Below are 57,671 nucleotides of genomic sequence, written 5' to 3'. Positions count from 1 at the left end.
AACGGCGCTCGACCCGGCCGCGGCCGACGGATCGCCAGGCCAGGCCCGGCACCGGGTGACCGCGCCGGCGCCGAGCGTGACGGACGCCCCGGACGTGGCTACGTTGGACAGTGTGGAGTCCCGCCCGGTGGTGGGCGTACGGCGGCGGTTGTCGCCCCGCCCGGTCCCGGGCAACCGGCGGAAGCGGACGCCGGCGCAGGTGGCGGACGAGCAACCGACCCCGGCTGAGGAGATGGACGACGTGGGAACCCAGGACGAGAAGGCGGCCAAGGCGGCCGACGCCGAGCAGGCGGCGGCGCCGGCCGGCGCGACCGCTCCGGCCGAAGTGGCCGCGGCCCAAGGCGTGACCGACCGCGCGGCGACCACGACGAAGTCCAAGCCGAGGACCGCGGCGGAGATCGTCGCGGCTCAGAAGGCGAAGGAGGCGGCCGCCGCCGAGGCTGCCGCGAAGGGTGAGGCGCCGGCCGAGGACACGACGGTGACCAAGCCGGTCACCCGCCCGTCGACTGGTGCCGCAGGCAACAAATCGACGGCCGGAACCGCGTCGGACACGGCGAAGGTGGTCCGGGACAAGACCGCCGCAAGCAAGGGCTCGACCGCCGCGGACAAGAGCCGGGCGGCGATGGCGTCGGTCGGCTCCGGGGTGAAGCAGCTCCGCAACCTGGTGGCTTCGCTGGTCTGGCTGGTCGCGGTGCTGGCGGCTGCGGTGCTCGCGCTGGGCGCGCTGTTCACCGCGCTCGACCAGGCGAATCAGAGCAACGAGATCGTCGCCTGGGTGCTGGCCCGCGGCCACGAGCTGGTCGGGCCCTTCAAGGACCTGTTCCGGCTGGAGACCGCGAAGAATACCCTGCTGGTGAACTGGGGCATCGCGGCGCTGGTCTACCTGATCGCCGGCAAGATCGTGGAGCGCTTCGTCCGGCCCTGACCGGGTGAGCCGAGGTGGCGGTTCCGTCCGGAACCGCCACCTGCTCAGATCAGGGCAGCGGCAGGAACGCGAGCCGCTCGTGCACCTCGCCGCCGATCCGGGTGGTGTCGGAGCCGACCCACAGACCGGCGGAGGTGATCAGCAGGTCGTAGCCACCGATGCCGCGGTCCTTGGTCGGGTTCCACGAGTACGCCAGGCCGTGGGTCGGGTTGAGCGACGCGATGCCGGGCCGGGAGACCGCGCCGGGACCGGCGAAGTCCGCGCCGCCCGGGTTGTTCATCCAGCGCTGGTGCCCCTGGACGTACACCGCCGCGCGGGTGACCTGGACCGACAGCAGCGTGTCGCCGCCGGTGTAGTTCGCCCAGACCGGGTACGTCGTCCGCACGTCGGTGGCATTCCAGCGCGAGGCGCTGTCGCAGAGCCGGGTCCGGTCGTTCGGGAAGGCGCCGCCGGTGGTGACGATGACGAAGAACGTGCCGTCGGGAGAGAAGTCGACGTCCCGGGTCCAGGTCGGGTGGGCGCTGTTGCAGGTCTTGTCGAACAGCGGGGAGTACCAGCCGCTGACGGTCGCCGAGCTGGTGCCGAGATTGATCAGGGCGGCGCGCTGCCGGGCCTGACCGCCGATCGCGGTGAACGTGCCGACCACGGCCAGCCGGGTGCCGGCCGGGTTGGCGGCGAACCGGAAGATCTTCGTCGGGCCGGCGACCTCGCTGGCCGGCCGTCCGGTGATGGCGAGATTGATGTAGCCGGTGTCGCCACCGGTGGCCGGGTTGACCGCGGCCAGCTTCTTGCCGAACGAGCCGCCCATGATGAGTCGGCCCTTGACGATCGCCAGGTCGGTGACCGACCCGGTCAGCCGGGCGTTGAAGGCCTGGTCGACGGCGCCGGTGTACGGGTCGAGCTTGACCACGCCGGTCCGGGCCACGCCGTTGACGGTGGTGAAGTACCCGCCGACCCACAGCGACCTGCCGTCGGTGGCCAGCGCCCAGACCTCGGAGTTGAAGGTGGCCTTGAAGCCGGTCAGGCCGCCGGTCACCGGGTTGAAGCCGAACAGCCGGTTCCGGGCGACGGTGGCCGAGTTGTTGTACGGCTTGACGCTGCTGAACTGGCCGCCGGCGAACATGATCCCGCCGAGCTGCAGCATCTTGTAGACCGCGCCGTCCTGCACCCGGGGGGTGAGGTCGGACGGGTTCGGTGACACGACGACCGTGTGCACGATCGGCGAGCCGGCGGCCGGACCGCCGGTCAGCACCGCCGCGAACGTCGTCGCGACGGCGGCGACCACGGCGCCGCCGGCGAGCAGGAGTTTCTTCATGTGATCAGTTCCCCCCACGGGATCTCGGCGAGGCCGTGCGGCGACGCGCGAAGCAAGACTGTGTCACAGGGAAAGATGCACCGGGAAGATCTGAAGTTGTGAGGGGCCTCGATCCCCTGTGGATCGTGATGTTCGACCGCCGGGCGGTCACGCTGGGTCGTCGGCCGGCTTCCGGGCGACCACGAAGAGGTCGAGGCTGTCGTCCATCGCGCCCGCCCGGATCTCGAAGTCCCGGTACGACGTGCCCGTCACCAGCGCCTGCAGATCGGCGCGCCAGTGCTGATGGTCGTCGGCCAGTTGCGCAGTGACGCAGGAACCGTTGACGTCCTCCCAGGCCGACAGCCGCGGGCCGTGCCAGAGACCGAGCACGTCGACCACCTCGAAGTGGGCCCGGACCAGGTCGACCAGCTCGGCGGCTGTCAGCTCCTTGGTGTGGTACCAGTTGCCGGCCGGGAAGGTCAGTGTGTTCGGGGTGGTCAGGACGAGCGTGCCGCCCGGGGCGAGGATCCGCGCGCACTCCGCCACGAACCGTGGCTGCTCCCACAGATGTTCGATGGTCTGCAGGGAGGTGACCAGGTCGAAGCTCGCGCCCGCGAACCCGGTCTGGACGAGATTGCCCTGCACCGGACCGATCTGTGGATAAGCCTTGGCGACGTGCCGAAGCGTCGTACCTTCGTAGTCGAGACCGAACACCGGGGCCGCGCCGGCTTGCCGGAGCAGTTCCGCGCCGTAGCCCTCGCCGCAGCCGGCGTCGAGGACACGGCCGTTCGGGCTCAGGGTGTCCGCGATCCAGCGGTAGGCGGCCTCGTGGCGCGCGAACCAGTAGTTCTCGTGCCAGATCCCCGGGGCAGTCCGTTCGCCGGTAAGCGGTAACGTCTCGGTCACCCCGTCAGACTAGGGGTGTCCCGTCCCGGCCCGCCGGGTCGCGGGCCGGACTGTGATGGGACTCGCACGCAGCTTATGTTTCTCGCGAGTAACATCCGTGGCACGCTGGGAGTGACCGTTAACCAGAAGGGGTCCCACACGCTATGAAGATCGTCGTCTGCGCGAAGTTCGTGCCGGATGCCACCGCGGACCGCCGCTTCCGCTCCGAGGACAACACGGTGGACCGCGCCGGGGTCGACGGGCTGCTGTCCGAGCTGGACGAGTACGCCGTCGAGGCCGCGCTGACCGTCAAGGAGAACGGCGACGCCGAGGTGACCGTGCTCACGGTCGGCCCCGAGCAGGCCGCCGACGCCGTGAAGAAGGGTCTGCAGATGGGCGCCGACGCCGGCGTCCACGTGCTCGACGACGCCATCCACGGCTCCGACGCGGTCGGCACCTCGCTGATCCTGGCCAAGGCGCTGGCCAAGCTGGAGGCCGACCTGGTCGTGTTCGGCATGGGCTCGACCGACGGCACCATGGGTGTCGTGCCGGCGATGGTCTCCGAGCGGCTCGGTCTGCCCGCCGTCACCCTCGGCTCCGAGGTGAGCGTGGACGGCGACACCGTCCGGATCCGCCGCGACGGCGACGCCGCCAGCGACACGATCGAGGGCAAGCTGCCGCTGGTGCTGAGCGTCAGCGACCAGGCCAACGAGCCGCGCTACCCGTCGTTCAAGGGCATCATGGCCGCGAAGAAGAAGCCGGTCGAGACCTGGTCACTGGCCGACCTGGAGATCTCGCCGGACCAGGTCGGCACCGCCGCGGCCTGGACCGAGGTCACCGAGGTGACCGCCCGCCCGCCGCGTTCGGCCGGCACGATCGTCACCGACGAGGACGGTAGCGGCGCTACCCAGCTCGTCGAGTTCCTGTCCACCAGCAAGTTCCTCTGAGGGGCGATTCAGTTCATGTCGAACGTTCTCGTTCTCGTTGACCACGTCGGTGGCAAGGTCCGCAAGACGACCGCGGAGCTGCTGACCATCGCCCGCCGCCTCGGTGAGCCGGTCGCCGTCTACATCGGTGCCGGTGTCACGGACGCGCTGCCCGCGCTCGGCCAGTACGGCGCCACCAAGGTGATCGCGCTGACCGACGCCGAGCTCGGCCAGTACCTGGTGGCCCCGAAGGCCGAGGCGCTGCAGCAGGTCGCGGCCAAGGTGGAGCCGGCCGTCATCCTGATCCCGTCGAGCGCCGAGGGCAAGGAGATCGCCGCGCGGCTCGCGGTCAAGCTGGAGTCCGGCCTGATCACCGACGCCGTCGACGTCCAGGCCGGCGACGACGGCCCGGTGACCACCCAGTCGGTCTTCGCCGGCAACTACACCGTGCAGGCCAAGGTCACCCACGGCACGCCGATCATCACCGTCAAGCCGAACGCGGCGACCCCCGAGGTGGCCGAGACCGGCCCGGAGGTGGAGGAGTTCGAGGTCTCGATCTCCGACGCCGCCAAGACCGCGCGCATCACCGAGTCCAAGCCCCGGGAGGCCACCGGTCGTCCGGAGCTCACCGAGGCCGCCATCATCGTGTCCGGCGGTCGGGGGACCGGTGGTGACTTCGGTCCGGTCGAGGCCTTCGCCGACTCGCTCGGTGCCGCCGTCGGCGCGTCCCGCGCGGCCGTCGACTCCGGCTGGTACCCGCACGCCTACCAGGTCGGCCAGACCGGCAAGACCGTCTCGCCGCAGCTGTACGTCGCGGCGGGCATCTCCGGCGCGATCCAGCACCGGGCCGGCATGCAGACCTCGAAGACCATCGTCGCGGTGAACAAGGACGAGGAAGCGCCGATCTTCGAGCTGGTGGACTTCGGCGTCGTCGGCGACCTGCACAAGGTGCTGCCGGCCGCCACCGAAGAGGTCACCAAGCGCAAGTCCTGATCCACCCGCACCACCGGGGCCCGTCACCACACCAGGTGCCGGGCCCCCGCCAGGTCCGGGGTCCCCAGGACGACGACGCCGCCGACGCCGGCGTCCCCAGGACGGCGGACGGACCCGCCTCGATCCACGGCAGCAGGCAGAACCACGCCCGCCTCCGTGAACGCCGTCGTCGTGGTTCAGGTCAGGGCGCGAAGGGCAGCCTCGGCGTCCGCGACGCGGTCGGCGTAGTCGGTGCGCCCACCGGCCGCACCCTGCTCGAAGACAGGGTGTCTGGTCCGGTTGATGTGGTAGACAGGCCCGCGGTACCGGTGCGGCGGAGAGGTCAGGATGGTGCGAGTCGAGGTGAGGTCGCCGCGGCGTCTGATGATCGGGCTTTTGCTGTCTGCGCTGGTGTGTCTGTGTGGCGCGGGTCTGGTTACCTGGGACATCAAGGCGCAGAGCCCGCAGGAAGAACGGCTTCGGCAGGACGGTCAGATCGTCTCGGGGCGGGTTGTGGACATCACCAAACAGGGCCGGCTCGGGATCGCGCGCGAGGTGCGTGTCGAACTCGACGACGGCCGGGTGATCGAGGTCGACCTCTCCGAGCGTCCGTCGAATGTCGGCATCGGCTCGGGGTCGACGCTGAGTCTGCTCGTCGATCCTCGGGATCCGGCCAACAACCGCCCGGTCGACGCACCGCCGTCCAGCGCGAGGTGGTGGACGGCGGTGGCGCCGCTCATCGCCATGGCCTGCGGAGCCCTCGTCGCGTGCTTCCTGGTGAACAGGGCATTCCCGAAGGCGATGAACTGGAGCGCAGGTAGGCACCAGGTCGACTAGGGCGTGTCTGGTGGGACCGTTGGGGAGGTCGTGGGCGATGTCCTGTCAGCTAGCGCTCGTCGGGGGCGGAGGCGGGGCGACGACGCGGAGTTGCAGCATGGCGGCGAACCTGGCTTCGGGGTCGTCGAGGTCGAGCTCGCCGACCTCGGCGAGGCGGCGGAGCCGGTAGCGGAAGGTGTTGGGGTGCACGTAGAGGGACGCGGCCGCCGCGATCACGTCGCCGAACGCGTCCAGCCAGGCGCGCAGGGTTTCCACCAGATTGGTGTTGTGCTGGGCGTCGTACGCGAACAGGCGGGCAACCGGGCCGGTCGGCTGGTCGCCCCGGGCGGCGACGAGGTCGCGGAGCTCCAGCACCAGGGCTTCCACGTGGACGTCGGTCATCCGGGCGACCCGTTGCGTACCGCGACCGGCCCGGAGGACCCGGAGCGCGCGGTCGGCGCCCTCGCGGGCATGCGGCAGCCGGAACGCGTCCTGGACCACCGGGCCGACGCCGATCTGCGCGGTCACCCGGTCGCCGATCCGGTCGAGGAAGTCGGTGCCGAGCCGGACGGCCCGCGCTTCGCCGTCCGTGCGGTCGCGGTGCACCGGAATCAACCCGTACGCCACGTCGCCGACCAGCGCGGCCGCCGACCGCGGGTGCACCGCGCCGAGGTGCATCGCGAACGCGTCCGCGAGGCGTTGCCGCTCGGTGACCAGACCGGCGTCCCCGAAGTCGGTTCCCGCCGCCAGCTCCGAGATCCCCAGCGCCAGTACGGCGACCGGCTGGTCGGCCAGGCCCAACCGGTTCAGGGCTTCCCGAGCGCCGGCTCCGCCTTCGAGGGCCGTGCTGACCAGGTCCGCCCGGAGCCGGCGTTCGACGTCCGCGCCGGCCCGGATGCGCAGCATGTGCATCGCCACCAGCTTGGCCGCGTCGCGCAACGCCTGGGACCGTTCCTCGCTGAGCGGACCGTGCACCGCGGCCCAGATCGAGCCGAGAATCTCGTCGCCGGCCCGGACCGCGACGGCCATCCGGGGAATGGTGAACTCGTTCTCGGTGGCCGGCAGCGGCGGAACGTACACCGGGCGATCCGTGCGGTAGAGCTCGCGGAAGATGCCCTGCTCGGCCAGGATCCGCGAGAACCGTTGCGGCACCTGCCGACCGAGGATCGTCTCCACCCGGGCGGTGTCGGCTTCGTCCTGCCGTCCGGAGAAGGCCAGCACGCGCGAGCTGCGGTCCTCGATGGTGACCGGCGCGTCGAGCAGGGCGGCGGCCGCGTTCGCCAGCGCGAAGAGGTCACCGGCCGGCATGCCGCCCAGCGTGTCGGCTCCGGCCACGCCCACGTCCCCGTCGGCCAGCAACGAGCGAAGCAGCACGCCGAGCTGGTCCCAGGACGCGCCGCGGGTCAGCCCGAGCAGCGCGACCCCGGAGTCGGCCACGGCGCTGGTGACAGCCTCGTGGGACAGCAGCGGCACCCGGACGACCAGACCGGCGGCTTGCTGAGCGCCGAGCTCCCGCAGCAACGCCGCGATGACCAGCGGGTCGCGCAGGCCGACCCCGAGCACCAGGGCGTGCCGCGGCATCGGCGGCTCGTCCACGGGGTCGTGCGTGACGACGCCGCCGATCTCGACGGGCAGGTCCGGATCGCCGTGCAACAGCTCGAGCAGGGTGGCGCCCAGGTCGTCGAGAACCCGTCCGAGGCTGGCGCGCGGTCGATTCGTCACGGAAAGCAGCACCTTCCCGAAGCTGGAAGCCAGGCCTCCAGCCTAGTTCGTTGCCGCCGACAAGATCACGCGCTCGCTTCGTCGGCACGACCAACGGCTCACGCAGGAATCCACTCCGTCGCGGTGGTCACCGCGTCGAGTTCGTCCTGGAGCGGCTCGACGCCGATACCCGGGCCGGTGGGTACGGGCAGCTGACCGTCGACCAGCCGGAACGGCGTGGTGATGTCCGTCCGGTAGTAGCGATCGGACGCGGATGTGTCGCCCGGCAGCGTGAAGCCCGGCAGCGCGGCCAGCGCGACGTTGGCAGCACGGCCCAGGCCGGTCTCGAGCATGCCGCCACACCAGACCGGTACGCCGTGCGCGACACAGACGTCGTGGACGCGCCGGGCCTCCAGGTAGCCACCGACCCGCCCGGGCTTCACGTTGACGATCGAGCACGCCCCGAGGGTGATGGCTGCCGCGGCTGCCCGCGCCGAGGTGATCGACTCGTCGAGGCAGATCGGTGTCTTGAGCTGCTGGGCGAGGGCCGCGTGGCCGAGCAGGTCCTCCTCGTCCAGCGGCTGCTCGATCAGCAGCAGGTCGTACGGATCGAGCCGGGCCAGGTGCCGCGCGTCCCCCACCGTGTACGCCGTGTTGGCGTCGACCTGCAGCAGCACGTCGTCGCCGAACCGCTCCCGCACCGCCGCGACCGGCTCGACGTCCCAGCCGGGCTGGATCTTCAGCTTGATCCGGACGTAGCCGTCCTCCAGATAGCCCTGGACCGCGTCGAGCAGTTCGCCGACCGACGCCATGATCCCGACCGACACCCCGCACGGGACCCGGTCGTGCACCGCCCCGAGCTCGCGGGCGAGCGGCCGTCCCTGCGCGCGGAGCTCCGCGTCCAGGACGCCGGTCTCCAGCGCGGCCTTCGCCATCCGGTGGCCGGAGAACTTCGCCAGCGCCGGACCGACCGCCGCCGCGTCCAACCGGTCGAGGCCGGCCAGCGTGGGGATCAGGAACCGCCGCAGCACGTCGGCCGCGGCGTCCACGTACTCCGAGGAGTAGAGCGGGTCGGCCATCGCCACGCACTCGCCCCAGCCCTCCGCGTCGGCGGTGACGACGCGGACCAGCAGCGCGTCCCGGCTGGTCTCGGTCCCGAACGACGTCCGGAACGGCGACACCAGTGGCATCTGGATCCGGCGGAGCTCGACTCCGGTCAGCTTCATCGTGCGATTCCCTTCGTCGATGGTCTGGTCAGCACGTACCACCCGGCCCGGTCGAAGCCGGTCACCGTCGCGCCTTCGGCGAGCAGCGTGCCGAGCGCCTCGCGGACCGCGGTACGCCAGGCCTGCGCGGCGTCCGGCTCGGTCCCGCGCAGGACTTCGATGTCAGGCGGTACGGCGACCAGCACGGTGCCTCCGGCGAGATTGCCGACGACAGGCCAGCCGGCCGGCGAGGAGGACAGCCCGACGACCGCGCCCTCGGCCAGTTCCGCGTCGGCGTCCGCGGCACAGGCTGTTCCGGCCGAGGCGGCGGCGACGCCTGGGGCGTCGAGCTCCCACCGCACCAGCAGGCGATCGGTGTCGCCGCCGGTGTTGATGCCGTCGCGCATGTCGCCGTAGAAGTTGGTCAGGTACTCCGTCGGCCGGGCGGCGAGCTTGGCGATGTTGAAGTACGCGTTCCGCCGGACCAGCGGGTCGAACGTCCAGGCGATCGTGCCGACGCCCCGCGCCAGTGCCCACGCCCGTTGGTGCGTCTTGAGCGCGAACCCGACGCTCCGGCCGCGCGCCGTGCCGGACACCCCCGCCACGTGACTGTGCAGGGCGCCCTCGGAGGGTGCCGCGAAGAAGCCGACGCACGCCCCGACGAGGTCGTCGCCGTCGTAGGCACCGGCGACGTAGTTGCCCGCCTTCGTGAGGGCGCGCAGCAGCTCGGTCGTCACCGGCGGATTCTTCGGGTCCGGCCGCCAGATCCCGTCGTACAGGCGGTAGACGGCGTCCAGATCGGGCAGCGCCACCAGCTCACGAATCCGTACGCCGGCCGCCACCGCGGCGGCTTCCGCGGCCAGCACCGGTGCGTCCGCCGCGGACAGCGGCGACCCACCGAGCAGATCGGTCGACGGCCCCGGCACGGTGAGCTTGTCGGAAGCACTCATGGTCGGTCCACACCGGACGTCACGCGCGCGTCCTCACCGCCTGGTACTGCGTGCCGATCCGTGCCGAGCAGTTCGGCGACGAGGGCCGTGAGCAGGGCCGTGCGCCGCGGCAGCTCCGCGATCAGGACGTGCTCGTGGTCGGCGTGGGCGCCACCCCCGACGGCGCCCAGGCCGTCGAGAGTCGGCGTACCGACGCCGGCGGTGAAATTGCCGTCCGACGCGCCACCCACCGCCGCCTCGGCCAGCCGACCGAGACCGAGTTCGGCCGCGATCCGGCCCGCGCGCTGGTACAGGTCCGCGGAGGCCGCGCGCTCCAGCGGAGGGCGGTTCGGGCCGCCCTCGACGTCGAGCGACGCCCCGGGCAGCACCGGCCGCAGGGCCAGCATCGCGGCCTGGATCCGGTGCTGCTCCTCGACGTTCCTGACCCGGACGTCCACCGCGAAGGTCGCCACCGCGGGCACCGTGTTCGACGACGTCCCGGCGGTGAGCACGGTCGGCGTCACCGTGGTGCCTTGCGCCGGGTCGGCGAGCGCGCTGATCGCGAGCACCTGATGAGCGGCCTCGATCGACGCGTTCACGCCCCGTTCCGGCTCCAGCCCGGCGTGCGCCGCGCGGCCGTGCACCGTGACCTGGTAGCGGGAGACGCCCTTGCGTTCGGTCTTCAGCGCGCCTCCGTCGGCGGACGCCTCGAGCACGAGAGCGGCGAGGCATCCCTTCGCCTCGCCCTCGATCAGCTCCCGCGACGACGGTGAGCCGAGCTCCTCGTCGCCGGTGACCAGCAGCGTGACGCCGTCGGGGTCCGGCAGGGCAGCGACCGCCTGGAACGCCATCGCCAGGCCGGCCAGCATGTCGAAGCAGCCCGGCCCACGCAGTACGCCGTGCTCGATCGTGAACGGGTGGTCGGCCAGCGAACCCAGCGGCCAGACCGTGTCGTGATGGCCCAGCAGCAGCACCCGCCGGTCGCCGGTCCCGAGCCGCCAGCGCAGGTGGCTGCGCCCGTCGAGCACCAGCCGCTCGGGCTCGACGCCGAGCCGGCGCGTCCCGATCGCGGCGACCAGGTCGGCGCTGCGGGCCACCGCGGCCAGGTCCTGCGACGGCGACTCACAGGTCACCAGCGCCTCCAGGTCGGCGAGCAGCTCGGGCAGCGACCCGGGCGGCACGGTCGCAGTTTCGTTGCCCATGTCAACCAACTTTCGGGGTGGCCCGGACGCCGAAGTGCAGGTACTGCTCGCCGGTCGGCAGCGAGTAGAAGGTCACCGGGCTCCAGGTCAGCGATTCCGGCTCACGGACGACGAACAGGTCGCCGGAGTCGTCCACCGGCGTCATCACGAACTCGTGCACCGGGTCCGGCATCAGCTCCGCGAGCGGCCCGGTGATGGTCTGCCGCAGCACCGCCTGACCGTCGCGGACGAAGACCTCGCCGAGCACGCTGGCCCGGTCGTAGCGGCCGACATGACGGTGGACGTCCACTTCCACCGACTCGGCCGGGGGCGCCAGCGGACGCGGCATCGCCACGTCGGCCAGCTCCGCGAAGATCTCGCGGTACAGGTCCTCGTACAGGTCCCGGGCGTTGCCGCCGTTGGTGAGCAGCGTCACCGCGAGGCCCTGCTCCGGCAGTACCCGCAGGAACGCCGCCTGGCCGATGGTGTTGCCGTCGTGACCGATCAGCCGGTGCCCGTCCCAGCCGAACCGGATCCAGCCGAGACCCCACGAGTCACCCAGCGAGTACTTGTCCGGCAGGTCGGCGTGCTTGTCGGCCATCGCCGCGACCGACTCCTCGCTGAGCACCCGGGTGCCGTCGGCGGCCAGACCGCCGGTCAGGTGCATCCGAGCGAAGGCAAGCGCGTCGGCAGCCGTCGACGTGACCAGTCCGGCCGGGCCGAGGGCGCGGGGGAGTCCCCACACCGGCGCCCGGCTGGGCTCCTGGCCGGGTTCGCCGACGTGCCCGACAGCGGCCCGGTACAGCAGCGCCTCCTCGGGCAGCGTCACGGTGTGCTCCAGCTTGAGCGGCTTGTACAGGCGGTCGCGCAACGCCTGGTCCCAGCTGCCGCCGGTCAGCTTCTCGATCACCCGGCCGGCCAGTGAGAAGCCCGAGTTGCAGTACGACCAGGTCGCGCCGAGCGGGTGGTTCTGATCCACCTCGGCCAGCAGGTCGACGTACTTCTCGAGGCAGTCGTCGCCCCGGCCGGTGTCGGTGAAGACGTCGCCGTCGATGCCACTCGTGTGGGTGAGCAGGTGGCGCATCGTCACCTGCTTGGCGACGTCCGGGTTGCGCAGTGCCAGCTCGGGCAGCACGTCGGCGATCGGGGCGTCGAGCTCCAGCAGCCCTTCGTCCACCAGTTGCAGGGCCAGCGTCGCCGTCCACACCTTCGTCATCGAGCCGATCTGGAACAGCGAATCGGTGGTGACCGGGACCCCGGTGTCCTTGTTCAGTACGCCGGTCGCCGCCTCGACGAGCTCGTCCTCCACCCCGACCCGCACGCGCAGGATCCCGAGCGTCGCCCCCGGTACGCCGTGCCGCGCGGCGAGCGTGGTCAGCCGGCGCTGCCAGTGCTGCGCGTCGATCCGCGGCCGGCGCGGCCCGGCCACGTCCCCGGCGTACTGGTCGACCCAGTCGCGGATGCGGCGGTTGAAGTCGAGCCGGTGCGACGGACGGCCCTGGATGATGAACAGGTGATCGGCGTCGGGGTACAGCACCAGCTGCGCCGGAACGCCCTGCTCGCGTAGCGCGGTGTGCCACTGCTCGGCCTGGCCGATCGGGCAGCGAGCGTCGGCGGCGCCGTGCAGGACAAGCGTCGGTGTGCGCACGTCGTTGACCTTGCTGAGCGGCGACATCTCGGCGTACCGCTCGGGCTCCGGCGGTCCGCCGAGCTCGTAGGCGCTGAGGAAGTGCCCGCTGTCGGAGGTGCCCGCCATGCTGGTCAGGTCGCTGACCACCCCGCCGGCGACCGCCGCCGCGAACCTGTCGTCGCGGCTGGTCAGGTAGCAGGTCATGAAGCCGCCGTAGCTGTACCCGGCGACCGCCAGACGCTTCGGATCAGCGATGCCTTCGGCAACGAGCTCGTCCAGCGGCTCGAGGAAGTCGGCGGCGTCGGCGGTGCCCCAGTGGCCCAGCGCCGCGGTGAAGAACTGCTCGCCGTAGCCGTCGCTCCCGCGTGGGTTGACCAGCAGGATCGCCCACCCCCGGGCGGCCAGTTCCTGGTGGTAGAGGTGGGCCTCGTCGGCCGCGCCGTTCCAGGCGTTGTGCGGACCGCCGTGCACGTCGAGCAGCAGCGGCTGCGGCTGGGCGGCGTCGGGATCACGGATCAGCCAGCCGGAAACCTTGGTCCCGTCCGACACGGTGAACTCGCGCTCGACCCTCGGGAACACCTCGGCGACATCGGCACTGTGCTCGGTCAGCGTCTGCGCCTCGCCTGAGCTGAGATCCACCTTCACGACCTCGCCGTACGACGTGGCCGTGGTCAGCACGACGACCGCCTGGCCGTTGGCGACGGACAAGCCGGAGACGATGTCGCCGGGCCCCCCGAGCACGTGCCGCGGCGCGCCACCGTCGACCGGTACGGCGTACAGGTGGGTGCAGCCGCGGTCGCGGACGCAGAACAGGACGGTCCCGCCGTCGTCGACGAGCACCGGCAACGCTCCCGGGTACCCTGGGCCGCCGGGCATCACGTTGCGGTCGAGCGGAGCCGCCAGGTTGGACACCTCGCCGCCGTCGAGCGGGAGCCGCAGCAGTCCGGCGTGGCCGACCGGGCCGTCCGAGGTGCCGACGACGATCAGCGCCGCGCTGTCCGCGGTCCACAGGATCGGTCCGGCCAGGCCCTCGGTGAGGCCGGCGAGCTGAGGTGTCGCTTTCTCGTCCGAGACGTCCAGCAGGTAGGCCGGAGCCGTCGGCCGCAGGTCCGCATCCGGGGCCGTGCCGGCGCCGAAGGCGAGTTTGCGGCTGTCGGGGGACCAGGACGGGTCGCCCGCGTGCCAGTCGCCCTCGGTCACCTGCCGGCACTTCTTCGAGGCGACGTCCACGACGTGCAGGTGCTGGCGGATCGTGCGCAGCAGCCCGGCGCCGTCGGCCTGGTAGTCGAGCCGCTCGGTGACGATCGGCGCGTGGCCGCGCCGCTCGCGGGTCTCGTCGTCCTCGTCCGCGGCCGCGGCGATGTCGACCGCCGAGCTGAACGCGATCCGCTCGCCGTCCGGACTCCATGACGGCGTACCGGCACCGAGCGGCAGCGTGGTGAGCTGCTCCGGCTCGCCGCCGTCGGCCGGCAGCAGCCACAACTGCGGCGGTCCGTCCTGCGCACGCAGGAAGGCGAGCTTCGTACCGTCCGGGGACCAGGCGGGTGCGCGGTCGCTGGTGCCCCGGGTGAGCCGCCGTGCCTCGCCACCGGCCGACGGAACCCGCCAGAGGGCGTGCTCGGTGCGGTCGGCCGCCGCGTCGATGGTTCGCAGGACGTAGACCACCTGATTGCCGTCGGGCGACAGGGCGACCTGCTCGGGTACGGCGAACTCGGTCAGGTCTTCGATGCGCGGACGTCGGGTCACGACGACTCCTCCTTGGGAACGAGCAGGTTCACTGGACGTGGTCGACCGCTTGCAGGGCGGTCGCCGCGTAGTGGCAGGCGGTGTGGTGCCGGCGTTTCGCGGCCTCGGGGGTGGGATCGACGGTCAGGCACAGCTCGCGGTCAGGCCGGACCAGCGGACCGACCGGACAGCGGGGATGAAAGCGGCAACCGGCCGGCGGATGGTGCGGGTCGGCCGGCTCGGCGTCGGCGACGGCCCGCAGGGCGGCATCGGTCTCCTCGGCGTCCAGGGTCAACGTGCCGCGCCGGGGCGCGGCGGCGAGCAGGTCGCGGGTGTAGGGGTGCTGGGGATCGGCCAGCACGTCCGCGGCCGGACCGAACTCGACGATCCGGCCGAGGTACATCACGGCGATGTAGTCGCTGACGTAGCGCACGACCGCCAGGTTGTGCGAGATGAACAGCATCGACAGCCGCAACCGCCGCTGCAGTTCGCGGACCAGGTTCAGCACCGTGCCCTGGACGGAGACGTCGAGGGCGGAGGTGATCTCGTCGGCCAGGATGACGTCGGGCTGCCCGGCCAGCGCCCGGGCCAGCGCGACCCGTTGCCGCTGGCCACCGGACAGCACGCCGGGATGCGCCGAGGCCCGGTCCGGGTCGAGATCGACCAGCTCCAGCAGCCGGCCCACCTCGGCCGAGCGCGCCGAGCCGCCCGACAGCGGACCGGTCCGCGGGATCGCCTCCGCGATCGAGTCGCCGATGCTCATCCGTGGATCCAGCGACGAGTACGGGTCCTGGAACACCAACTGCAACGGTCGCGGCCCCCGGGCCCGGTGCCGCAGCGGTACGCCGCCCAGCAGGATCCGTCCACCGGCCAGCTCGGTCAGGCCGACCGCCGCCCGGGCCAGCGTCGACTTGCCGGACCCGGACTCACCGACCAGGCCGACGACCTGCCCGGACGGAATCGTCAGATCGACCGAGTCCACCGCCGTCATCGCCCGGCTGCCGGTGCCGAACCGCACGGTCACCTGTTCGAACCTGAGCTCACTCATCGCTGTCCCATCCGTAGCGGCCGTCCGAGCTCCTGCAACTGAGGGTGCCAGCAGGCGACCTGATGCCCGTCGGCTCCGGTCAGCTCCGGGTTCTCCGTCCGGCACCGGTCGGTGGCGAACTCGCAGCGCGCGGCGAAGGCACAGCCGGCCGGTACCCGCGCCGGATCCACCGGGCGGCCGGGGATCACCGCGAGCGGCTGGTCGAGATCGGTGTCGAGATCCGGGACCGCGGCGAGCAACGCCCGGGTGTACGGATGCCGGGCCGCCCCGGTGGCCAGGGCGCTCACCGGGAGGTCCTCGACGATCCGCCCGGCGTACATCACCAGCACCCGGTCGCAGACCTGGCCGATCACGGTGATGTCGTGGCTGATCAGCAGCAACGCCACGTCGTCCGCGGTCCGGATCGACTCCAGCAGCCGCAGTACCTGCCGCTGCACGGTCACGTCCAGGGCAGTGGTGGGTTCGTCAGCCACGATCAGCGCGGGCTCGCCCATCAGGCCCATGCCGATCATCGCCCGTTGCCGCATGCCGCCGGAGAACTCGTGCGGGTACTGCCGGGCCCGGCGTTCCGCGGCCGGCACCCGGACCGCGCGCAACCGGTCGACCGCGCGGGCCATCGCCTGCCGCCGGCTCAGGCCCTGGTGCTCGCGAGCGCCCTCCGCCAGTTGGCTGCCGACCCGCATGGTCGGGTTGAACGACGTCGCCGGGTCCTGGAAGACCATCGCGAACGACGTCCCGAGCAGCCGTCGCCGTTCGGCCTCGGTCAGCTCGAGCACGGGCTCACCGAGGAAGTCGAAGCGTTCGGCGGTCACCGTGCCGGGTGACTCGATGAGCTGCGCGACGGCCAGCGCGGTCAGGCTCTTGCCCGAGCCCGACTCGCCGACGACGCCGACGGCCTCGCCGTGGCCGATCGTGAAGCTGACGCCGCGCACCGGGGTGACCGGCCCCTGCGGACCGGGGAAGCTGACCCGCAGGTCCCGGACCGACAGCACGACGTCCTCGACGACGTACTGCGCGGTCGGCACGACCGGCTCGACCGGTGCGCCGCGACGCCGCGCGTACCGGCCCGGGCCGATCGTCTCGACGCCCAGGAGCTTCGCCACCGCTTCGCCGAACAGGTTGAACGCGAGCCCCGCGACGACCACCGCGACACCCGGTGCCAGGGCGGCGGCCGGATGCACGTAGATGCTGTTCAGGCTCTCGCCCATCAGCCGGCCCCAGTCGTACGCCGGCGCCTGCACGCCCAGCCCGAGGAACGACAGGCCGGAGAACGCCAGCAGCGCACCCCCGGCGCCGATCGTCGCGTTGACCACCAGCGGCTCGGCGATGTTCGGCAGGATGTGCCGGACCAGCAGGCGGATCCGGCCGACCCCGGCGATCCGGGCGGCGGCCACGAAGTCACGGGCCGCGACCCCGGCGACCAGGGTCTGCGTCAGCCGCGCGAAGGCCGGCGCGCCGGCGAACCCGATCGCCAGCACCGCGCCCTTCGCGCCGACACCGAAGACGACCGCGAAGAACAGCGCGAGCAGCAGTCCGGGGAACGCGACCGCGACGTTCACAACCGCCGTCGCCAGCCGGCCCGAGCGGCGGCCGAGCACGGCGGGCGCCGTACCGAGCAGGAGACCGGTCAGCACCGCGATCGCGGTGGCCAGCAGGGCCAGGCCGATCGACTGCCTCGTCGCCACCAGGACGCGGTAGAAGATGTCGCGCCCCAGGTTGTCGGTGCCGAGCCAGTGCTGCGCCGAGGAGCCCTCGAGCAGATGATCGGTGTCGATGGCACTGGCCTGGTCGTTCCACAGCATCGGAGCGAGCACGGCCAGCGCGAGCACGGCGAGCAGCAGCACGCCCGCGCTGAGACCCAGCGGCGTCCGGAGTACGGCGGACCAGCCGCGCCGGCGATTCGTCGGCATCGGTCAGCTCTCCCGGATCGTCGAGCGCGGGTCGAGCAGTGCCAGGGCGACGTCGACGGCGAGGTTCACCAGCAGCACGCCGATGCCGTAGACGAGGACGACGCCCTGCACCAGCGGGAAGTCCTTGGACAGGATCGAGGAGACGATCGTGCTGCCCAGACCCGGCCAGCCGAAGACGTTCTCCACCAGCACGGTGCCCGCGACCATGCCGCCGAGCAGCAGCCCGCCCAGCGTGATCGTCGCGGTGACGGCGTTCGGCAGCGCGTGCCGCAGGTAAATCCTTGCCGAGGACAACCGCTTGGCCCGGGCCGTGCGCAGGTAGTCGGTCTGCAGCACGGCGAGCAGCTCCACCCGGCAGATCCGGGCCAGCACGGCTGCCGGACCGAGGGCCAGCGACAGCACCGGCAGCACGTACGACGCCGGCGTACTGCGGCCCGCGACCGGGAACCAGGCCAGCTTGACCGCGAACACGTAGACCAGCCCGACCGCGAGCAGGAACTCCGGGATCGCGGCCAGCACCACGCTGACCGACGTGAAGCCCAGCTCCGAGCGCGGCCGGCGCCCACCGCGGGTCAGCACACCCATCACCAGCCCGGCCGGCACCGACAGCAGGACGGCGAGCAGGAAGGCGGCCACCGCGAGCTGGACGGTCGCGGGCAGCCGGTCGCCGATCACGTCGGTGACCGGCAACCCGGTGCTGATCGAGGTCCCGAGATCCCCGGTGACCAGGTCGCGCAGGAAGTGCCAGTACTGCGTCCAGAGCGGGTCGTTGAGCCCGAGCGCCTCCCGGCGCGCCTCGACCAGACTCTGCGAGGCAGCCGGACCGAGCGCCGTCCTGACCGGGTCACCCGGAATCAGGTGAATCATCAGGAACGACGCAGTCACCAGCGCCAGCAGTGACGCCACCAACCGGGCTGCCCGGCGGACCGCGAACCGGACCCAGGGGTGGCTGCTCCAGGCCGCCGGCGTACTGGTCGTGCGGACCTGCGTCACGGGGATCGTCATCGGCGCCCCCCTCCGTCGGTCGTCGTCGGTCGCACGGTGCCGCCCGCCTAGCCGAGCATCCGCAGCGACGCCGGAACGAGGCTGCCCTGGGCGAGCTCGAAGCTCACGCCCTGGCCGAAGGTGGGAATGGTCGCGTCGACGAACGGCACGACGTCCTGCGCGGCGACCAGGGCCTTCTCAGCAGCGGCCCACTGCGGGCAGCCGTCGGTGCCGGCGATCGCCGACGCCTTCTGCACCGCCGCGGTGTAGGCGGGGTTCTTGATGCCGGCGAAGTTGTTGCCGTTCGGCGGCGTCGGGCCGGACAGGAACGGCACCAGCTGGCTGGGCAGCGAGACCGTGAGCGGGATGATCGCCGCGTGCCAGGTGCCCTGGCCGGACAGGATCGCCGTACCGATCTCGGCGGTGGAGGCCGCCTTCAGGGTGAGCTCGACCCCGAGGTCACGCCAGGCCTTCTGCACCAGCTCGCCGGCCGACTGCAGCGTCGGGCCGACGCTCGACGGGTAGTAGAAGGTCAGCGCCAGCTTGGTGCCGCCCTTCTGCCGGACCCCGCCTGCTCCGGCCGCCCAGCCGGCCGCGTCCAGCGCCGACTTGGCCGCGGCGAGGTCGTGCGCGGGCAGGTTGGCGGTCACCGTGTCCTCGGTGCACGGACTCATGCCGCGGGCAACGAGTGACGTCGTCGGCTTGCCCGTTCCGCTGGTGAGCACCTTGCCGAGCTGCGCCAGGTCGAGCGCCTGGGTGAGCGCCTTGCGGAAGGCGGGATCGGCGGTCGGCAGCCCGGCCTTCTGGTTGTACCAGAGCTCGCCCAGCGGACTGGACGCCTCGCGCTGGAACAGCTTCTGGCCCTGCAGGCGTTGCTTGTCGGGGCCGGCGATCGCGGCCGCGTTGATCTCCCGGGACACCAGCAGGTTCGCCGAGGTCGTCTCGTTGGCGACCACCCGGAGCACGACCTTGTCCGGCAGTCCCTGCTGGTCGGCCTTGAAGTCGCCCGGGCCCCAGGCGTAGTCCTTGCGGCGTTCCAGCGTGTAGTGGTCGCCGGGAACCGCCTCGGTCATCGTGAACATGCCGGTGCCGTCGCCGGCCTGCTTGAGCAGCGTGCGGTTCTTCAGGCCCTTGGCGCAGACGATGTGCAGACCGCCGACGTTGCGGGCCAGGAACGCGTCCGGCGTCGGCACCGTCACGGTCACCGTCCCGGCCGCGTCGTCCCCGGTCGCCTTGGCGCCGGGCGGCACGTACACCCCGATCCGGCTCGACTTGTTCGCCGGGTCGCCGACGAAGCTGATGTTCTCCGCCACCGTGCTCGCGGTCAGCGGGGAGCCGTCCGCGCAGGTCACCCCCTTGCGCAAGGTGTACGTCGCCTTGGTGGTCGTGCCCTCCCACTTCTCGGCCAGGCCCGGCACCATCGTGCCCTCGGGGTCGAGGTTGACCAGCGCGTCGTACATGAACCAGTCGACCTGCTGGGTGACCGACAGCGAGGTGAAGTGCGGGTCGAGGTTGCCGGGATCGGCACTGATCGCCATCGTGAAGGTTCGGCCTTCGACGGTCTTGCCCGCCCCGCCGGCCGGCGTGCTGCCGCCGGAGTCGCAGGCGGACAGGACGAGTCCGGCCGCGAGCGTTCCGGCCAGGACGAGGGTGTGAGCAGATCGCATGGTGTCCTCCGAGGGGATTCGGTGCCGGTCAGAGCTGGGCGCGGCTGGTGATCGCGCGCTACTGCGCGGGATCAGCAGGCGCACCGTCGGCGCGGCGCATGGCGCGGCCGCTGTGGAGGTACAGCGCCCGGCCGCTGCCGTCGTCGCCGATGAACGCCTGCAGCTGGTGCATGCCGTGCTGGGGTTCGAGCGCGATGAGCGTGTCGCCGTCGAGCCGGACGAGCTCGACCGGGTCGGGCTTGCCGCCCAGCTCGGCGATCTCGCCCTTGGGGGTGTGGTCGAGCCAGACCCGGCCGTCCGCGTCCTGGCTGACGGTGATGTCCGCGACGTCGCAGGTGTACGTCCCGGCGTACCGGGTCGCGTCCAGCAGCGGCTCGCGCTCGGCGGGCGGAGTGGGCAGCGGCGGCATCGCGATCCCGGCCAGTTCGCGCAGCACGTGACCGACGACCTGCTCGTACAGGCCGATGAGGTTGCCGCCGTTGGTGAGCAGCGCCACCGAAAGCTCCTGCTCAGGCACGATCCGGAGGAACGCGCCCTGCCCGATGGTGCCGCCGTCGTGACCGATCACGGTGCGGCCGGACCAGTCGAAGATCTCCCAGCCCAGTCCCCAGGCGTCGCCCATCATGCCCAGCGGCGGCAGCTCGACCTGACGCCCCTGCATCGCCGCGACACTGCTCGGGCTGACCACCTCGGTGCCGTCGGGCGCCTTGCCGGCGTCCAGGTGCAGCTGGGCGAAGGCGACCAGGTCGCGCGGCCGCATCGCGAGCATCGCGCCGGCCGGAGCCATCGACCGCATCAGCGACCACACCGGCGCGGGCGCGAGGTCGGCGTCCGGCGCCGGCTTGATGTGGCCGACGGCGGCGCGGTGCAGGATCGCCTCGTTCGCGTCGTTGGCCACATGAGTCAGGCCGAGCGGGCTGACCAGGTGGTCGCGCAGGCACTGGGCGAACGGCTTGTTCCGGGCCAGCTCGACGAGCCGGCCGAGCACGGAGAAGGCGGCGTTGTTGTACGAGAACATCTCGCCCGGAGCGAAGAGCTGCGTCACCCCGGCGAGCTGGGCGACGTACTTCTCGACGCAGTCGTCGCCGTTGCCGGTGTCGATGAAGATGTCGCCCTCGAAGCCCGCTGTGTGGTTGAGCAGCTGACGCACGGTCATCGCGGCGGCGGCCGCTTCGTCGGCGACCACGAAGCCGGGCACGTAGTCGCGGACCGGCGCGTCCAGCTTGACCAGGCCCTCGTCCACGAGCTGCATCACCAGCGTCGCCGTCCACACCTTGGTGATCGAGCCGACCTGGAAGACCGAGTCGGCGGTGGCGTCGACACCGGTGGCCAGACTCAGCACCCCGGCGGCCGTGTCGATCACCTCACCGCGCAGGGACACCGCCACCGCGGCGCCGGGAACGTCGTACTCCGTCAGCAACGTCGCCAGCCGGTCGTCTAGCCAGGTCTGGATCTCGCTCAGGGTCGCCATTCCCGAACGGTAGGACCGGGCCGCGAGGCAGTATTCGTGCCGGCGGACAAGGAGTGCGGGCGAATCCGTCCGTGCGGACGAAGCCGGGACGCCCGGGTGCGGTTAATCGGCTGGCCCTGAAATGCCCGGTGGGGACAGGATCAGAGCATGCAGACCGAGGAGCGGCACTGGTACGCCGATGGGCTCGATCCCGAGGAACTGGCCTTCCAGCGGCTCTACGGCCCCTGGCGGCCGGCGTCGCCGGAGCAGGCGCGGGAGGTGTTCGCCGGGTACGCCGGGGACTGGTGGATCGCGGGCGGCTGGGCGATCGAGGCGTTCACCGGCGTACCGCGGCCGCACGAGGACATCGACGTGTCGCTGTGGCGCCGGGACGTCGAGAAGCTCCGGGTGCACCTGAAGGGCCGCTACCACCTCTGGTCCAACGACGGCGGCCGCCTGCTCCCGCTCACCGACGAGCGGCCCGAGCAGCCCGAGAGCGCCGACCAGATCTGGCTGCGCCGGCACGCGCTCGCACCCTGGGAGTTCGACCTGGTGCTCAACCCGGACCGCGACGGCCGCTGGGTGTTCCGCCGGGACCCCTCGCTCGACTACGCGCTGGACGAGATCACCTGGGTCGCCCCCGACGGCCTGCGCTACGTCACGCCCGAGATGGCGCTCGCCTACAAGGCCCGCCTGGCCCGCCCCAAGGACGAGCAGGACCTGGCCGCCTGCCTGCCGCTGCTGACCACCGCGCGGCGTACCTGGCTGGGCGACATGGTCGACCGCCTGCACCCCGGTCATCGCTGGCTGGAGCGGATCCGCGCGGCCTGAACCCGGTCCGCCGCGCGGGAACACGGACGCCGGACATACTCTTGAGGGTGTTATGACACCGACTCCCCGCCGCACCGTGTACCTCGACCATGCGGCGACGACTCCGATGCTGCCGGCAGCGATCGAGGCGATGACCCACCACCTCGCCAGGACCGGGAACGCGTCGTCCCTGCACGGCTCGGGCCGGGCCGCCCGGCGGACGGTCGAGGAGTCGCGGGAAACCATCGCCGCGGCGCTCAACGCGCAGCCGAGCGAGGTGGTGTTCACCTCCGGCGGCACCGAGGCGGACAACCTGGCCCTCAAGGGGCTGTGGTGGGCCCGCCTGCGCGACGACCCGCGCCGCCGGCGGATCCTGCTCAGCGGCATCGAGCACCACGCCGTGCTGGACCCGGCCGTCTGGCTCGCCCAGCACGAGGGCGCCGAGCTCGAGTGGTTGCCGGTCGACCAGCTCGGCCGGGTCCGCCCCGAGCAGGTCCGGGCCGCGATCGACCAGGACCCGGCCTCGGTGTCCTTCGTCACGCTGATGATGGCCAACAACGAGGTCGGCACGCTGCAGCCGGTCGAGCAGGTCGCCGCGATCGCCGCGGAGTACGGCATCCCGGTGCACACCGACGCAGTTCAGGCGATCGGCCAGGTGCCGGTGGACTTCGCCGCCCTCGGCGTCGACGCGATGACGGTGTCCGCGCACAAGCTCGGCGGCCCGTACGGGATCGGCGCGCTGGTCGTGCACAAGGAGACCCAGCTGGTCCCGGTCCTGCACGGCGGGGGTCAGGAGCGCGACGTACGGTCGGGCACGCTGGACACTCCGGCGACGGCCGGCTTCGCGGTGGCGGTCGAGCACGCGATCAAGGACCAGGCCGAGGAGGCAGGCCGGCTGACCGCGCTGCGGGACCAGCTGGTCCAGGGGGTGACCGGCACGGTGCCCGGCGCCGAGCTGTCGGGCGACCCGGTGGACCGCTTGCCCGGTAACGCACACTTGTCGTTCAAGGACTGCGAGGGCGACTCGCTGCTGCTCCTGCTCGACGCGCGCGGCATCGAGGTCTCCACCGGCTCGGCGTGCAACGCCGGGGTCGCGGAGCCGAGTCACGTGCTGCTGGCGATGGGGTACGACGACCAGCGCGCCCGCGGGTCACTCCGGTTCACGCTGGGGCACACCAGCAGCCAGGCGGACGTGGACGCCGTCCTGGAGCACATCGGACCAGTGGTGGAGCGGGCGATGTCCGCCGGACTGCAGAACGTGGGAAGGAACAACTGATGCGGGTACTCGCAGCCATGTCCGGCGGGGTGGACTCCGCCGTCGCGGCGGCGCGGATGGCCGAGGCCGGCCACGAGGTGGTCGGCGTGCACCTGGCGCTGAGCCGCAACCCGCAGTCGTACCGCAGCGGCGCCCGCGGCTGCTGCACGATCGAGGACTCCCGCGACGCCCGCCGGGCCGCCGACGTGATCGGCATCCCGTTCTACGTCTGGGACCTGGCCGAGCGGTTCCACGCCGACGTGGTCGAGGACTTCGTCGCGGAGTACGCCGCCGGCCGGACGCCCAACCCGTGCCTGCGCTGCAACGAGAAGGTGAAGTTCAGCGCCGTCCTCGAGCGGGCCCTCGCGCTCGACTTCGACGCGGTCGCCACCGGCCACTACGCGCAGATCGTCGAGACCCCCGCCGGCCGCGAGCTGCACCGCGCGGTGGACCAGGCCAAGGATCAGTCGTACGTGCTCGGGGTGCTCACCCAGGAGCAGCTGCGACACGCGTTCTTCCCGCTCGGCGACACGCCGAAGACCGAGATCCGGGCCGAGGCGGAGCGGCGCGGGCTGTCGGTCGCGGCCAAGCCGGACAGCCACGACATCTGCTTCATTGCCGACGGCAACACGCCGGGCTTCCTCAGCAAGCAGCTCGGGGAGGCGCCCGGCGACATCGTGGACAGCAACGGCACCAAGCTCGGCGAGCACAAGGGCACGCACGGGTTCACCGTCGGTCAGCGCAAGGGCCTGCGGATCGGCACACCGGCCGCGGACGGCAAGCCCCGGTTCGTGCTCGACATCAGCCCGGTGGACCGCACGGTGACCGTCGGCTCGCGCGAGGAACTCGCGGTGGAGAGTCTGACCGCGTCGAAGCCGCGCTGGTGCGGACCGGTACCGACCGAAACCCTGCACGTCAAGGCGCAGCTGCGCGCGCACGGCGACGAGGTGGCGGTGACCGCACGCGTCGAGGGCGACCAGGTCTTCGTCACCTTCGACGAGCCGACCGCAGCCGTTGCCCCCGGCCAGGCCGTCGTCCTGTACGACGGCACCCGCGTCGTCGGCTCAGCCACCATCGACACCGTTGCACGGGCTCTGCTTTCGGCCGCGCCTCCGGCACGGCGGGTCATGGGGCCTTGACTCCGGGCCTTCCCTCGTCGCTCAGTCGCTTCGCTCCTTCACTCCTCAGTCCAGGCCGGGAGGCCCCATGACCACTACAGGACTCGGTTCGCTGCCGGGCGAGGACGTTCGGGAGTGGATGAAGGTGGTGCTGGACGCCGTCGACATTCCGTTCCTGCCAGAGCTCCCGGCCCGCCCGTACGGCGACATGCTGAGCCGCGCGGTCGCCGTCTTGGGGGACCTGTCGGCGGACCTGCAGCCGGCGGGGTGGCGGCTGACCGGTGGGTCGGACCCGCGGTCGAGCCTGGACCAGCGCCGGGCGCGGTCGGTGCTGCAGGAGGACCTGGACGTCCTGGAGGAGCTGGCCGACGGCTACACCGGCCCGCTGAAGCTCCAGCTGGTCGGTCCGTGGACGCTCGCCGCGACGGTCGAGCTGCCGCGCGGCGACAAGGTGCTGGCCGACCACGGGGCTCGCCGTGACCTGGCCGACGTGCTGGCCCACGGGCTGAACGACCAGGTGGCCGAGGTACGCCGGCGACTCCCGGGTGTAGAGGTCCTGGTGCAGCTGGACGAGCCTGCGCTTCCCGCAGTACTGGCTGGGGCGGTTCCGACGGCCAGTGGCTGGAGCAAGCACCGCTCTGTCGACGGTCCGGGTGCTGTGGAGCTGCTGGCTCGAGTGGTCGAGGCCGCTGATCCAGCGACCACCCTGGTGCACTGCTGCGCGGCCCGGCCGCCGATCGAGGTGTTCACCAAGGCAGGAGCCGGGGGAGTGGCAGTGGACGTCTCGCTGCTCACCGAGCCGGCCTGGGAACAGATCGCCCTGGCCGTCGAAGCCAAGACCACCCTGTACGCCGGGCTGGTCCCGACCACCGGCCCGATCCCGGACCCGGAGCAGGCCGCGGCCCCACTGGTGCGTACGTGGCGCAACCTCGGTCTGGACCCTGAGCTGCTCAAGCAGGTCGTGGTCACTCCGGCGTGCGGCCTGGCCGCGTCCCCGTCGCCGTCGGACGCCCGCGCCCGGCTGGACCTGCTGCGCGCCGTCGTGGACGCGCTCGGAGAGGCCGCGGAAGCCTAGGGCAGGTCGCCCGATTCCCGCGTGCCGGGATCGGGCGGCACGACCGAATTTCGTCGGTGCCGGGCGGTAAGTTCTCCTCATGAGCACGGAGATCCCCGAGACGACCGCCGCCGACCAGCCTGCCGCGCCGGCCGAGGTGCGGGAGCGGCACGCGGCGTTGAGCCGCGAGATCGAGGAGCACCGGTTCCGCTACTACATGGCCACCTCGACCATCTCCGACGCCGACTTCGACGCACTGATGCACGAGCTCCAGGGCATCGAGCAGCAGTACCAGGAGCTCCGCACGCCCGACTCGCCGACGCAGAAGGTCGGCGTCCCGATCTCCACCCTGTTCGCGCCGGTCACCCACCCGACGCGGATGGAGAGCCTGGGCAACGCGTTCTCCGCCGAGCAGATGGAGGCCTGGGCCAAGCGGCTGGAGCGTGAGGTCACCGCCCAGCAGATCCACGACAGCGGCTTCCTCTGCGAGCTGAAGGTCGACGGCCTGGCGCTGGACCTCGTCTACGAGAACGGCCGGCTCGTCACCGGCGCCACCCGCGGCGACGGCCGGACCGGCGAGGACGTCACGCTCAACGTCCGCACCATCGACAGCATCCCGAACGAGCTGGCCGGCGACGACCTGCCCAGCTTCCTGGAGGTCCGCGGCGAGGTCTACTTCCGGGTCGAGGACTTCGAGCAGCTGAACGCCCAGCTCGTCGAGGCCGGCAAGGACCCGTTCTCGAACCCGCGCAACAGCGCCGCCGGCTCGCTGCGGCAGAAGGACCCGCGGGTCTCGGCCGCCCGGCCGCTGCGCTTCGTCGTGCACGGCCTCGGCAAGGTCGAGGGGTACCGGGTCCGCCGGCTGTCCGAGGCCTACGAGCAGCTGAAGGCGTGGGGCCTGCCGGTCAGCGACCGGGCCCGCCGGGTCGAGACGCTGGCCGAGGTCAACGAGTTCATCGCCCACTACGGGGAGAACCGGCACTCCGTCGACCACGAGATCGACGGCGTCGTGGTCAAGGTCGACGAGGTGGACCTGCAGCGCGCGCTCGGCTCCACCTCGAGCGCCCCACGCTGGGCGATCGCGTACAAGTACCCGCCCGAAGAGGTCACCACCAAGCTGCTCGACATCGAGGTCAACGTCGGCCGCACCGGCCGGGTCACGCCGTACGGCAAGATGGAGCCGGTCCGGGTGGCCGGGTCGACGGTCGAGTTCGCGACCCTGCACAACGCGCGGGAGGTCGAGCGCAAGGGCGTCTGGATCGGCGACACCGTCGTGCTGCGCAAGGCCGGCGACGTGATTCCGGAGATCCTCGGCCCGGTCATCGAGCTGCGGCCCCAGGAGGCCCACCCGTTCCGGATGCCGACGCAGTGCCCGTCCTGCGGGACGACGCTGCGGCCGATGAAGGAGGGCGACGTCGACATCCGCTGCCCGAACGCGCAGTCCTGCCCGGCGCAGCTGCGTGAGCGGCTGTTCCATCTGGCCGGCCGGTCCGCGTTCGACATCGAGGTGCTCGGCTTCAAGGCCGCCGACGCGCTGATCAGCGGGGAGCTGATCACCGACGAGGGCGACCTGTTCGACCTGACCGAGCAGGACCTCGGCCGCAGCCCGTTCTTCACCACCAAGGCCGGCGCGCTCTCGGCGAACGCGAAACGCCTGCTCGCCAACCTGGAGACGGCCAAGACCCAGCCGCTCGCGCGCGGACTGGTCGCGCTGTCGATCCGCCACGTCGGCCCGACCGCGGCGGCGGCGCTGGCCGCGGCGTACGACGACATCGACGCGATCCAGGCGGCCGGGGAGGATGAGCTGGCCCAGATCGAGGGCGTCGGACCGACCATCGCGCACGCCGTGATCGAGTGGTTCCAGGTCGACTGGCACCAGCAGATCGTCCGGAAGTGGAAGGCGGCGGGCGTCCAGCTGCGCCAGGAGCGGACCGGTCCGACCGTCGAGCAGACGCTGACCGGGCTGTCGGTGGTGGTCACCGGGACGGTCGAGGGTTTCAGCCGCGACGAGGCGACCGAGGCGATCGTGTCGCGCGGCGGCAAGGCGGCCGGCTCGGTGTCGAAGAAGACGTCGTTCGTGGTGGTCGGCGACTCGCCGGGATCCAAGTACGACAAGGCGGTCCAGCTCGGCGTACCGATTCTGGACGCGGCCGGCTTCGAGGTACTGCTCGACCAGGGCGCCGACGCAGCCGCCGAGGTCGCGACCACCCCGGCCCCCGACGAAGCCTAGATCCCCTCGCGAGCAGGAGATCCGGCCTAGTGCGGTACGGCCGCCAGGGCCGATCCCGTTGCTCGTGGCCACCAGGTTCCCGAAGGATGGATCCGGCGCGACGTCTGATCCGTCCGACTGTTACTTTGCACCTCGACACGTGGGTTTCTAAGGAGCGAATATGACGACGCCGCCACAAGGACCGTGGGGTCCTGGGCAGGGGGGCCAGCCGGGCGGGCAGCAGGATGGCGGCCAGGGACAGGGTGGCTGGGGCCAGCAGCAGCCGGCTCAGGGCGTTGGCGGTTGGGGACAGCGCCCGCCGCAGCCGGGCCAGCCTGGTCAGCCGCCGCAGGGCGGCGGCTGGGGCCAGCAGCCCGGTCAGCCGCAGCCTGGCCAGCCGCCGGCTCAGCAGCCCGGTCAGCAGCCCGGTCAGACCGGCTGGGGTCAGACTCCTCAGCAGGGCGCTCCGTACCAGCAGCAGCCCTGGGGGCAGAACCGGCCTCAGCAGGCCGGCTGGCACCAGCAGCAGGGAAGCCAGCAGCCCTGGCAGCCGAACGGGCCGGGAGGCTCGAACGGCAACAAGGACAAGCTGCCGCTGTTCATCGGTGGTGGCGTCGTCGCGCTGCTGCTGATCGGCCTGCTCGTTTTCGTCGGCATCAAGGCGCTGGGCGGTGAGGACGAGCCGACCACGCAGCCGACCACCACCACGTCGACGGAGCCGACCGCCCCCACCACCGAGTCCCCGAGCGGTGACCCGACCAGCTCGGCCCCGCCGCCCGGCCAGCTCGGCAACGCGTCCGGTCAGGCCAAGACCGCGACCGACAAGCTCCAGACCGACGGTTACCAGTGCAGCGACCTGTTCAACGGGGCGCAGGGCGCACACCGCGGCTGCTTCAAGTACGACGGAGCGACCGAGGCCGAGACGATCTTCCAGTTCCAGCCCGACGGCACCATCATCGGCGTGCTGATCAAGTCGTCCAACGACGACAACGTCAACAACGCCGCGGTCACCTTCGACGCGGCGCTGCAGGCGATCGGCAACGACACCTTCGGCGGCAGCGAGGTCGCCAAGGTGCAGCAGGCGCTGAAGACCGGCCAGAAGTCGCAGAAGGTCGGCAGCACCTGGGGCGAGTTCTCCCTGCGCAACAGCGGCGACCAGGTCCAGCTGTCGGGCGGCAAGTCCGGGTCGGACTCGTTCGACCTGCCGCGCAAGGAGTTCCAGACCACCTCCGCGCAGCTGATCGCCGCGCTGAAGGCGAAGAGCTACACCTGCGCGAGCACGTCGTCCTGCCGCAAGCAGGCCGGCAAGTACGGCTCGACCAGCATCTACGGCTACAGCTCCCGGGATGCCGGCCTGCGGACGCTGCACATCCGGGCCTACGGTTCGGCCGACGAGGTCAAGGCCGCGATGCCGGCCGCCGTCGCCGACACGTTCTCGGTGCTCAAGGGCCCGGACGTCGCCGCGATCAAGGCGTACGTCGACGCGCACAACGACGGCAAGTCGTACGCTGGCTACGTGTCGGGCTGGCGGGTCGAGGTGACCGGCGATGCCGAGGGCGACTACGGATCGCGGCAGGTCAGCATCGAGTACGAGTCGTTCTACGTGTGAGGACCGGGTGAAGTTCAGGCCGCAGAAGCGGGACTCCCGGGAGGTGGCCAAGCCGCCTCCCGAGGCGGTCCAGCGCGTCGAGGGCGGCGGGCCGTGGGGTCCGACCCAGTTCGACCTGCCGGAACCAGGCGGCCGGAACAGGCACGCGATCCTGATCACGTCGCTGGTCGGAGCGCTGGTCCTGCTGGTCATCATCGGCCTGTGGACGCTGGCCTACTTCGAGCTCTACTGAGCTGACACCGAGGACCTCCTCCCTACCGAACGCAGGGGAGGAGGTCCTCGGTGTGTGTGCCGCCCGGTTCAGTCCTTGTGCTTCGAGGGCCGCAGCGCGTCCGGCTTGTGCACGGCGGTCCGGCCGCTCTTGCTGCTACGGACCAGGTACTGCGGCTCGTCCTTCGAGGCGTCGACGGTCCGGCCGCCGGCCTCGGTGCGCTCGGTGATCTTGCGTTCCACCGTGCCGTGAGCGGTGCTGCCGTGACTGTTCCACTCGACCTTGTCGCCCTTGCTGAACTCCGCCATCGTTCCTCCTCGCGGACGCGTCCGGCGGATCGGGAAAGTCGTCCGCCCGTCGCTCCGGTACCCCGGGCAACGCGGCCCGGCGTACGGGTCAGGCGGTGGCGCGGATGGTGACGGCGAGGTTGGCGAGGTAGCTGAGCCGGGCGACCTCGGAGCCGAGGAACTCGGGCCCACCGCGGCGGCCGATCACCAGCACGCGGCGGTCGGACTCCAGCGGCGCGGCGACCAGCACCGACTCGACCAGTCCCTTGTGGTCCGGCGCGGCCAGCGTCGTCGCCTTCTCCAGCGGCAGCCACTGGTTGACCAGGTCGCCGAACTCCGGCGTCGCGCTCGTCTCCAGCGCGACCTTCACCTCGCTGCCGGTGCCGTCGAGCAGCGCGGCCCAGTCGGCGTGCAGCACCGACGGCGCCTGCTCCACCAGGATGTCGACGGCCTCGGCCGGGGCCGAGGTCATCTGCTCGACGGCCTCCAGGTCCATGTGCAGCCCGCCGCCCGCGCCGTACCGGGAGAACCAGATCACCTCGACGCCGGGAACGCCGTGGCACGCGGACACCAGCCGGTCCGGCAGCACCCCCGGCGGCAGGTCGACCACCACGTCGTCGACGGCGGTGCCGTTCTCCCGGCGGTGCTCGACGATCTCGATCGCGTGGATGTCGGCGTCGACCTCGCCGAGGGCGGTCGCCACGGTGCCGAGCGAACCGGGGCGGTCCGGGAGGATCAGTCGCAGCAGGAACACCGAACGATCATCTCCCAGCCGAAAACCACGCAAGTTACGCCCTGTCGCGGCCAATGTTACAGAGCGGAACAAAGTGACACGCCGGGGCGGCTCATCTGGTGGTCGTTGGCGACCGGTGCCGGGCCTGGGGACAGCGCCGCACGGACCCGGCGCCGCGCCCTCTAGGATGGCTCGGGTGCCACTCAGAGGTTTGAGGTGGCCTCCTCAGCAACTGCAACCTTGGGACAGTTCATGCCTTCGATTACCCGCGAAGAGGTCGCGCACCTGGCGCGACTGGCGCGGATCGAGCTCAGCGACGACGAGCTCGACCACCTCGCACCGCAGCTCGACCAGATCATCGGGCTGGTCGGGCAGGTCAGCGAGGTGGCCGCCGACGACATCCCGCCGACCTCGCACGCCCTGCCGATCAGCAACGTGATGCGCCCGGACGAGAACGTGCCGTGCCTGACGCCGGAGCAGGCGCTGTCCGGCGCGCCGGCCGCCGAGCAGCAGCGTTTCCGGGTGCCGCGGATCCTGGACGAGGAGGCCTGATGAGCGACCTGACCCGCAAGACCGCGGTCGAGCTCTCCGAGCTGATGACCGCCGGCGAGGTGAGCTCGGTGGAGATCACCCAGGCGCACCTGGACCGGATCGGCGCCGTCGACGGCGCTGTGCACGCGTTCCTGCACGTCGACTCCGAGGGCGCGCTGGCCCAGGCGGCCGCCGTGGACAGCCGCCGGGCGGCCGGCGAGGAGCTCGGTCCGCTGGCCGGCGTCCCGCTCGCGCTGAAGGACGTGCTGACCCAGGACGGCGTGCCGACCACCGCCGGCTCGAAGATGCTGGAGGGCTGGCGCCCGCCGTACGACGCGACCGTGGTGCGCCGGCTCAAGGCGGCCGGCGTGGTGATTCTGGGCAAGACCAACATGGACGAGTTCGCGATGGGTTCGTCGACGGAGAACTCGGCCTACGGCACGACGCACAACCCGTGGGACCTGAACCGGATCCCCGGCGGTTCCGGCGGCGGCTCGTCGGCCGCGCTCGCGGCGTACGAGGCGCCGCTCGCGATCGGCACCGACACCGGCGGCTCGATCCGCCAGCCGGGCGCGTTCACCGGCACGGTCGGCGTCAAGCCCACGTACGGCGGCACCTCGCGGTACGGGCTGATCGCGCTGGCCTCCAGCCTGGACACCCCCGGCCCGTGCGCCCGGACGACGCTCGACGCGGCGCTGCTGCACGAGGTGATCGCCGGGCACGACCCGATGGACTCCACCTCGATCGACCAGCCGGTGCCCGCGGTCGTCGACGCCGCCCGCCGGGCCGACGTGGCCGGGCTGCGGATCGGCGTCGTCAAGGAGCTCGGCGGCGAGGGGTACCAGCCGGGCGTCGAGGCCCGCTTCCACGAGGCGGTCGAGCTGCTCACCAAGCTCGGCGCCGAGGTGGTCGAGGTGTCCTGCCCGCACTTCGAGTACGCGCTGCCGGCGTACTACCTGATCCTGCCGAGCGAGGCCTCGTCCAACCTGGCCAAGTTCGACGCGATGCGCTACGGCCTGCGGGTCGGCGACAACGGCGAGAACAGCGCGGAGAAGGTGATGAGCCTGACCCGCGAGGCCGGCTTCGGCGCGGAGGTGAAGCGCCGGATCATGCTCGGCACGCACGCGCTGTCCAGCGGCTACTACGACGCGTACTACGGCCAGGCGCAGAAGGTGCGCACGCTGATCGCGCGCGACTTCACCCGGGCCTACGAGCAGGTCGACGTGCTGGTCTCGCCGGCGACGCCGACCACGGCGTTCGCGATCGGCGACCGGATCGACGACCCGATCGCGATGTACAAGAACGACCTCTGCACGATCCCGTCGAACCTGGCCGGCAACGCGGCGGCGTCGTTCCCGTGCGGCCTGGCCGACGAGGACGGCCTGCCGGTCGGCTTCCACGTGATGGCGCCGGTGATGCGCGACGACCTGCTGTACCAGGTCGGTGGTGCGCTCGAGGCCGCGCTGGCCGAGCAGTGGGGCGGCGTCCTGATGTCCAAGGCTCCGGAGCTGGAGGTGACCCGATGACCGCTGAGGTTTTCGCGATCGAGGACGCGCTCGCGTCGTACGACCCGGTGATGGGGCTCGAGGTCCACGTCGAGCTGAACACGAAGTCGAAGATGTTCTGTGGCTGCCCGACCGAGTTCGGCGCGCCGCCGAACACGCAGACCTGCCCGGTCTGCCTCGGACTGCCCGGCGCGCTGCCGGTGGTCAACGCCCGGGCCGTCGAGTCCGCGATCAAGATCGGCCTCGCGCTGAACTGCGAGATCGCGCAGTGGTGCCGGTTCGCCCGGAAGAACTACTTCTACCCGGACATGCCGAAGAACTTCCAGACCTCGCAGTACGACGAGCCGATCGCGTTCAACGGCTGGACCGAGGTCGTCGTCGACGGCGAGACGTACCGGATCGAGATCGAGCGCGCGCACATGGAGGAGGACACCGGCAAGTCCACCCACGTGGGCGGCGCGACCGGCCGGATCCACGGCGCCTCGCACTCGCTGGTCGACTACAACCGGGCCGGCATCCCGCTGATCGAGATCGTCACCAAGACGATCGAGGTGCCGCCGGCGAAGGCCGCGGCCGTGGCGCGGGCGTACGTCAGCATGCTGCGCGACCTGCTGCTCGCGCTGGACGTCTCGGACGTGCGGATGGACCAGGGCTCGCTGCGCTGCGACGCCAACGTCTCGCTGAAGCCGAAGGGCTCGTCGGTGCTCGGCACGCGGACCGAGACCAAGAACGTGAACTCGTTCCGTTCGGTCGAGCGCGCGGTGACGTACGAGATCACCCGGCAGGCGGCCGTGCTGGCCTCCGGCGGCAAGGTCGTCCAGGAGACCCGGCACTGGCACGAGGACACCGGCATCACCACCTCGGGCCGGGAGAAGTCCGACGCCGAGGACTACCGGTACTTCCCGGAGCCGGACCTGGTCCCGGTCGCTCCGTCGCGGGAGTGGGTCGAGGAGCTGCGCGCGACGCTGCCCGAGGCGCCGTCCACCCGGCGGGTCCGGCTGCAGGAGGAGTGGGGCTTCACCGACCTGGAGATGCGCGACGTCGTCAACGGCGGTGCGCTGGAGCTGGTCGTCGGTACGGTCGAGCTGGGCGTCACCCCGGCCGCGGCGAAGAAGTGGTGGCTGGGCGAGCTGGCCCGCGCGGCCAACGAGTCCGGCCAGGCGCTGGGTGAGCTGGGCGTGGGTGCGGCCGAGGTCGCCGAGGTGCAGAAGCTGGTCGACACCGGCGCGCTCAACGACAAGCTCGCCCGGCAGGTCTTCGACGGCCTGGTCAAGGGTGAGGGCACGCCGGCGCAGATCATCGAGGCCCGCGGTCTCGCCCTGGTCTCCGACGACTCGGCCCTGCTCGAGGCCATCGACCGCGCGATCGCGGCGAACCCCGCCGTGGTCGAGAAGGTCAACTCCGGCAAGCCCGCGGCCGCGGGTGCGCTGATCGGCGCGGTGATGAAGGACATGCGAGGCCAGGCCGACGCGGCCAAGGTCCGCGAGCTGCTGAACGCGAAGCTCGGTATCTGACGGTCCGTCGCTGGGCCCGGGGGAGTGTCCCTCGGGCCCAGCGACGTGTCAGGCGGCGTCCGTCAGGCCGTGGCGCTGGTCGTCGTCCGGCTCCGCTCGGCGTACTGGCGGGGTCTCGACGGAGGGCTGCGAGGGCAGCAGGGCCGCGGCGACGCTCAACTCGTCGAGCGGACAGCGCACCTCGTACCGTGTCGGCACCACCTCGGTGGTCACCGACTCCGGCCGGTTGCGCACCAGGCCGCGGAAGAATCCGGCGAGGGCGCCGATCAGTACGCCGTACAGGACACCCCACAGCACCACCGCGAGCCCGGTCATGCTGGTCTCCGCGACCAGCGTGACGAAGACGGCGGCCAGCAGGCCGACGCCGCCGCCCAGGGTGGCGCCGTTGCGGGCGAGCCGCGCCGTGGACACCGCCGGCGGTCTCTCGGCCAGGCGGAGATCGGTCCCGACGATGCAGAGACTGTCCCTGGTCATCCCGTACGACAGCAGGTGATCGACCGTCACCTGTGCCTCGGCGTAGGTGTCCGCCGAAGCGATCACGCTGTTGTGGACCAAGGACCCCGCGGTACGTCGCAAGACCTTCCCCTCCCGAAGATGTCGACCTGGCTGCTTGTTCCACTAGTACCAGGACGGCCCAAGGTGAAACGGTCAGCGGCTGATCGTCACCCGCAGGATCCGGTCGTCCCCGTCACGGACCTCACCACGCCCGTCGGTGTTCGACGTCGTCACCCACAACGAGCCGTCCGGCGCGGCCTCGACCGTGCGCAGACGCCCGTACTGGTTGGTGAAGAACGGCACCGGATCACCCGTCCGCCGGCCGCCCGCGACCGGAATCGCCCACAACCGCTCGCCCCGCAACCCGGCCATGAAGACATGTCCCTGCGCGAAGGCGATCCCGCTCGGCGACGCGTCGTCGGTGTTCCACTGCGCGATCGGGTCCACCATCCCGTCGAGGTTGCTGATCCCTTCGGCGGCCGGCCAGCCGTAGTTCGCGCCGGAGGTGATCGCGTTCAACTCGTCCCAGGTGTTCTGCCCGAACTCGGCCGCGTACAACTGGTTGCCGTCGAACGCGAGCCCTTGCACGTTCCGGTGCCCCTTCGAGAACCACGCGCGGCCCCCGGGGTTGCCCGGTGCCGGCCGGCCGTCGGTCGTGATCCGCAGGACCTTGCCGCCCAGCGAGTTGTCGTCCTGGGAGGTCGGCTCGTCCCGGCCGTCCCCGGTGCCGACGTACAGGAACCCGTCCGCGCCGAACCGCAGCCGCCCGCCGTTGTGCACGGCCGCCATCGGAATCCCGTCCAGGATCGTCTGCTGCCCCGAGAGCCGGTTGTTCCGGTAGGTCATCCGGGCGATCCGGTTGTCCTGCGAGGTCGAGAAGTAGACATACACATACGGCCGCTGCGGGTACTGCGGATCCACCGCCATCCCCAGCAACCCACCTTCGGACGAGGCGTCCACACCGTCCACGGTCCCCACCTCGGTGGCCTGCCCACCCGCGACCCGCTTCACCTTGCCCGAGTCCCGCTCAGCCACCAACGCACTCCTGTCCGGCAGGAACGCCAGCCCCCAAGGCACCTGGATCCCGGTCGCGACTGTCCCCGCCACCTGCAACTTCACCGGCCCCTGCGGCTGCGGCGCACTGCTACCAGCCGGCGACGACGGCCGCGCGCTCGGCGTACCAGCCGGCGTCCCACTGGACGTCACCGAAACCGACGGCGCGGGCGCCGCCTCCCCATCCGAACACCCAGCAGCCAGCAACCCCACCGCCACCAGCAACCCCGCAGTACGCCGCCGAACCGCCACGCCATCTCCTCGAGTAGACAACCCCTGCCAAGGTACCCACCCGACTATCCCGAACTACCCCCGAAAACTACGCGAAAGCAACGCGGCCACCCTCGTCGCCTGGTCCTGCGACCGAGCCGGCAACCGCAGCATCACGCCCACCCGCCTCGACCTCTCGGTCAAAATCCCTGACCCCCCGGCTCAACAGCAAAGGGTGCTTCCCGCTCGGGGAAGCACCCTCTGCCAACAGCACTGAAGGAGGAGCTCAGCTGCCCCAGGTGGGGCGGAGTGGGAAGTGGGCGTTGGCCTGGTCGTCGAGTTTGACCGCGAGGACCTGGTGGAGTTGGGTGTTGTTGCGTTCGAAGCCGACTCGGCAGGCGGCCAGGTAGAGGCCCCAGATCTTGGCGGTGGGGTAGCCGACCTCGGCGACGGCCTCGTCCCAGTGGGCTTGCAGGTTCTCGGACCAGGCGCCGAGGGTGAGGGCGTAGTGCTCGCGCAGGTTTTCCTCGTGGCGGACCTCGAAGCCGGCGTCCTGGGCTTCGGTGATGATGCGGCCGGAGCCGGTGAGTTCGCCGTCGGGGAAGATGTAGCGGTCGATGAAGGCGCCGGTGGAGCGCAGGCGGTTGTCGGGGCGGGTGATGCTGTGGTTCAGCAGCCGGCCGCCGGGCTTCAGGCGGTCCAGCAGGAAGCCGAAGTACGACGGGTAGTTGCGGATGCCGATGTGCTCGGTGAGGCCGATCGAGCTGATCGCGTCGAAGTCGCGTTCGTCGACGTCGCGGTAGTCGAGGAAGCGGACCTCGGCGAGGTGCTCCAGGCCCTCGCGCTTGATGGCCTGCGCGGCCCACTCGGCCTGCGCGGCCGACAGGGTGACGCCGAGCGCCCGTACGCCGTACTCGCGGGCCGCGTGCCGGACCATGCCGCCCCAGCCGCAACCGACGTCGAGCAGGCGCTGGCCGGGCTGCAGGTCGAGCTTGCGGGCGACGAGGTCGTACTTCTCGTGCTGGGCCTGCTCCAGCGACGCTTCGTGCGAGGGATACACCGCGCAGGTGTAGGTCATCGACGGGCCGAGGATCAGCTCGTAGAACCGGTTCGAGACGTCGTAGTGGTGGTGGATCGCGGCCTTGTCGCGGGTGCGGGAGTGACGCAAACCCTCGAACGTACGCCGCCACTTCGGCAGGTGCTCCTGGGGCGGCGGCGGGGGCGGCTTGAGGTGGCTCCAGCCGAGGCCGCGGACGATACGCAGGGCTTCCGCGGGCGTCGGGCGCTTGAAGTGCAGGTGGTTCAGCATCGTCCGCATCAGCTCGTACGGGTTGCCGGGGTGCATGCCCTCGATCTCCAGGTCGCCCTGCACGTAGGCCCGGACCATGCCGAGGTCGCCCGGCGCGGTCAGCACGTACGACAGGCCGCGCTCGGTCGCCAGGTGCATGTGGATCGGGGAGTCCTCGGGGCCGGCCGCGCTGCCGTCGTAGGCGGTGAACCGGAACGGGAGCCCGTCCGGCGTCACGGCGGTCAGTGCCTGAGCAATGGAGATCTGCGTCGCCAAGGTCGCCGTCATCGGCGCGTCACCGCCTTCTCGTAGAGCCCGGTGAGCCGGGCGTCGGGGTCGTAGCGTTTTTTCACCTCGGTCAGCGCCGGGACGTTGTAGAGCCGGTCGAAGGTGTCCCGGTCGTAGTACGCGTCGGAGTACAGCGACTTGTGGCCACCGAAGTCGGCGACCGCGGCCTCGATCCGGCGGTTCACGTCGCCGTCGGCCGCGCCGGCAGCGATCGGCACCGTGCCCCAAAAACCGACGTTCACGTACGTCGTGCCCGGGGCGAGCGGGTAGAGCGGCCAGGGCTCGTCGCCGCGCAGCCGCAGCGGGCACAACCAGACCGGCCGCATGCCGACCTCCGCGTCGAACCAGCGCAGGAACCCCGCCAGCTGTGCGGCGGGGATCTCCACGTCCTGGACGACGCGTTCCCGGTCGGGCAGGCCGCGACGCCGATTGATGCGCGCGGCAACTTGGTGGCGGTTCTCCAGGCCGATGATCTTGTGGTAGACGTCGCTGCGCCGCCACCGGCTCGGCCACAGCCGGCGGACCCACCGGTTCTGCGCGCCGAAGGCCGCCGAGCACCAGAACCAGTCGGTGTCCCAGCGCCACAGGTAGTCGTGGGCGGTGAGGAAGTCCGTAGGGCGCTGCTGGATCGACCGGTAGTAGATCTGCTGGCCGGTGTAGTCGCTGGTCTGTACGGCGGCGTCGCTGTTGCGGCCGAGCGTCAGGTACGCCTCGGTGGGGCTGAACGCGACCCCGTCGACGAAGTGCACCGGCTCGCCGGCGTATGTGCCGGTGGCAACGATCTCGTCGATCGCGGGGGCCAGCTCCTCCAGACCGAGCCGCACGTGCCGCAGCGCGACGTACGGCGAGATCCGGTCGAGCTCGATCCGCAGCCGGGTGGCGTAGCCCAGGGTGCCGTAGGAGTTCGGGAAGGTCCGGAACAGGTCGGCGTGCTCGCCGGCCGGGCGGGCGGTGACGATCTCGCCGGCGCCGGTGAGGATGTCGAGCTCCAGCACGGACTCGTGCGGCAGCCCCGCGCGGAACGAGGACGACTCGATGCCGAGGCCGGTGACCGCGCCGCCGAGGGTGATCGTCTTGAGCTGCGGGACGACCATCGGGACCAGCCCGTACGGCAGGGTGGCCGCGACCAGGTCCTCGTAGGTGCACATGCCCTGGACGTCGGCGGTCCGGGCGTCCGGGTCGACGGCGACGACGCCGGTCAGCCCGGAGACGTCGAGGCCGGGCGTCTCGACCGCGGCCCGGGGCCGGAAGAGGTTGGAGCTGCGCTTGGCCAGCCGGACCGGTGCACCGGGAGGAATGCGCTGGTAGGACGCCCGGAGTCGTCCGACCGCCCGATCGTGTTCCACACCTGAGGCAAAACCCGATGTCGAAGGCACCCGGTCAGACTACGACGGAGCCCGGGCGGATGGGTGGAAATTTTTCTGCGACTGGATGTCGAGACGGTGCCGGCGGCTCCGACGTCGCCGGGGACACGAGGAGGAACCGATGATCGATCTGGGACCGGCCGGACGGGCGCTGGTTGCGGTGGTGCAGCGCATCCCGCAGGAGGCGCTCGGCGGGCCGACGCCGTGCGCGGAGTACGACGTGCGGCAGTTGATCGCGCACGTGGACGACGGCGCGCGGGGGTTCGCGGGCGCGGCCGGGGGCGACGGCAGCGGTGAACCGCTGGACTTCGCGGCGGCCGGATGGCGGGAGACGCTCGCGGTGCGAGTGGAGCGGCTGTCCACGGCCTGGGCACGTCCGGCCGCGTGGGAGGGCACGTCGGATCTCGCCGGGCTCGGGCTGAGCCGAGCGGAGTGGGGCAAGATCGCCCTCACCGAGCTCGTCGTGCACGGGTGGGACCTGGCGCAGGCGACCGGGCAGGACCTCGAGCTCCCGGCGGAGACGACCCAGGCCTGCTACGACCATGTCGCCGAGTTCCTCCGGCAGCCGCCCGTACCGGAGTTGTGGGGTACGCCGGTGCGGGTGCCGGAGGACGCCAGTTTGCTGGACCGCCTGGTCGGCATCACCGGCCGATCGCCTGCCGGTGCAGGGATGACGACCGAACGGTCGCCTACTGTCGGCGGTGCCGAGTAGGTTCTGGGCATGGCTGATTCGGTGATCACGTGGCTGCCGTGGAAGGACCCCGGCAGCTTCCTTGGCGGGCTGCCCGAGCGGATCGAGGCGTCGTTCTACGCGGGGGGTGAGCTGCCGCCGGACCTTGACCAGGTCGAGTTCTACGTGCCCAGCTACATGGGCAGCTCCCGGGTCGTCGAGATGGTCCGGGAGATGCCGGCGCTGAAGGTCGTGCAGACCCAGACGGCCGGCTACGAGAACGTCCTGCCGCACTTGTCGCGGGACGTGACGCTCTGCAACGCGCGCGGCGTGCACGACGCGTCGACGGCCGAGCTGGCGGTCGGGCTGATCCTCGCGACCTACCGCCGGATCCCGACCGCGGTCACCAACCAGCAGGCCGGGATCTGGCCGGACGATCCCGGCATCGACGACTCGCTCGCGGACCGGACCGTACTGATCCTCGGCTACGGCTCGATCGGGGAGGCGCTGGAGCGGCGGCTGGCCGGGTTCGAGTGCGACGTGATCCGGGTGGCGCGACGGGCCCGGGACGGTGTCGCGCCGATCACCGAGCTGCCGTCACTGCTGCCGCGTGCCGACGTCGTCGTCCTGCTGACCCCGGCGACGGAAGAGACGAAGGGCCTGGTGAACGCCGAGTTCCTGGGCCGGATGAAGGACGGCGCCCTGCTGGTCAACGTGGCCCGCGGCGTCGTCGTGGACACGGCCGCGCTGGTCACCGAGCTGGGCACGGGCAGGATCCGGGCCGCGCTCGACGTGACCGACCCCGAGCCGTTGCCCGCCGGTCACCCGCTCTGGTCGGCGCCGAACGTGCTGATCAACCCGCACCGCGGCGGTGCCTCGACGGCGTTCGCGCCGCGGGTCGCCCGGCTGGTCCGGGCCCAGCTGGAGCGGTACGTCACCGGCGAACCCCTGATCAACGTGGTGGCAGGGCCGCCACGCTAGACACACCTGGAGGACGACGATGTCCGAGGCCGTACTGCTGATCGGAACCAAGAAGGGACTCTGGATCGGGCGCAGCGACGCCGGGCGGGAGCACTGGACGCTCGACGGGCCGCACTTCGAGATGCAGGGGGTCTACTCGGTCGGGGTGGACACGCGCGGGGACCGCCCGCGCCTGTTCGCCGGCGGCACCAGCGAGCACTGGGGCCCGGCCGTGTTCCACTCCGACGATCTCGGCCGGAGCTGGGACGAGCCGCCGGAGGGTTCGATCGGCTTCCCGGCCGACGCCGGCGCCTCGCTCGAGCGGGTCTGGCAGATCCAGCCCGCGCCGGCCGACCAGCCCGGAGTCGTGTACGCCGGTGCGCAGCCCTCGTCGCTGTGGCGGTCGACCGACGGCGGGGTGACGTTCGAGCTGGTCCGCGGCCTGTGGGACCACCCGCACCGCAAGGACTGGGGTGAGGGGTTCGGTGGTCAGGCGATCCACACCGTGCTGCCGCACCCGACCGACCCCGACCGGATGAGCGTGGCGATGTCGACCGGCGGGGTCTACCAGACCGAGGACGGCGGCCGGACCTGGCGCCCGGCCAACCACGGGATCAAGGCGTACTTCCTGCCCGATCCCGACCCGGAGTTCGGCCAGTGCGTGCACAAGCTGGCCGCGCACCCGGACGCGCCGGACCGGCTGTACGCGCAGAACCACCACGGCGTCTACCGCTCCGACGACGGCGGCGCGATCTGGAAGTCGATCGCGGACGGCCTGCCCTCGGACTTCGGCTTCCCGATCGTGGTGCACCCGCACGAGCCGGACACGGTCTACGTCTTCCCATTGATCGCTGACGGCAACCGGATCCCGACCGACGCGCAGTGCCGGGTCTTCCGGTCCCGCGACGCCGGGGCGACCTGGGAGCCGCTGACGAAGGGGCTGCCGGACGTGCCGTCGTACGCGCCGGTCCTGCGGGACGCGTTGTGCGTGGACGCTGGATCGCCGGCCGGGGTGTACGTCGGGACGCGGGACGGCTGCGTCTACGCGAGTGCGGACGCGGGCGACACCTGGACCGAGGTCGCGCGGCACCTGCCCGACGTCCTGACCATCCGCGCGGCAGTGCTGAGCTAGAGGTGGCGACGTGACGATCCAGGTGAAGCTGCCGACGGTGTTGCGTCCGTTCGCCGACGGGAGAGAGCGGGTCGAGGTCGAGCCGTCGGCGGACGCGACGGTCGGGTCGGTGTTCGCGACGCTGGAGCGGCAGCATCCGGCGTTGCGGCGGCGACTGACCGACGACCAGGGGACGTTGCGGCGGCACGTCAACGTCTTCCTGGGCGACGACAACATCCGCGACCTGGACGGCCTGGACACCAAGCTGCCCGACGGCGCCGAACTGCTCGTCCTGCCGAGCGTTGCGGGCGGCTGAGCCGCCCGCGGCCGAGCACGTCGGCCAGGCTTCAGTGATGGAAGAGGCGGACGCCGGTCTGCGTGGCGGTGATGCCGTGCGCGGCGCAGGCGGCGACCACCTCCGGCGTACGGAGCGATCCACCTGGCTCGGCCAGGGTCCGTACGCCGTGCCGCGCCGCCTCGTCGATGTTGTCGGCGAACGGGATGGCCCCGTCGGAGACCATCGCGACGTCGGTGAGGCCGGCCAGCCACGGCGTACGGTCGGCGGGGCAGAGGCGGTCGACAGCCGCGAGGTGTGCCGCCTGCCGGGCCGACAGCGGAAGGCCGGGATCCGGTACGACGGACGGGTGACGACGCAGCCACCAGGTGTCGGCCTTGGCGCCGGCGAGCCGGGTGCAGTCGATGCGGGACTGCTGGCCTGCCCCGATGCCGATCGTCATCCCGTCCCGCACCAGCGCGATCGAGTTCGACTGCGTGTAGCGCAGCACGATCAGCCCGAGCAACAAGTCCCGGGCGGCGGCGTCGGGCAATGCAGGGTCGAGCAGGTCGCGGGTGAGCGGCAGATCGTCGCGGTGCTGGGTGAGCCGAAGACCGTAGACGTCGCGGACCTCCTCAGCAGGCGGTTCGTACGCCGGGTCCACCGCCAGCACCAGGAAGCCGCCGCGCTTCTTCGCCGAGAGCGTGCCGACCACGCTCTCGTCGTACCCGGGCGCGATCACCCCGTCGCAACTCAGCCGGCGCAACAGTTCCGCCAGTTCGGGATCGACCGGGTGCGAGACGGCGCCGAAGTCCCCGTACGACGACTTCGGGTCCGCGTCGCGCGCCCGGGCGTAGGCACTGGCGACGGGACCGAGCCGGTCGACGCCGAAGGTGGCTCGCTGGACCTCGTCGAGCGGCCCGGCGAGCGCCGCACCCGCGGGGGAGACGTGCTTGAACGACGTCGCCGCCGGGCGAGCGAAGGTGGTGCTCGCGGTCCGGACGAGCTGCCAGGCGTTCAGCGCGTCGAGGAGATTGATGTACGACGGCGCGCCGTGCAGCACCGTGATCGGCGAGCCGTCGAGCGGGGTGACGGTGGCGGGCTGGTGCGGGTTCATGCCGTGGCGCAGGTGCATCGGGGCCTCCGGGAACGTCGGAGGCGCCCAGGCGGACGACGCCTAACAGGTCCGGCAGCCGCTCCCCGGTGGTACTCCACCTTCGCCAGTCGCGGCGGCCACAGCCTAGCGCCGCCGGGGCCGGTCCCGGTGCCCCGAGCGACCAAGGGGCCGGGCAGGAATACAGTCGGAGCATGGTGACGAACAGCACTCCGGACATCAAGCCCCGCAGCCGTACGGTGACCGACGGGCTCGAGGCAACCGCTTCGCGGGGCATGCTCCGCGCCGTCGGGATGGGCGACGACGACTGGGCCAAGCCGCAGATCGGCGTCGCGTCGAGCTGGAACGAGATCACCCCGTGCAACCTGTCGCTCGACCGGCTCGCGAAGGCGGTCAAGGACGGCGTGCACGCGGCGAGCGGCTACCCGCTGGAGTTCGGCACGATCAGTGTCTCCGACGGCATCTCGATGGGCCACGTCGGCATGCACTACTCGCTGGTCAGCCGGGAGATCATCGCCGACTCGGTGGAGACCGTGATGGAGGCCGAGCGGCTCGACGGCTCGGTGCTGCTGGCCGGCTGCGACAAGTCCCTGCCCGGCATGCTGATGGCCGCCGCGCGCCTCGACCTGGCCAGCGTCTTCCTGTACGCCGGGTCGATCATGCCCGGCCGGCTCGGCGACAAGGACGTCACGGTGATCGACGCCTTCGAGGCGGTCGGCGCCTGCGTGCGCGGCCTGATCACCCGCGAGCAGGTCGACGCCGTCGAGCGCGCGATCTGCCCCGGCGAGGGCGCCTGCGGCGGCATGTACACCGCGAACACGATGGCCGCCTCGGCGGAGGCGCTCGGCATGTCCCTGCCGGGTTCCGCGGCGCCGCCCGCTGTCGACCGGCGCCGCGACGGCTACGCCCGCCGGTCCGGCGAGGCCGTCGTCGGCCTGCTGCGCAACGGCATCACCGCCCGGCAAATCCTCACCAAGGAAGCCTTCGAGAACGCGATCGCCGTCGTGATGGCGCTCGGCGGCTCCACCAACGCGGTCCTGCACCTGCTGGCGATCGCCCGGGAGGCCGAGGTCGACCTGAGCCTGGCCGACTTCAACCGGATCGGCGACAAGGTGCCGCACCTGGGCGACCTCAAGCCGTTCGGGCAGTACGTGATGACCGACGTCGACCGGGTCGGCGGCATCCCGGTGGTGATGCGCGCGCTGCTGGACGCCGGCCTGCTGCACGGCGACTGCCTGACCGTGACCGGCAAGACGATGGCCGAGAACCTCGCCGACATCGCGCCGCCGGACGTCGACGGCGTGATCATCCGGGCGCTGGACCGGCCGATCCACGGCACCGGCGGCATCACCATCCTGCACGGCTCGCTGGCGCCGGAGGGCGCGGTGGTGAAGAGCGCCGGCTTCGACTCCGACGTGTTCGAGGGCACCGCGCGGGTCTTCGACGGCGAGCGCGGCGCGATGGACGCGATCGAGGACGGCACCATGCAGGCCGGCGACGTGGTGGTGATCCGCTACGAGGGCCCGAAGGGCGGTCCGGGCATGCGCGAGATGCTCGCGGTGACCGGCGCGATCAAGGGCGCCGGCCTCGGCAAGGACGTCCTGCTGCTCACCGACGGCCGCTTCTCCGGCGGTACGACGGGCCTGTGCGTCGGCCACGTCGCGCCGGAAGCCGTCGACGGCGGGCCGATCGCCTTCGTGCGCGACGGCGACCGGATCACGCTGGACGTGAAGAACCGGACCCTGGAGCTGCACGTCGACGCCGACGAGCTGGAGCGCCGCCGCCAGGGCTGGACGCCGAAGGAGCCGGCCATCACCCGCGGAGTGCTCGGCAAGTACACCCGGCTGGTGCGGTCGGCCTCGGAAGGCGCCGTTTGCATCTGAGACAGCGCCGTCTGCATCTAAGACAGTGATCTCATCACCTGAGACAGATGGTCCTGAAACTTGACCGGCCGTCGCCGGTCGGGGACTGTTACCTGCATGCGATCGATTCTCCTCGTACTTGTGCGGCGCGCCGACTGACGCGACCACCGAGTCGAGCGCGCCCCTTCAGCCAACCCGGCAGGAGGGGCGTTTTTGTTGCCAGGGCGACGATCTGAGACCCGGACGTTCCCGGACGACAAGCACGAGCGAGCATGGATCGGTCGCTGAGAAGCCAACATCGTGACTGGACAAGGGAAGGCACTCATGAGTGAGCAGCTGACCGGGGCACAGGCTCTGATCCGCGCACTGGAACACGCCGGGGTGGACACCGTCTTCGGCATTCCGGGCGGCGCGATCCTCCCGGCGTACGACCCCATGCTCGACTCGACCCAGATCCGCCACATCCTGGTACGTCACGAGCAGGGCGCCGGCCACGCGGCCCAGGGCTACGCCTCGGCCACCGGCAAGGTCGGTGTCTGCATGGCGACCTCGGGCCCGGGCGCGACCAACCTGGTCACCCCGATCGCCGACGCCTACATGGACTCGGTGCCGATGGTCGCGATCACCGGTCAGGTGGCCAGCGCCGCGATCGGCACCGACGCCTTCCAGGAGGCCGACATCCGCGGCATCACGATGCCGATCACCAAGCACAACTTCCTGGTCAACGACCCGAACGAGATCGCCAGCACGATCGCCGAGGCCTTCCACATCGCCAGCACCGGCCGTCCCGGTCCGGTCCTGGTGGACGTGACCAAGGACGCGATGCAGGCCAAGGTGGACTTCCAGTGGCCGACCGAGCTCTCGCTGCCGGGCTACCGGCCGGTGACCCGCCCGCACCCCAAGCAGGTGCGCGAGGCGGCCCGGCTGATCGCGGCGGCCGACAAGCCGGTGCTGTACGTCGGCGGCGGCGTGATCCGGGCCCGGGCCGAGGCCGAGCTGAAGGAGCTCGCCGAGCTGCTCGGGATCCCGGTCGTCACCACGCTGATGGCCCGCGGCGCGCTGCCCGACACCCACGAGCTGCACTTCGGCATGCCGGGCATGCACGGCTCGGTCTCCGCGGTCGGCGCCCTGCAGCGCTCCGACCTGCTGATCACGCTGGGCGCCCGCTTCGACGACCGGGTGACCGGCAAGCTCGACTCGTTCGCGCCGGACGCGAAGGTGATCCACGCCGACATCGACCCGGCCGAGATCGGCAAGAACCGGACCGCCGACGTGCCGATCGTCGGGGACTGCAAGGAGGTCATCGCCGACCTGGTTACCGCGCTGCGGACAGAGATCTCCGGCACCGGCAAGACCCCGGACTACAGCGCCTGGCGCGGTCTGCTGGAGTCGGTCCGGGCGAAGTACCCGGTCGGGTACGACGAGCCGGAGGACGGCAGCCTGTCGCCGCAGTACGTGATCCAGCGGATCGGCCAGATCGCCGGGCCGGACGCGATCTACACCAGCGGCGTCGGCCAGCACCAGATGTGGGCCGCGCACTACCTGCCCTTCGAGAAGCCGCTGCACTGGCTGAACTCCGGCGGCCTCGGCACGATGGGGTACTCCGTGCCGGCGGCGATGGGCGCCAAGGTGGCCCGGCCGGACAAGACGGTCTGGGCGATCGACGGCGACGGCTGCTTTCAGATGACCAACCAGGAGCTGGTCACCTGCGCGCTGGAGGGCATCCCGATCAAGGTCGCGGTGATCAACAACCAGTCGCTCGGCATGGTCCGGCAGTGGCAGACGCTGTTCTACGACAAGCGCTACTCCAACACCGACCTGCACTCGGCCCGGATCCCGGACTTCGCGAAGCTGGCCGAGGCGATGGGCGGTGTCGGCCTGCGCTGCTCCGACCGCGCGTCGGTCGACGCGACCATCGAGAAGGCGATGGCGGTCACCGACGCGCCGGTGGTGGTCGACTTCGTCGTGCACCGCGACGCGATGGTCTGGCCGATGGTTGCCGCCGGCACCAGTAACGACGACATCCGGATCGCCCGCGACATGGCGCCCGACTGGGACTCCGAGGAGCTGTAAATGTCGAAACACACCCTGAGCATCCTGGTGGAGAACAAGCACGGTGTGCTGGCCCGGGTGGCCGCGCTGATCTCCCGCCGGGGATTCAACATCGACTCGCTCGCGGTCGGCCCGACCGAGCACCCGGAGATCTCCCGGATGACGATCGCGGTCAGCGTCGACGAGCAGCCGCTGGAGCAGATCACCAAGCAGCTCAACAAGCTGGTGAACGTGATCAAGATCGTCGAGCTGGAGCCGACCCAGACCGTGCAGCGCGAGCTGCTCCTGGTCAAGGTGAAGGCCGACACCCTGACCCGCGGACAGGTGCTGGAAACCGTCCAGCTGTTCCGTGCGAAGGTGGTCGACGTGGCCCCGGACGCGATCACCATCGAGGCGACCGGCAATCCCGAGAAGCTCGAGGCCATGCTGCGGGTGCTGGAACCGTTCGGCGTCCGCGAGCTGGTGCAGTCCGGCATGGTCGCGATCGGCCGGGGCGGCCGGTCCATCTCGGACCGCACGCTGCGCCCGGTCCCGGTGCCGCCGCCGCACGTGGCGTCCGGCGCGCCGGCCCTGCAGGCCCGCCCGGCCGGCCAGACCGCGACGGCACAGACCCCGGCGCAGACTCCGACCGCGTCGGCCCCGACCGGCTCAGCGAGTGGTCAGTCCACCCCGGGCGGGCAGCCGTCCGGCTCCCCGTCCCACCCGGTGCCGGCGCCGCCGCCGGGTCGCCCCGCCGCGCCGGCCCGGCACGGCTGAGCGCCGCGAACCACCCCGGCCGGCCCGCGTACGCCGTACCGGCGCCGGCCCTCATCCAGAAACCAAGGAGACGAGCTCCAAGTGGCAGCTGAAATGTTCTACGACGACAACGCCGACCTGTCGGTGATCCAGGGCCGCAACGTGGCCGTGCTCGGCTACGGCAGCCAGGGCCACGCGCATGCGCTCTCCCTGCGCGACTCCGGCGTGGACGTCCGCGTCGGTCTGCCCGAGGGCTCCAAGAGCCGGGCCAAGGCCGAGGCGCAGGGCCTGCGCGTGCTGACCCCGTACGAGGCGTGCGAGGAGGCCGACGTGATCGTCGTGCTGGCGCCGGACCCGGCCCAGCGGGCGCTCTACACCGAAGCCATCGAGCCGAACCTGGTCGATGGTGACGCGCTCGTCTTCGGGCACGGCTTCAACATCCGGTTCGGCTACATCAAGCCGCCGGCCGGCGTCGACGTCTTCATGGTCGCGCCGAAGGGCCCGGGTCACCTGGTCCGTCGCGAGTACTCCGAGGGCCGTGGTGTCCCGGTGCTGGTCGCGGTCGAGCAGGACGCCTCGGGCAAGGCCTGGGACCTCGCGCTGGCCTACGCCAAGGGCATCGGCGGCCTGCGCGCCGGCGGCATCAAGACCACCTTCACCGAGGAGACCGAGACCGACCTGTTCGGTGAGCAGGCGGTGCTCTGCGGTGGTGTCTCCGCGCTGGTCCAGGCCGGCTTCGAGACACTGACCGAGGCCGGCTACCAGCCGGAGGTCGCGTACTTCGAGTGCCTGCACGAGCTCAAGCTGATCGTCGACCTGATGTACGAGGGCGGCATCGCCAAGCAGCGCTGGTCGGTCTCCGACACCGCCGAGTACGGCGACTACGTGTCCGGCCCGCGGATCATCGACGCGTCGGTGAAGGCGCGGATGCAGGACGTGCTGAACGACATCAAGGACGGCACCTTCGCGGCCCGCTTCATCGCCGACCAGGACGCCGGCGCGCCGGAGTTCGCGGAGTTCCGCAAGCAGAGCGAGTCGCACCCGATCGAGGCGGTCGGCAAGGACCTGCGCGCGCTGATGGCGTGGGTCAAGTCGCACGACGAGGACTACGTCGAGGGCACCGCCGCGCGCTGACCCGAGGCCGCAGCGGGTTTGCGTACGCCGTACTGACGCCTGAGCGACGCCCGGACCGCCCCCGCGGTGGCCCGGGCGTCGCTCTGTCGTCTGACAGAATCGGTGCCGACCGGCAAGGGGAGGCAGGCGATGGCTGAGCAGGGCAGTGACGGGCTGCCTGGCCCGCGCCGCGAGCTGCCTCGACCGCCTCGCCGGGTCCCGAGCTGGGCGGCTGAGCACGACGGCGGACCGTCGCGGGCCACCGGTCCGCAGACCGCGATCCAGCCGCGCCCCCGGATGCCCGTCGCCCGGCGCGACGGAGCCGCGCCGGGCGGCCCGCCGAAGCTGCGGATCCGGTTCCTGGTTCCGCTGATCGTCTTCGTGCTGGTTCTCGGCGCCGGTGCCGGCTGGCTCGTGCGCGCCCAGAGTCTCAGCCTCGACGCGGGCGAGGTGCTGGACACCGTGGGCCCGTCCCTGGTCCAGGTGCTGGCGACGACCTGCGACGGCACCGGCCAGGCGACCGGCGTGCTGCTGCCGGACGGCATCGTGCTCACCGCCGCCTCGGCGATCCGCAAGCCCGTCTCGGTCGGTCTGCTCACCCGGGACGGCAAGGTCCGGCGCGCCGACGTGCTCGGCGTGAACCCGAACGGGATCGCCGTGCTGAGGATGGCCGGCCGTCGGGACAAACCGACCGCCACGCTCGCTCCCGAGCTGCCCGACCCGTCCGCCGACCGGGCCCTGGTCAGCTACCAACTGTCCGGCGAGCAGGCCGTCGCCCAGGCCGGTACGGCGGACGAGCCGCGCAAGCTGACCGAGATCGTCGACGGCGGCGCGCTCGGTGCTCCGCTGCTCGACAACCGCGGCCGGGTGATCGGTCTGGTCACCGGCGACACCGTTGCCACCGGCAAGGTGATCGGCCTGGAGGAGTTGCGCGGCTTCGCCGGTCCGGACCCCGCGCTCGTCCCGGAGCCGATCGGCACCTGCCAGGCCCGCGGGCCGCAGAGCCCGGTCGAGCCCGACCTGGCCGTCGCGAACACCCCGCTGGCCGGCGAGGTCCAGCGGACCCTCGCGGAGTACCTGGACACGCTGAACCAGCACGACTTCGCCGCGATGCAGGCCACCTACTCGGACCGGGTGGAGCGGCTCAACACCCCCGGCGGCGACGCGAAGAAGCACGGGACGTCGTACGCGTTCGGCGCGGTGATCACCGCGGTGACCGCCACCGGCGGCGGCAGCGACGCGGACGCCCGGATGACGTTCACCGTGCTCTTCTCGCCGACCAGCGCGGGCGCGAACGGCAAGACCTGCGGCCAGCTGGAGATCCTTTACCACCTCGTTCGTGAGCAGCAGCGGCTGCGGATCGACGGCGCGAAGACGCTCGCCAACCGCCCGGGCTGTGACACCGACTGAGACGTCCACCGGGCGACTGGTAGCATCGGTGCCAGCGGGCACAGCGCGGTGCTCTGACCTTCGAGCCCCCTACCGCTTCCGCAGGAGTTGTCTGTCATGCCTGACGCAGCAGCCACCGCCACCCGACCCGTCGTCCTGATCGCCGAAGAGCTGTCGCCCGCCACCGTCGAGGCGCTCGGGCCGGACTTCGAGATCCGGCACGCGAACGGCGCCGACCGCGCCGAGCTGATTCCCGCCATCGCCGACGTCGACGCCATCCTGATCCGCAGCGCCACCAAGGTGGACGCCGAGGCGCTGGCCGCGGCGAAGAGGCTGAAGGTCGTCGCCCGGGCCGGGGTCGGCCTGGACAACGTCGACGTGAAGGCCGCCACCCAGGCCGGCGTGATGGTCGTCAACGCGCCGACCTCCAACATCGTCAGCGCCGCCGAGCTCGCGGTCGCGCTGCTGCTCGCCGCCGCCCGCCGGGTCCCGGCCGCCGACCAGTCGCTGAAGAACGGCGAGTGGAAGCGCAGCAAGTACTCCGGTGTCGAGCTGTTCGAGAAGACCGTCGGCATCGTCGGCCTGGGCAAGATCGGCGTCCTGGTCGCCCAGCGGCTGGCCGCCTTCGGCATGAACGTGATCGCCTACGACCCGTACGTGCAGGCCGGCCGCGCCGCGCAGATGGGGGTCCGGCTGGCCTCCCTCGACGAGCTGCTGGCCGCCAGCGACTTCATCTCCGTGCACCTGCCGAAGACGCCGGAGACGATCGGCCTGATCGGCGACGAGCAGCTGCACAAGGTCAAGCCCGAGGTCATCATCGTCAACGCGGCCCGTGGCGGCATCGTGGACGAGCAGGCGCTGTACACCGCGCTCAAGGAGGGACGCGTGGCGGCCGCCGGGCTGGACGTGTTCGCCAAGGAGCCGTGCACCGACTCCCCGCTGTTCGAGTTCGAGAACGTCGTCGCCACCCCGCACCTGGGCGCGTCCACCGACGAGGCCCAGGAGAAGGCCGGCATCGCGGTGGCCAAGTCCGTGCGGCTGGCGCTCAGCGGCGAACTGGTGCCCGACGCGGTGAACGTCCAGGGCGGCGTGATCGCCGAGGACGTCCGGCCCGGTATCGCGCTGACCGAGAAGCTCGGCCGGATCTTCACCGCGCTGGCCGGTGGCGTCGCGCAGCAGCTCGACGTCGAGGTCCGCGGCGAGATCACGCAGTACGACGTGAAGGTGCTCGAGCTGGCCGCGCTGAAGGGCGTGTTCGCCGACGTCGTCGAGGACAACGTCTCGTACGTGAACGCTCCGCTGCTGGCGGCCGAGCGCGGCCTCGAAGTACGGCTGCTCACCGACCACGACAGCCCCGAGCACCGCAACCTGATCACCCTGCGCGGCACCCTGGCCGACGGCGAGCAGGTGTCGGTCTCCGGCACGCTGGTCGGCGTCAAGCAGTCCGAGCGGCTGGTCGAGATCGACGGGTTCGACCTGGAGGTCGAGCTGGCCGAGCACCTGGCGTTCCTCAGCTACGAGGACCGGCCGGGCATCGTCGGCCAGGTGGGCCGGATTCTGGGTGAGTCCGACATCAACATCGCCGGCATGCAGGTCAGCCGGGACCGCAAGGGCGGCAAGGCGCTGGTCGCGCTGAGCGTCGACTCCAGCATCACCCCGGCCCTGCTGGACGACATCGCCACCGCCGTCCAGGCCGACACCGCCCGCACGGTCGACCTGGAGGCCTGACTCCTCACCAGCGTCCGAAGAGAACGGCGCCACGGCGTCACCGTTTCGGACGCCGGGCTGGATCCCCGAGCGGCAGAGAAGGCACGAATCCCGGGGCTTGGCTACCGCTCCGGGCGACTTCCACGATCGAAGTTCGTCCAGCAGGCGCCGGCGAGGTCGGAGGCATCCCGCAGCGACGCCGACACCCGCCGGGGGAGCGATTGACCCCCGGCGGAAGTCACACTGGAAGGACAGGACCGGCCGGCCGCCCGCAGGCGCATGGCGGCCGGCCAGGGCCCGAGCCCCTCCCACCCGGGAGCCGCGGCTCGGGCCCACCTGTTTGTTCGCCCCGGGGACATCCTGTTGTGCGCCCGGGGGACCTCCCACCCCGAAGCGACATCCGCCCCAGCCGCTGCCCCGCCGCGTCTCGTGGGTTGACCCTTGAGGTGCATGGTTGGCCCACGAGAATCTGGTGGGCCAACCATGCACCTGATGGGTTAACCCATCAGAGCCGCACAGACGAGCCTGGGCAGGGGCAGGGGCAGGGGCAGGGGCAGGGGCAGGGGCAGGCAGGGGCGGTGGGGGTGGAGTGGGGTGGGGGTAGGGTCAGCGGCGGGTGGCGAGCAGGACGGCGGCGTCGGGGGCGACCATCACCTCGACAGTGGTGAAGCGCTGGTCCTGCAGCCACTCCTGGCGCAGCGTGTCGACGCGGCCCTCGTACATCGGCGGCCAGACGGCCGACGGGGTGAAGTCGTCGAGCACCACGAAACCGCCCGGCTCGACCACCTCGGCGATCACGTCGCGGGCGGACAGCTTCGCCTCGCGCGCGTCGACGAACAGCAGGGCGAACGGGCCGCGCTCGATCAGCGCGGTCCAGTCCGCCTCGACAACCTCGATCCGCTCGTCCTCGGCGAACATCTCGGCGACCGCCTTGGCCAGCTCCGGATCGCTCTCGGCGGTGACGATCCGGGTCCCTTCGGCGGCACCGCTGCGCAGCCAGGCCGAGCCGACGCCGCAGCCGGTCCCGAGCTCGCCGAGAATGCCGTGCCGGGACGCGGCGAGGGTGGCGAGCAGCCGGCCCGTCTCGTTGCGGGTCGAGCTGACGAAGCCGCGCCGGCCGGACAGGCTGAGGGCCGCTGAGACCAGCGGCGGCAGTTCTGGAGGAGCACTCACCGGTTGAGAGTTGCACAGCTTCGGTCCGGCGTCGTCACCGGAATCTCACATCGCGGGACAGAGTGCCCGCATAGTGGTGATTTAGTCGGACGCCAGAGTAAATTCTGCAGCACCCTGCCGCCCGCAGACCCTTCCGGGAGGAGCAGCATGTACGACATGTATCCAGCCGACTGGCCGGCCGTGGACGGGCGTGAGCGCAAGGCGCCCCGGCGCCGGCGGCCGAAGTACGACGCCGTCAGGGCCGAGACCCGGGCGGTGCAGGAAGCCATCAACCGCCGCGACAACGGGGGAGAACCCAAGAAGTGAGCACCCAGAAGACCTTCACGCTGGCCGTCGTCGGGGGCGACGGGATCGGCCCCGAGGTGACCACCGAAGCGCTCAAGGTGCTCGACGCGGTCAGCGCGGTGCACGGTGTGACCTTCGAGCGGACCGAGTACGACCTGGGGGCGCGGCGCTGGCACGCGACCGGCGAGACGCTGCCGGACGCCGAGCTCGAGGAGATCCGCAAGCACGACGCGATCCTGCTCGGCGCGGTCGGCGACCCGACGGTGCCGTCCGGGGTGCTCGAGCGTGGCCTGCTGCTCAAGCTGCGGTTCGCCCTCGACCACTACGTGAACCTGCGCCCCTCGAAGATCTACCCCTCGGTCGGCTCGCCGCTGGCGAACCCCGGTGAGGTGGACTTCGTCGTCGTCCGCGAGGGCACCGAGGGCCCGTACGTCGGCAACGGCGGCGCGCTGCGGGTCGGCACCCCGGCCGAGATCGCCACCGAGGTGTCGGTCAACACGGCGTACGGCGTGCAGCGGGTGGTGCGCGACGCGTTCGCGCGGGCCCAGGCGCGGCCGCGCAAGAAGCTCACGCTGGTGCACAAGAACAACGTGCTGGTGCACGCCGGCCACCTGTGGAAGCGGACCGTCGACGCGGTCGCGACCGAGTTCCCCGACATCGCGGTCGACTACCTGCACGTGGACGCCGCGACGATCTTCCTGGTCACCGACCCGGCCCGCTTCGACGTGATCGTCACCGACAACCTGTTCGGCGACATCATCACCGACCTGGCGGCCGCGATCAGCGGCGGCATCGGCTTGGCCGCGAGCGGCAACATCAACCCGGACCGGACCGCGCCGAGCATGTTCGAGCCGGTGCACGGGTCGGCGCCGGACATCGCCGGTCAGCAGAAGGCGGACCCGACCGCTGCGATCCTGTCCACGGCGCTGCTGTGCGACCACCTCGGGCTGACCGAGGCCGCCGCGGCGATCGAGGCCGCGGTCACCGCGGACATCGAGGAGCGCTCCGGCGCCGCCCGCAGCACCGCGGAGATCGGTGACGCGATCGCCAAGCGCGCGGCCGGGTGACGAGATGCTTCTGCTCGGGTCCTGGACAGCCCCGGCCGGCGGCCGTCCGGACGCTCGCCTGACCACTGCGACCAGAGGTACGGTGCGGAGATGAGCGCCGATCTGCAGTTCACCGTTGAGCCCAACACCCAATCGGCCAGCGACGACCAGCGCGCCGCGATCCTGGCGAACCCGGGATTCGGGCAGCACTTCACCGACCACATGGCGATCGCCACCTGGACGGCGGAGCTCGGCTGGCACGACGCGAGGATCACCGCCTTCGGACCGCTGGAGCTGTCTCCGGCGACCGCGGTGTTCCACTACGCCCAGACGATCTTCGAGGGGATGAAGGCCTACCGGCATCCCGACGACTCGATCCACACCTTCCGGCCGGACGCCAACGCGGCCCGGTTCAACCGGTCCGCCCGGCGGCTCGCGCTGCCGGAGCTGCCCGAGGCCGCGTTCCTCGACTCGGTGCGCAAGCTGGTCGAGATCGACCGCGACTGGGTGCCCGGCGGGGGCGAGACCTCGCTGTACCTGCGGCCGTTCATGTTCGGCTCGGACCCGTTCCTCGGCGTCCGGCCGTCGGCCCAGGTGACGTACTGCGCGATCGCCTCGCCGGCCGGCTCCTACTTCACCGGCGGCGTCAAGCCGGTCCGGATCTGGCTCAGCCAGGAGTACACCCGGGCGGCGCCCGGCGGGACCGGCGCGGCCAAGACCGGCGGCAACTACGCTTCGTCGCTGCTGGCCCAGGCGGAGGCGATCGAGCAGGGCTGCGACCAGGTCGCATTCCTGGACGCGATCGAGAAGAAGTGGGTCGAAGAGCTCGGCGGCATGAACCTGTACTTCGTGCTCGACGACGGCTCGGTGATCACCCCGGAGCTGTCCGGCACGATTCTCGAGGGCGTGACCCGGGACTCGATCCTCAAGCTGGTCACCGATCTCGGCCACACCGTCACCGAGCGGAAGATCTCGATCGACGAGTGGCGCGAGGGTGCCACGTCCGGCCGGATCCGCGAGGTGTTCGCCTGCGGCACGGCTGCGGTGATCACCCCGGTCGCCTCGCTGAAGTGGGACGGCGGTGAGGTGCAGGTGGCCGACGGCAACGGTGGCCCGGTCACCGCGGCGGTCCGCAGCGCGCTGCTCGACCTGCAGTACGGCCGGTCCCAGGACACTCACGGCTGGACGACCCGGATCTGCTGATCCCCGCTCCGACCCGGCCGCGCCCGCAGAACCCACCGGTTCTCCGGGCGCGGCCTGTTTCACAGCAATCCTTCAGGTGGCCTGGATAGGGTCCGGGCATGAGCGGCTTTCCGGACGAGGTCGAGGCGTACTACTGCGAGCTCGCGCGGTCGCGCGGGTGGAGTCCCGACACCGAGCAGATGTTCCGTGCCACCGTCGAGCTGATCCGCGACCTGGACCGCGGCACCGCCGCCCGCACGTACGGTGCCCGCGCGGACGACGACGGCACCGACTGGCTGTACGAGGCGGTCTGGCACGAGCGCGAGTGGGTCGTCGTCCGGCAGCTCCAGGTCACCGAGGACGGGACCATCACCCGGTACTGGTGGCAGCGGCTGGAGGACGAGCACGGCGGGCTGACCGACCAGGCGCTGGACCGCGACGCGTGGGACCTGCGACCGCTGGAGCGGGACGACTTCTACGCCGCCTGGGACACCCCGGAGTGGTCGCTCACCGCCTGACAGCTGGACTCCCGCGGACGCCGCAGTACTGGTCGGCGTACTGGATGTTCGCTTTTCGAGACATTTCGCCACCGGGTGAACCGGCTGTGGCAGACTGCCGATGTCATGAAGAACTTCCGGGGCATTATTGGCTAGGCGCGCTCAGCTTGCACCACCTGAGCGCGCAGACCTCTCGCACCTTGCGGGAGGTTTTTTGTTTGCCTGCAGCCCCCCTCCACCGGAAGGTGACCCCGTGAGCGGATCCGACGAGTTCCACGTCTACGACACCACGCTGCGCGACGGCGCGCAGCAGGAGGGGCTGGCGCTGTCCGTGGCCGACAAGATCGCCATCGCGCAGCACCTGGACGACCTGGGCGTCGGATTCATCGAGGGCGGCTGGCCGGGCGCCGTTCCCAAGGACACCGAGTTCTTCGCCCGGGCGCGGACCGAGCTGCAGTTGCGGCACGCAACCTTCGCCGCCTTCGGTGCCACCTGCAAGCCGGGCGCGACCGCTGCCGACGACCCACAGGTCGCGGCGCTGCGGGAGTCCGGCGCTGCGGTCGTCACGTTGGTTGCCAAGAGCCACGACGCGCACGTGGAGCGGGCGCTGCGGACCAGCCTGGAGGAGAACCTGCGGATGGTGGCCGACACCGTCCGGCACCTGCGCGAGCACGGGCAGCGGGTGTTCCTCGACACCGAGCACTTCTTCGACGGCTACCGGGCCAACAAGGCGTACGCGCTGGAGGTGGTCCGGGTCGCGGCCGAGGCCGGCGCCGACGTGGTCGCGCTCTGCGACACCAACGGCGGCACGCTGCCGCGCGAGCTGCAGGACGTCGTACGCGAGGTGCTGGAGACCACCGGCGCGCGGCTCGGCATCCACGCCCACAACGACGGCGGCTGCGCGGTCGCCAACTCGATCGCCGCGGTCGAGGCCGGCGCCACCCACGTCCAGGGCACCGTCAACGGGTACGGCGAACGGACCGGCAACGCCGACCTGCTCGCCGTGGTCGCCAACCTGGAGCTCAAGCGCGGGATGCAGCTGCTGCCGGCCGGCCGGCTGGCCGAGTCCTTCCGGATCGCGCACGCGATCGCCGAAGTGACGAACGTGCCGCCCTCGGCCCGGCAGCCGTACGTCGGCGTCTCCGCGTTCGCCCACAAGGCGGGCCTGCACGCCAGTGCGATCAAGGTCGATCCCGACCTGTACCAGCACACCGATCCGGCCCTGGTCGGCAACGACATGCGGATGCTGGTCTCGGAGATGGCCGGTCGCGCCAGCGTCGAGCTGAAGGGCCGCGAGCTCGGCTTCGATCTCGGCAACGACAAGGACCTGGTCGGCCGGGTGACCGAGCGGGTCAAGGAGATGGAGGCCCGCGGCTACACCTTCGAGGCCGCCGACGCGTCGTTCGAGCTGCTGCTGACCGAGGAGGTCACCGGCGAGCGGGCGAGCTTCTTCGACGTCGAGTCGTGGCGGGTGATCACCGAGTCGCGCGCCGACGGCGAGGCGGTGTCGGAGGCGACCGTGAAGCTGGTCGCCGGGGGTGAGCGGGAGATCGTCACCGGCGAGGGCAACGGGCCGGTCAACGCGCTCGACCACGCGCTGCGGGCCGCGATCGAGCGCGCCTACCCCGTGGTGGCGACGTTCGACCTGGTCGACTACAAGGTCCGCATCCTCGACCAGGGGCACGGCACCGACGCGGTGATCAGAGTCCTGATCCAGAC

The 57,671-nt window shown here is 71.4% G+C and carries 50 protein-coding genes and 1 riboswitch (2 of these 51 cut by a window edge); of the genes, 29 read left to right on the top strand and 21 right to left on the bottom strand.

Annotated features, from left to right (window positions below; genetic code table 11):
- On the top strand, nt 1-925 hold the 3' portion of the coding sequence (locus KFLA_RS24420; RefSeq protein ID WP_012922496.1) for a hypothetical protein. Its footprint begins 62 nt before the window's first position; 925 of the gene's 987 nt are visible here — the last part of the coding sequence; the start codon falls outside the window, past its left edge; its stop codon occupies nt 923-925.
- A 49-nt stretch (nt 926-974) separates the two neighbouring features.
- On the opposite strand, the gene KFLA_RS24415 is transcribed toward KFLA_RS24420, so the two are convergent.
- Entirely contained in the window at nt 975-2,240 is a 1,266-nt protein-coding gene (locus KFLA_RS24415; RefSeq protein ID WP_012922495.1) for a hypothetical protein, read from the bottom strand.
- 147 nt (nt 2,241-2,387) lie between these two features.
- Complete coding sequence (locus KFLA_RS24410) at nt 2,388-3,125, bottom strand: class I SAM-dependent methyltransferase (RefSeq protein ID WP_012922494.1); 738 nt, start codon at nt 3,123-3,125, stop codon at nt 2,388-2,390.
- 143 nt (nt 3,126-3,268) lie between these two features.
- Here KFLA_RS24410 and KFLA_RS24405 point away from each other — a divergent pair, with 143 nt between their 5' ends.
- Both KFLA_RS24405 and KFLA_RS24400 read left to right on the top strand, forming a co-directional pair.
- Nucleotides 3,269-4,051, top strand: a complete 783-nt coding sequence (locus KFLA_RS24405; protein WP_012922493.1) for an electron transfer flavoprotein subunit beta/FixA family protein — start codon at nt 3,269-3,271, stop codon at nt 4,049-4,051.
- Nucleotides 4,052-4,066: 15 nt separating this feature from the next.
- A complete protein-coding gene (locus tag KFLA_RS24400; protein WP_012922492.1) occupies nt 4,067-5,023 on the top strand; it encodes an electron transfer flavoprotein subunit alpha/FixB family protein in 957 nt (318 codons plus the stop codon).
- A gap of 23 nt (nt 5,024-5,046) precedes the next feature.
- On the opposite strand, the gene KFLA_RS39435 is transcribed toward KFLA_RS24400, so the two are convergent.
- Complete coding sequence (locus KFLA_RS39435) at nt 5,047-5,169, bottom strand: hypothetical protein (protein ID WP_272941266.1); 123 nt, start codon at nt 5,167-5,169, stop codon at nt 5,047-5,049.
- A gap of 181 nt (nt 5,170-5,350) precedes the next feature.
- On the opposite strand from KFLA_RS39435, the gene KFLA_RS24395 reads away from it, so the two are divergent.
- Complete coding sequence (locus KFLA_RS24395; protein WP_012922491.1) at nt 5,351-5,839, top strand: hypothetical protein; 489 nt, start codon at nt 5,351-5,353, stop codon at nt 5,837-5,839.
- A gap of 45 nt (nt 5,840-5,884) precedes the next feature.
- Here the strand turns inward: KFLA_RS24395 and KFLA_RS24390 are convergent, their stop codons facing one another.
- The 10 genes from KFLA_RS24390 to KFLA_RS24345 form a co-directional block, all read right to left on the bottom strand.
- Complete coding sequence (locus tag KFLA_RS24390; RefSeq protein ID WP_012922490.1) at nt 5,885-7,540, bottom strand: PucR family transcriptional regulator; 1,656 nt, start codon at nt 7,538-7,540, stop codon at nt 5,885-5,887.
- Between the two features lie 98 nt (nt 7,541-7,638).
- Nucleotides 7,639-8,745, bottom strand: a complete 1,107-nt coding sequence (menC, locus tag KFLA_RS24385; protein WP_012922489.1) for an o-succinylbenzoate synthase — start codon at nt 8,743-8,745, stop codon at nt 7,639-7,641.
- Nucleotides 8,742-9,674 (bottom strand): hypothetical protein, encoded by a 933-nt coding sequence (locus tag KFLA_RS24380; RefSeq protein WP_012922488.1) that lies wholly within the window; start codon nt 9,672-9,674, stop codon nt 8,742-8,744. Before KFLA_RS24380 ends, menC begins: the two co-directional genes overlap by 4 nt.
- Nucleotides 9,671-10,855, bottom strand: coding sequence for a M20 family metallopeptidase (locus KFLA_RS24375; RefSeq protein WP_012922487.1), 1,185 nt, complete (start codon nt 10,853-10,855; stop codon nt 9,671-9,673). Before KFLA_RS24375 ends, KFLA_RS24380 begins: the two co-directional genes overlap by 4 nt.
- Nucleotide 10,856: 1 nt before the next feature.
- Nucleotides 10,857-14,210 carry a serine hydrolase gene (locus KFLA_RS24370; protein ID WP_012922486.1) on the bottom strand — a complete coding sequence of 1,118 codons (3,354 nt, stop codon included), beginning with the start codon at nt 14,208-14,210 and terminating at the stop codon, nt 10,857-10,859.
- Between the two features lie 28 nt (nt 14,211-14,238).
- A complete protein-coding gene (locus KFLA_RS24365; protein WP_012922485.1) occupies nt 14,239-15,237 on the bottom strand; it encodes an ABC transporter ATP-binding protein in 999 nt (332 codons plus the stop codon).
- The gene (locus KFLA_RS24360) at nt 15,234-17,147 is read right to left on the bottom strand and encodes a dipeptide/oligopeptide/nickel ABC transporter permease/ATP-binding protein (RefSeq protein WP_012922484.1); all 1,914 of its coding nucleotides are present in this window, start codon (nt 17,145-17,147) and stop codon (nt 15,234-15,236) included. Before KFLA_RS24360 ends, KFLA_RS24365 begins: the two co-directional genes overlap by 4 nt.
- A 3-nt stretch (nt 17,148-17,150) precedes the next feature.
- Complete coding sequence (locus KFLA_RS24355; protein WP_012922483.1) at nt 17,151-18,152, bottom strand: ABC transporter permease; 1,002 nt, start codon at nt 18,150-18,152, stop codon at nt 17,151-17,153.
- A gap of 47 nt (nt 18,153-18,199) precedes the next feature.
- On the bottom strand, nt 18,200-19,798 hold the full coding sequence (locus KFLA_RS24350) for an ABC transporter substrate-binding protein (protein ID WP_012922482.1): 1,599 nt from the start codon (nt 19,796-19,798) through the stop codon (nt 18,200-18,202).
- Nucleotides 19,799-19,856: 58 nt separating this feature from the next.
- Nucleotides 19,857-21,269, bottom strand: a complete 1,413-nt coding sequence (locus KFLA_RS24345) for a serine hydrolase domain-containing protein (protein WP_012922481.1) — start codon at nt 21,267-21,269, stop codon at nt 19,857-19,859.
- A gap of 147 nt (nt 21,270-21,416) precedes the next feature.
- Between KFLA_RS24345 and KFLA_RS24340 the strand changes: the two genes are divergently transcribed.
- The 7 genes from KFLA_RS24340 to KFLA_RS24310 all read left to right on the top strand — a co-directional run bounded on the left by KFLA_RS24340 (nt 21,417) and on the right by KFLA_RS24310 (nt 29,535).
- A complete protein-coding gene (locus KFLA_RS24340; protein WP_012922480.1) occupies nt 21,417-22,079 on the top strand; it encodes a nucleotidyltransferase domain-containing protein in 663 nt (220 codons plus the stop codon).
- 52 nt (nt 22,080-22,131) lie between these two features.
- Nucleotides 22,132-23,334, top strand: coding sequence for a cysteine desulfurase family protein (locus KFLA_RS24335; protein WP_012922479.1), 1,203 nt, complete (start codon nt 22,132-22,134; stop codon nt 23,332-23,334).
- On the top strand, nt 23,334-24,452 hold the full coding sequence (gene mnmA, locus KFLA_RS24330) for a tRNA 2-thiouridine(34) synthase MnmA (RefSeq protein WP_012922478.1): 1,119 nt from the start codon (nt 23,334-23,336) through the stop codon (nt 24,450-24,452). The genes KFLA_RS24335 and mnmA overlap by 1 nt, the downstream gene beginning before the upstream one ends.
- 67 nt (nt 24,453-24,519) lie before the next feature.
- Entirely contained in the window at nt 24,520-25,506 is a 987-nt protein-coding gene (locus KFLA_RS24325) for a uroporphyrinogen decarboxylase/cobalamine-independent methonine synthase family protein (protein WP_012922477.1), read from the top strand.
- A 79-nt stretch (nt 25,507-25,585) separates the two neighbouring features.
- The gene (ligA, locus tag KFLA_RS24320) at nt 25,586-27,715 is read left to right on the top strand and encodes an NAD-dependent DNA ligase LigA (RefSeq protein ID WP_012922476.1); all 2,130 of its coding nucleotides are present in this window, start codon (nt 25,586-25,588) and stop codon (nt 27,713-27,715) included.
- Between the two features lie 160 nt (nt 27,716-27,875).
- Nucleotides 27,876-29,303: a hypothetical protein gene (locus KFLA_RS24315; RefSeq protein WP_012922475.1), complete on the top strand. Its 1,428-nt coding sequence runs from the start codon at nt 27,876-27,878 to the stop codon at nt 29,301-29,303.
- A gap of 7 nt (nt 29,304-29,310) precedes the next feature.
- Nucleotides 29,311-29,535: a hypothetical protein gene (locus tag KFLA_RS24310; protein WP_012922474.1), complete on the top strand. Its 225-nt coding sequence runs from the start codon at nt 29,311-29,313 to the stop codon at nt 29,533-29,535.
- A 68-nt stretch (nt 29,536-29,603) separates the two neighbouring features.
- Here the strand turns inward: KFLA_RS24310 and KFLA_RS24305 are convergent, their stop codons facing one another.
- A complete protein-coding gene (locus KFLA_RS24305; protein ID WP_012922473.1) occupies nt 29,604-29,822 on the bottom strand; it encodes a hypervirulence associated TUDOR domain-containing protein in 219 nt (72 codons plus the stop codon).
- 88 nt (nt 29,823-29,910) lie between these two features.
- The gene (locus KFLA_RS24300; RefSeq protein ID WP_012922472.1) at nt 29,911-30,555 is read right to left on the bottom strand and encodes an ACT domain-containing protein; all 645 of its coding nucleotides are present in this window, start codon (nt 30,553-30,555) and stop codon (nt 29,911-29,913) included.
- Between the two features lie 231 nt (nt 30,556-30,786).
- On the opposite strand from KFLA_RS24300, the gene gatC reads away from it, so the two are divergent.
- From gatC to gatB, 3 genes are read left to right on the top strand one after another with little or no spacing between them, the layout of a single operon-like run.
- Entirely contained in the window at nt 30,787-31,086 is a 300-nt protein-coding gene (gene gatC / locus KFLA_RS24295) for an Asp-tRNA(Asn)/Glu-tRNA(Gln) amidotransferase subunit GatC (RefSeq protein WP_012922471.1), read from the top strand.
- Nucleotides 31,086-32,591 carry an Asp-tRNA(Asn)/Glu-tRNA(Gln) amidotransferase subunit GatA gene (gene gatA, locus KFLA_RS24290; RefSeq protein ID WP_012922470.1) on the top strand — a complete coding sequence of 502 codons (1,506 nt, stop codon included), beginning with the start codon at nt 31,086-31,088 and terminating at the stop codon, nt 32,589-32,591. The genes gatC and gatA overlap by 1 nt, the downstream gene beginning before the upstream one ends.
- Nucleotides 32,588-34,084, top strand: a complete 1,497-nt coding sequence (gene gatB, locus KFLA_RS24285; protein WP_012922469.1) for an Asp-tRNA(Asn)/Glu-tRNA(Gln) amidotransferase subunit GatB — start codon at nt 32,588-32,590, stop codon at nt 34,082-34,084. Before gatA ends, gatB begins: the two co-directional genes overlap by 4 nt.
- A gap of 48 nt (nt 34,085-34,132) precedes the next feature.
- Here gatB and KFLA_RS35915 read toward each other — a convergent pair whose 3' ends face one another.
- The 4 genes from KFLA_RS35915 to KFLA_RS24265 all read right to left on the bottom strand — a co-directional run bounded on the left by KFLA_RS35915 (nt 34,133) and on the right by KFLA_RS24265 (nt 38,764).
- Complete coding sequence (locus tag KFLA_RS35915) at nt 34,133-34,639, bottom strand: general stress protein (protein ID WP_049797430.1); 507 nt, start codon at nt 34,637-34,639, stop codon at nt 34,133-34,135.
- A 93-nt stretch (nt 34,640-34,732) separates the two neighbouring features.
- Nucleotides 34,733-35,785, bottom strand: a complete 1,053-nt coding sequence (locus tag KFLA_RS24275) for a PQQ-dependent sugar dehydrogenase (protein ID WP_420167155.1) — start codon at nt 35,783-35,785, stop codon at nt 34,733-34,735.
- 343 nt (nt 35,786-36,128) lie between these two features.
- On the bottom strand, nt 36,129-37,418 hold the full coding sequence (locus KFLA_RS24270) for a class I SAM-dependent methyltransferase (protein ID WP_012922466.1): 1,290 nt from the start codon (nt 37,416-37,418) through the stop codon (nt 36,129-36,131).
- The gene (locus KFLA_RS24265) at nt 37,415-38,764 is read right to left on the bottom strand and encodes an FAD-binding oxidoreductase (RefSeq protein WP_012922465.1); all 1,350 of its coding nucleotides are present in this window, start codon (nt 38,762-38,764) and stop codon (nt 37,415-37,417) included. The genes KFLA_RS24270 and KFLA_RS24265 overlap by 4 nt, the downstream gene beginning before the upstream one ends.
- A gap of 139 nt (nt 38,765-38,903) precedes the next feature.
- On the opposite strand from KFLA_RS24265, the gene KFLA_RS24260 reads away from it, so the two are divergent.
- Genes KFLA_RS24260 through KFLA_RS24245 form a run of 4 tightly spaced genes read left to right on the top strand, consistent with a single transcriptional unit; the run spans nt 38,904 to nt 41,839 of the window.
- Entirely contained in the window at nt 38,904-39,494 is a 591-nt protein-coding gene (locus KFLA_RS24260; RefSeq protein ID WP_012922464.1) for a TIGR03086 family metal-binding protein, read from the top strand.
- 9 nt (nt 39,495-39,503) lie between these two features.
- Entirely contained in the window at nt 39,504-40,433 is a 930-nt protein-coding gene (locus KFLA_RS24255; protein ID WP_012922463.1) for a 2-hydroxyacid dehydrogenase, read from the top strand.
- A 19-nt stretch (nt 40,434-40,452) separates the two neighbouring features.
- Nucleotides 40,453-41,544, top strand: coding sequence for a WD40/YVTN/BNR-like repeat-containing protein (locus KFLA_RS24250; protein WP_012922462.1), 1,092 nt, complete (start codon nt 40,453-40,455; stop codon nt 41,542-41,544).
- A gap of 10 nt (nt 41,545-41,554) precedes the next feature.
- Nucleotides 41,555-41,839, top strand: a complete 285-nt coding sequence (locus tag KFLA_RS24245) for a ubiquitin-like small modifier protein 1 (protein ID WP_012922461.1) — start codon at nt 41,555-41,557, stop codon at nt 41,837-41,839.
- A 31-nt stretch (nt 41,840-41,870) separates the two neighbouring features.
- Here KFLA_RS24245 and KFLA_RS24240 read toward each other — a convergent pair whose 3' ends face one another.
- Entirely contained in the window at nt 41,871-42,932 is a 1,062-nt protein-coding gene (locus KFLA_RS24240; protein ID WP_012922460.1) for a 5-aminoimidazole-4-carboxamide ribonucleotide formyltransferase, read from the bottom strand.
- Nucleotides 42,933-42,950: 18 nt separating this feature from the next.
- Nucleotides 42,951-43,035: riboswitch (ZMP/ZTP riboswitch) on the bottom strand.
- A 70-nt stretch (nt 43,036-43,105) separates the two neighbouring features.
- Here KFLA_RS24240 and ilvD point away from each other — a divergent pair.
- The 6 genes from ilvD to serA all read left to right on the top strand — a co-directional run bounded on the left by ilvD (nt 43,106) and on the right by serA (nt 51,790).
- Complete coding sequence (gene ilvD, locus KFLA_RS24235; RefSeq protein ID WP_012922459.1) at nt 43,106-44,794, top strand: dihydroxy-acid dehydratase; 1,689 nt, start codon at nt 43,106-43,108, stop codon at nt 44,792-44,794.
- A 279-nt stretch (nt 44,795-45,073) separates the two neighbouring features.
- A complete protein-coding gene (locus KFLA_RS24230) occupies nt 45,074-46,846 on the top strand; it encodes an acetolactate synthase large subunit (protein ID WP_272941265.1) in 1,773 nt (590 codons plus the stop codon).
- Entirely contained in the window at nt 46,847-47,581 is a 735-nt protein-coding gene (ilvN, locus tag KFLA_RS24225) for an acetolactate synthase small subunit (RefSeq protein ID WP_012922457.1), read from the top strand.
- 93 nt (nt 47,582-47,674) lie between these two features.
- Nucleotides 47,675-48,694: a ketol-acid reductoisomerase gene (gene ilvC / locus KFLA_RS24220; RefSeq protein ID WP_012922456.1), complete on the top strand. Its 1,020-nt coding sequence runs from the start codon at nt 47,675-47,677 to the stop codon at nt 48,692-48,694.
- Nucleotides 48,695-48,823: 129 nt separating this feature from the next.
- Complete coding sequence (locus KFLA_RS24215; protein ID WP_012922455.1) at nt 48,824-50,083, top strand: S1 family peptidase; 1,260 nt, start codon at nt 48,824-48,826, stop codon at nt 50,081-50,083.
- 96 nt (nt 50,084-50,179) lie between these two features.
- Entirely contained in the window at nt 50,180-51,790 is a 1,611-nt protein-coding gene (serA, locus tag KFLA_RS24210) for a phosphoglycerate dehydrogenase (protein WP_012922454.1), read from the top strand.
- A gap of 585 nt (nt 51,791-52,375) precedes the next feature.
- Here the strand turns inward: serA and KFLA_RS24205 are convergent.
- Nucleotides 52,376-52,942: an O-methyltransferase gene (locus tag KFLA_RS24205; RefSeq protein ID WP_012922453.1), complete on the bottom strand. Its 567-nt coding sequence runs from the start codon at nt 52,940-52,942 to the stop codon at nt 52,376-52,378.
- Between the two features lie 156 nt (nt 52,943-53,098).
- Between KFLA_RS24205 and KFLA_RS38100 the strand changes: the two genes are divergently transcribed.
- The 5 genes from KFLA_RS38100 to cimA all read left to right on the top strand — a co-directional run.
- Nucleotides 53,099-53,248, top strand: a complete 150-nt coding sequence (locus KFLA_RS38100; RefSeq protein ID WP_162471216.1) for a hypothetical protein — start codon at nt 53,099-53,101, stop codon at nt 53,246-53,248.
- Entirely contained in the window at nt 53,245-54,294 is a 1,050-nt protein-coding gene (locus KFLA_RS24200) for a 3-isopropylmalate dehydrogenase (RefSeq protein ID WP_012922451.1), read from the top strand. Before KFLA_RS38100 ends, KFLA_RS24200 begins: the two co-directional genes overlap by 4 nt.
- A 90-nt stretch (nt 54,295-54,384) precedes the next feature.
- Nucleotides 54,385-55,476, top strand: coding sequence for a branched-chain amino acid aminotransferase (locus tag KFLA_RS24195; protein ID WP_012922450.1), 1,092 nt, complete (start codon nt 54,385-54,387; stop codon nt 55,474-55,476).
- Nucleotides 55,477-55,574: 98 nt separating this feature from the next.
- Complete coding sequence (locus KFLA_RS24190; RefSeq protein ID WP_012922449.1) at nt 55,575-55,973, top strand: hypothetical protein; 399 nt, start codon at nt 55,575-55,577, stop codon at nt 55,971-55,973.
- Between the two features lie 232 nt (nt 55,974-56,205).
- Nucleotides 56,206-57,671, top strand: partial view of a citramalate synthase gene (gene cimA, locus KFLA_RS24185; RefSeq protein ID WP_012922448.1) — the 5' portion only. 124 nt of this gene lie beyond the right edge of the window; the window shows 1,466 of its 1,590 coding nt (coding positions 1-1,466); the start codon lies at nt 56,206-56,208; its stop codon lies beyond the right edge, outside the window.

The sequence above is a fragment of the Kribbella flavida DSM 17836 genome (assembly GCF_000024345.1).
In the GTDB taxonomy this organism is placed as follows: Bacteria; Actinomycetota; Actinomycetes; order Propionibacteriales; family Kribbellaceae; genus Kribbella; species Kribbella flavida.
The sequence above is the reverse complement of the archived record's forward strand: the minus strand, read 5'-3'. Positions and strand labels throughout refer to the sequence as shown.

Coding starts and splice junctions, on each gene's coding strand:
- KFLA_RS24315 (WP_012922475.1), top strand. CDS start 27,876: ATGACGACGCCGCCACAAGGACCGTGGGGTCCTGGGCAGGGGGGCCAG.
- KFLA_RS24350 (WP_012922482.1), bottom strand. CDS start 19,798: ATGCGATCTGCTCACACCCTCGTCCTGGCCGGAACGCTCGCGGCCGGA.
- KFLA_RS24250 (WP_012922462.1), top strand. CDS start 40,453: ATGTCCGAGGCCGTACTGCTGATCGGAACCAAGAAGGGACTCTGGATC.
- KFLA_RS24215 (WP_012922455.1), top strand. CDS start 48,824: ATGGCTGAGCAGGGCAGTGACGGGCTGCCTGGCCCGCGCCGCGAGCTG.
- menC (WP_012922489.1), bottom strand. CDS start 8,745: ATGAAGCTGACCGGAGTCGAGCTCCGCCGGATCCAGATGCCACTGGTG.
- KFLA_RS24345 (WP_012922481.1), bottom strand. CDS start 21,269: ATGGCGACCCTGAGCGAGATCCAGACCTGGCTAGACGACCGGCTGGCG.
- KFLA_RS38100 (WP_162471216.1), top strand. CDS start 53,099: ATGTATCCAGCCGACTGGCCGGCCGTGGACGGGCGTGAGCGCAAGGCG.
- KFLA_RS24355 (WP_012922483.1), bottom strand. CDS start 18,152: ATGACGATCCCCGTGACGCAGGTCCGCACGACCAGTACGCCGGCGGCC.
- gatC (WP_012922471.1), top strand. CDS start 30,787: ATGCCTTCGATTACCCGCGAAGAGGTCGCGCACCTGGCGCGACTGGCG.
- mnmA (WP_012922478.1), top strand. CDS start 23,334: ATGCGGGTACTCGCAGCCATGTCCGGCGGGGTGGACTCCGCCGTCGCG.
- ilvD (WP_012922459.1), top strand. CDS start 43,106: ATGGTGACGAACAGCACTCCGGACATCAAGCCCCGCAGCCGTACGGTG.
- ligA (WP_012922476.1), top strand. CDS start 25,586: ATGAGCACGGAGATCCCCGAGACGACCGCCGCCGACCAGCCTGCCGCG.
- KFLA_RS24255 (WP_012922463.1), top strand. CDS start 39,504: ATGGCTGATTCGGTGATCACGTGGCTGCCGTGGAAGGACCCCGGCAGC.
- KFLA_RS24240 (WP_012922460.1), bottom strand. CDS start 42,932: ATGCACCTGCGCCACGGCATGAACCCGCACCAGCCCGCCACCGTCACC.
- KFLA_RS24335 (WP_012922479.1), top strand. CDS start 22,132: ATGACACCGACTCCCCGCCGCACCGTGTACCTCGACCATGCGGCGACG.
- gatA (WP_012922470.1), top strand. CDS start 31,086: ATGAGCGACCTGACCCGCAAGACCGCGGTCGAGCTCTCCGAGCTGATG.
- KFLA_RS24360 (WP_012922484.1), bottom strand. CDS start 17,147: ATGCCGACGAATCGCCGGCGCGGCTGGTCCGCCGTACTCCGGACGCCG.
- KFLA_RS24340 (WP_012922480.1), top strand. CDS start 21,417: ATGCAGACCGAGGAGCGGCACTGGTACGCCGATGGGCTCGATCCCGAG.
- KFLA_RS24395 (WP_012922491.1), top strand. CDS start 5,351: ATGGTGCGAGTCGAGGTGAGGTCGCCGCGGCGTCTGATGATCGGGCTT.
- KFLA_RS24325 (WP_012922477.1), top strand. CDS start 24,520: ATGACCACTACAGGACTCGGTTCGCTGCCGGGCGAGGACGTTCGGGAG.
- KFLA_RS24260 (WP_012922464.1), top strand. CDS start 38,904: ATGATCGATCTGGGACCGGCCGGACGGGCGCTGGTTGCGGTGGTGCAG.
- KFLA_RS24380 (WP_012922488.1), bottom strand. CDS start 9,674: ATGAGTGCTTCCGACAAGCTCACCGTGCCGGGGCCGTCGACCGATCTG.
- KFLA_RS24405 (WP_012922493.1), top strand. CDS start 3,269: ATGAAGATCGTCGTCTGCGCGAAGTTCGTGCCGGATGCCACCGCGGAC.
- gatB (WP_012922469.1), top strand. CDS start 32,588: ATGACCGCTGAGGTTTTCGCGATCGAGGACGCGCTCGCGTCGTACGAC.
- KFLA_RS24195 (WP_012922450.1), top strand. CDS start 54,385: ATGAGCGCCGATCTGCAGTTCACCGTTGAGCCCAACACCCAATCGGCC.
- KFLA_RS24270 (WP_012922466.1), bottom strand. CDS start 37,418: ATGACGGCGACCTTGGCGACGCAGATCTCCATTGCTCAGGCACTGACC.
- KFLA_RS24400 (WP_012922492.1), top strand. CDS start 4,067: ATGTCGAACGTTCTCGTTCTCGTTGACCACGTCGGTGGCAAGGTCCGC.
- ilvC (WP_012922456.1), top strand. CDS start 47,675: ATGTTCTACGACGACAACGCCGACCTGTCGGTGATCCAGGGCCGCAAC.
- KFLA_RS24415 (WP_012922495.1), bottom strand. CDS start 2,240: ATGAAGAAACTCCTGCTCGCCGGCGGCGCCGTGGTCGCCGCCGTCGCG.
- serA (WP_012922454.1), top strand. CDS start 50,180: ATGCCTGACGCAGCAGCCACCGCCACCCGACCCGTCGTCCTGATCGCC.
- KFLA_RS24190 (WP_012922449.1), top strand. CDS start 55,575: ATGAGCGGCTTTCCGGACGAGGTCGAGGCGTACTACTGCGAGCTCGCG.
- ilvN (WP_012922457.1), top strand. CDS start 46,847: ATGTCGAAACACACCCTGAGCATCCTGGTGGAGAACAAGCACGGTGTG.
- KFLA_RS24305 (WP_012922473.1), bottom strand. CDS start 29,822: ATGGCGGAGTTCAGCAAGGGCGACAAGGTCGAGTGGAACAGTCACGGC.
- KFLA_RS24365 (WP_012922485.1), bottom strand. CDS start 15,237: ATGAGTGAGCTCAGGTTCGAACAGGTGACCGTGCGGTTCGGCACCGGC.
- KFLA_RS24375 (WP_012922487.1), bottom strand. CDS start 10,855: ATGGGCAACGAAACTGCGACCGTGCCGCCCGGGTCGCTGCCCGAGCTG.